54 protein-coding genes, 1 tRNA gene and 2 pseudogenes (1 of these 57 only partly in view) are annotated in these 55,572 nt (G+C 62.4%); 37 read left to right on the top strand and 20 right to left on the bottom strand.

Translation table 11 applies throughout. The annotated features are described in order from the left end of the window. Both ACYPXD_RS23645 and ACYPXD_RS23640 read left to right on the top strand, forming a co-directional pair. Window positions 1-279, top strand: the final stretch of a protein-coding gene (locus ACYPXD_RS23645; RefSeq protein WP_459716684.1) for a 3-hydroxybutyrate dehydrogenase. Its footprint begins 519 nt before the window's first position; only the last 279 of its 798 coding nucleotides appear in the window; its start codon lies beyond the left edge, outside the window; its stop codon occupies window positions 277-279. Between the two features lie 15 nt (window positions 280-294). Further along, window positions 295-1,626, top strand: a complete 1,332-nt coding sequence (locus ACYPXD_RS23640; protein WP_459716680.1) for a DUF3734 domain-containing protein — start codon at window positions 295-297, stop codon at window positions 1,624-1,626. 194 nt (window positions 1,627-1,820) lie between these two features. Here the strand turns inward: ACYPXD_RS23640 and ACYPXD_RS23635 are convergent, their stop codons facing one another. Further along, window positions 1,821-3,020: an amino acid aminotransferase gene (locus tag ACYPXD_RS23635; RefSeq protein WP_459716677.1), complete on the bottom strand. Its 1,200-nt coding sequence runs from the start codon at window positions 3,018-3,020 to the stop codon at window positions 1,821-1,823. 612 nt (window positions 3,021-3,632) lie between these two features. On the opposite strand from ACYPXD_RS23635, the gene uvrB reads away from it, so the two are divergent. The 6 genes from uvrB (at window position 3,633) to ACYPXD_RS23605 (ending at window position 9,999) form a co-directional block, all read left to right on the top strand. Continuing rightward, entirely contained in the window at window positions 3,633-5,726 is a 2,094-nt protein-coding gene (gene uvrB, locus ACYPXD_RS23630) for an excinuclease ABC subunit UvrB (protein WP_459716673.1), read from the top strand. A gap of 410 nt (window positions 5,727-6,136) precedes the next feature. Continuing rightward, window positions 6,137-6,685, top strand: a complete 549-nt coding sequence (locus ACYPXD_RS23625; RefSeq protein WP_459716671.1) for an iron transporter — start codon at window positions 6,137-6,139, stop codon at window positions 6,683-6,685. Between the two features lie 117 nt (window positions 6,686-6,802). Then, window positions 6,803-7,138 carry a cupredoxin domain-containing protein gene (locus ACYPXD_RS23620; protein WP_459716766.1) on the top strand — a complete coding sequence of 112 codons (336 nt, stop codon included), beginning with the start codon at window positions 6,803-6,805 and terminating at the stop codon, window positions 7,136-7,138. Between the two features lie 123 nt (window positions 7,139-7,261). Beyond that, window positions 7,262-8,107 carry an FTR1 family iron permease gene (locus ACYPXD_RS23615; protein ID WP_459716763.1) on the top strand — a complete coding sequence of 282 codons (846 nt, stop codon included), beginning with the start codon at window positions 7,262-7,264 and terminating at the stop codon, window positions 8,105-8,107. Next, the gene (locus ACYPXD_RS23610) at window positions 8,104-9,510 is read left to right on the top strand and encodes a 4Fe-4S binding protein (RefSeq protein WP_459716669.1); all 1,407 of its coding nucleotides are present in this window, start codon (window positions 8,104-8,106) and stop codon (window positions 9,508-9,510) included. Before ACYPXD_RS23615 ends, ACYPXD_RS23610 begins: the two co-directional genes overlap by 4 nt. 72 nt (window positions 9,511-9,582) lie before the next feature. Then, window positions 9,583-9,999 carry a GlcG/HbpS family heme-binding protein gene (locus ACYPXD_RS23605; protein ID WP_459716665.1) on the top strand — a complete coding sequence of 139 codons (417 nt, stop codon included), beginning with the start codon at window positions 9,583-9,585 and terminating at the stop codon, window positions 9,997-9,999. A 317-nt stretch (window positions 10,000-10,316) separates the two neighbouring features. Here ACYPXD_RS23605 and hemP read toward each other — a convergent pair whose 3' ends face one another. The 4 genes from hemP to ACYPXD_RS23585 form a co-directional block, all read right to left on the bottom strand. Next, complete coding sequence (gene hemP / locus ACYPXD_RS23600; RefSeq protein ID WP_459716662.1) at window positions 10,317-10,595, bottom strand: hemin uptake protein HemP; 279 nt, start codon at window positions 10,593-10,595, stop codon at window positions 10,317-10,319. Between the two features lie 167 nt (window positions 10,596-10,762). Further along, complete coding sequence (locus ACYPXD_RS23595; RefSeq protein ID WP_459716659.1) at window positions 10,763-11,257, bottom strand: SRPBCC family protein; 495 nt, start codon at window positions 11,255-11,257, stop codon at window positions 10,763-10,765. 58 nt (window positions 11,258-11,315) lie between these two features. Further along, window positions 11,316-11,714 carry an OsmC family protein gene (locus ACYPXD_RS23590; RefSeq protein ID WP_459716657.1) on the bottom strand — a complete coding sequence of 133 codons (399 nt, stop codon included), beginning with the start codon at window positions 11,712-11,714 and terminating at the stop codon, window positions 11,316-11,318. Between the two features lie 209 nt (window positions 11,715-11,923). Continuing rightward, a complete protein-coding gene (locus ACYPXD_RS23585) occupies window positions 11,924-12,796 on the bottom strand; it encodes a pirin family protein (protein WP_459716654.1) in 873 nt (290 codons plus the stop codon). A gap of 122 nt (window positions 12,797-12,918) precedes the next feature. On the opposite strand from ACYPXD_RS23585, the gene ACYPXD_RS23580 reads away from it, so the two are divergent. After that, window positions 12,919-13,914, top strand: a complete 996-nt coding sequence (locus ACYPXD_RS23580; protein ID WP_459716651.1) for a LysR family transcriptional regulator — start codon at window positions 12,919-12,921, stop codon at window positions 13,912-13,914. Window positions 13,915-14,280: 366 nt separating this feature from the next. On the opposite strand, the gene ACYPXD_RS23575 is transcribed toward ACYPXD_RS23580, so the two are convergent. The 8 genes from ACYPXD_RS23575 to ACYPXD_RS23540 form a co-directional block, all read right to left on the bottom strand. Further along, a complete protein-coding gene (locus ACYPXD_RS23575; protein WP_219799660.1) occupies window positions 14,281-14,703 on the bottom strand; it encodes an ExbD/TolR family protein in 423 nt (140 codons plus the stop codon). Window positions 14,704-14,719: 16 nt separating this feature from the next. Continuing rightward, complete coding sequence (locus ACYPXD_RS23570) at window positions 14,720-15,478, bottom strand: MotA/TolQ/ExbB proton channel family protein (RefSeq protein WP_459716648.1); 759 nt, start codon at window positions 15,476-15,478, stop codon at window positions 14,720-14,722. Between the two features lie 110 nt (window positions 15,479-15,588). After that, window positions 15,589-16,338, bottom strand: a complete 750-nt coding sequence (locus ACYPXD_RS23565; RefSeq protein ID WP_459716760.1) for an energy transducer TonB — start codon at window positions 16,336-16,338, stop codon at window positions 15,589-15,591. Window positions 16,339-16,551: 213 nt separating this feature from the next. After that, window positions 16,552-16,788 carry a (2Fe-2S)-binding protein gene (locus tag ACYPXD_RS23560; RefSeq protein WP_459716646.1) on the bottom strand — a complete coding sequence of 79 codons (237 nt, stop codon included), beginning with the start codon at window positions 16,786-16,788 and terminating at the stop codon, window positions 16,552-16,554. A 197-nt stretch (window positions 16,789-16,985) separates the two neighbouring features. Continuing rightward, complete coding sequence (gene murI / locus ACYPXD_RS23555; protein ID WP_459716643.1) at window positions 16,986-18,011, bottom strand: glutamate racemase; 1,026 nt, start codon at window positions 18,009-18,011, stop codon at window positions 16,986-16,988. A 146-nt stretch (window positions 18,012-18,157) separates the two neighbouring features. Beyond that, window positions 18,158-18,640 (bottom strand): bacterioferritin, encoded by a 483-nt coding sequence (bfr, locus tag ACYPXD_RS23550; RefSeq protein WP_459716640.1) that lies wholly within the window; start codon window positions 18,638-18,640, stop codon window positions 18,158-18,160. 228 nt (window positions 18,641-18,868) lie between these two features. After that, window positions 18,869-20,392, bottom strand: coding sequence for a fumarate hydratase (locus tag ACYPXD_RS23545; RefSeq protein WP_459716638.1), 1,524 nt, complete (start codon window positions 20,390-20,392; stop codon window positions 18,869-18,871). Window positions 20,393-20,448: 56 nt separating this feature from the next. Then, window positions 20,449-21,066, bottom strand: a complete 618-nt coding sequence (locus ACYPXD_RS23540; protein WP_459716636.1) for a TIGR00645 family protein — start codon at window positions 21,064-21,066, stop codon at window positions 20,449-20,451. Window positions 21,067-21,633: 567 nt separating this feature from the next. Between ACYPXD_RS23540 and acs the strand changes: the two genes are divergently transcribed. The 7 genes from acs to ACYPXD_RS23505 all read left to right on the top strand — a co-directional run bounded on the left by acs (window position 21,634) and on the right by ACYPXD_RS23505 (window position 28,715). Beyond that, window positions 21,634-23,616, top strand: a complete 1,983-nt coding sequence (acs, locus tag ACYPXD_RS23535; RefSeq protein WP_459716634.1) for an acetate--CoA ligase — start codon at window positions 21,634-21,636, stop codon at window positions 23,614-23,616. A 194-nt stretch (window positions 23,617-23,810) separates the two neighbouring features. Continuing rightward, window positions 23,811-24,092: a DUF4212 domain-containing protein gene (locus ACYPXD_RS23530; protein WP_459716631.1), complete on the top strand. Its 282-nt coding sequence runs from the start codon at window positions 23,811-23,813 to the stop codon at window positions 24,090-24,092. Beyond that, window positions 24,089-26,107 carry a sodium:solute symporter family protein gene (locus ACYPXD_RS23525; protein ID WP_459716628.1) on the top strand — a complete coding sequence of 673 codons (2,019 nt, stop codon included), beginning with the start codon at window positions 24,089-24,091 and terminating at the stop codon, window positions 26,105-26,107. Before ACYPXD_RS23530 ends, ACYPXD_RS23525 begins: the two co-directional genes overlap by 4 nt. A gap of 106 nt (window positions 26,108-26,213) precedes the next feature. After that, a tRNA-Ser gene (locus ACYPXD_RS23520) sits at window positions 26,214-26,304 on the top strand. A 1,052-nt stretch (window positions 26,305-27,356) separates the two neighbouring features. After that, on the top strand, window positions 27,357-27,761 hold the full coding sequence (locus ACYPXD_RS23515; protein WP_459716625.1) for a hypothetical protein: 405 nt from the start codon (window positions 27,357-27,359) through the stop codon (window positions 27,759-27,761). Continuing rightward, window positions 27,686-28,285 carry a hypothetical protein gene (locus tag ACYPXD_RS23510; RefSeq protein ID WP_459716623.1) on the top strand — a complete coding sequence of 200 codons (600 nt, stop codon included), beginning with the start codon at window positions 27,686-27,688 and terminating at the stop codon, window positions 28,283-28,285. The genes ACYPXD_RS23515 and ACYPXD_RS23510 overlap by 76 nt, the downstream gene beginning before the upstream one ends. A gap of 13 nt (window positions 28,286-28,298) precedes the next feature. Further along, a complete protein-coding gene (locus ACYPXD_RS23505) occupies window positions 28,299-28,715 on the top strand; it encodes a DUF4279 domain-containing protein (RefSeq protein WP_459716621.1) in 417 nt (138 codons plus the stop codon). A gap of 659 nt (window positions 28,716-29,374) precedes the next feature. Here ACYPXD_RS23505 and ACYPXD_RS23500 read toward each other — a convergent pair. Both ACYPXD_RS23500 and ACYPXD_RS23495 read right to left on the bottom strand, forming a co-directional pair. After that, window positions 29,375-30,079 carry a Rossmann-like fold-containing protein gene (locus ACYPXD_RS23500; RefSeq protein ID WP_459716619.1) on the bottom strand — a complete coding sequence of 235 codons (705 nt, stop codon included), beginning with the start codon at window positions 30,077-30,079 and terminating at the stop codon, window positions 29,375-29,377. Between the two features lie 188 nt (window positions 30,080-30,267). Then, a complete protein-coding gene (locus ACYPXD_RS23495; RefSeq protein ID WP_459716617.1) occupies window positions 30,268-30,876 on the bottom strand; it encodes a VC0807 family protein in 609 nt (202 codons plus the stop codon). A 262-nt stretch (window positions 30,877-31,138) separates the two neighbouring features. On the opposite strand from ACYPXD_RS23495, the gene ACYPXD_RS23490 reads away from it, so the two are divergent. Next, complete coding sequence (locus tag ACYPXD_RS23490; RefSeq protein ID WP_459716614.1) at window positions 31,139-31,366, top strand: hypothetical protein; 228 nt, start codon at window positions 31,139-31,141, stop codon at window positions 31,364-31,366. A 205-nt stretch (window positions 31,367-31,571) separates the two neighbouring features. Then, window positions 31,572-31,766: a hypothetical protein gene (locus tag ACYPXD_RS23485; protein WP_459716611.1), complete on the top strand. Its 195-nt coding sequence runs from the start codon at window positions 31,572-31,574 to the stop codon at window positions 31,764-31,766. Between the two features lie 11 nt (window positions 31,767-31,777). On the opposite strand, the gene ACYPXD_RS23480 is transcribed toward ACYPXD_RS23485, so the two are convergent. Continuing rightward, the gene (locus ACYPXD_RS23480; protein WP_459716608.1) at window positions 31,778-32,197 is read right to left on the bottom strand and encodes a secondary thiamine-phosphate synthase enzyme YjbQ; all 420 of its coding nucleotides are present in this window, start codon (window positions 32,195-32,197) and stop codon (window positions 31,778-31,780) included. A gap of 246 nt (window positions 32,198-32,443) precedes the next feature. Between ACYPXD_RS23480 and ACYPXD_RS23475 the strand changes: the two genes are divergently transcribed. The 12 genes from ACYPXD_RS23475 (at window position 32,444) to ACYPXD_RS23420 (ending at window position 44,590) form a co-directional block, all read left to right on the top strand. Continuing rightward, the gene (locus ACYPXD_RS23475) at window positions 32,444-33,139 is read left to right on the top strand and encodes a GntR family transcriptional regulator (protein WP_459716605.1); all 696 of its coding nucleotides are present in this window, start codon (window positions 32,444-32,446) and stop codon (window positions 33,137-33,139) included. Between the two features lie 94 nt (window positions 33,140-33,233). Beyond that, window positions 33,234-34,517 carry an S-methyl-5-thioribose kinase gene (mtnK, locus tag ACYPXD_RS23470; RefSeq protein WP_459716602.1) on the top strand — a complete coding sequence of 428 codons (1,284 nt, stop codon included), beginning with the start codon at window positions 33,234-33,236 and terminating at the stop codon, window positions 34,515-34,517. An 8-nt stretch (window positions 34,518-34,525) separates the two neighbouring features. Next, entirely contained in the window at window positions 34,526-35,599 is a 1,074-nt protein-coding gene (gene mtnA, locus ACYPXD_RS23465; RefSeq protein ID WP_459716600.1) for an S-methyl-5-thioribose-1-phosphate isomerase, read from the top strand. Then, entirely contained in the window at window positions 35,596-36,348 is a 753-nt protein-coding gene (locus ACYPXD_RS23460; RefSeq protein WP_459716597.1) for a class II aldolase/adducin family protein, read from the top strand. Before mtnA ends, ACYPXD_RS23460 begins: the two co-directional genes overlap by 4 nt. 131 nt (window positions 36,349-36,479) lie before the next feature. After that, window positions 36,480-37,604, top strand: a complete 1,125-nt coding sequence (locus ACYPXD_RS23455) for a sugar ABC transporter substrate-binding protein (protein ID WP_459716594.1) — start codon at window positions 36,480-36,482, stop codon at window positions 37,602-37,604. Window positions 37,605-37,722: 118 nt separating this feature from the next. Next, window positions 37,723-39,276: a sugar ABC transporter ATP-binding protein gene (locus ACYPXD_RS23450; protein ID WP_459716590.1), complete on the top strand. Its 1,554-nt coding sequence runs from the start codon at window positions 37,723-37,725 to the stop codon at window positions 39,274-39,276. After that, the gene (locus ACYPXD_RS23445; protein ID WP_459716587.1) at window positions 39,273-40,274 is read left to right on the top strand and encodes an ABC transporter permease; all 1,002 of its coding nucleotides are present in this window, start codon (window positions 39,273-39,275) and stop codon (window positions 40,272-40,274) included. Before ACYPXD_RS23450 ends, ACYPXD_RS23445 begins: the two co-directional genes overlap by 4 nt. Before the next feature lie 41 nt (window positions 40,275-40,315). Continuing rightward, entirely contained in the window at window positions 40,316-41,326 is a 1,011-nt protein-coding gene (locus tag ACYPXD_RS23440; RefSeq protein WP_459716584.1) for a dihydroxyacetone kinase subunit DhaK, read from the top strand. Window positions 41,327-41,392: 66 nt separating this feature from the next. Next, complete coding sequence (locus ACYPXD_RS23435) at window positions 41,393-42,022, top strand: DAK2 domain-containing protein (RefSeq protein ID WP_459716580.1); 630 nt, start codon at window positions 41,393-41,395, stop codon at window positions 42,020-42,022. Window positions 42,023-42,282: 260 nt separating this feature from the next. Beyond that, window positions 42,283-43,608, top strand: a complete 1,326-nt coding sequence (locus tag ACYPXD_RS23430; RefSeq protein WP_459716577.1) for a chloride channel protein — start codon at window positions 42,283-42,285, stop codon at window positions 43,606-43,608. A 71-nt stretch (window positions 43,609-43,679) separates the two neighbouring features. Continuing rightward, window positions 43,680-44,000, top strand: coding sequence for a hypothetical protein (locus ACYPXD_RS23425; RefSeq protein WP_459716575.1), 321 nt, complete (start codon window positions 43,680-43,682; stop codon window positions 43,998-44,000). Between the two features lie 32 nt (window positions 44,001-44,032). Next, on the top strand, window positions 44,033-44,590 hold the full coding sequence (locus ACYPXD_RS23420; RefSeq protein WP_459716573.1) for a cupin domain-containing protein: 558 nt from the start codon (window positions 44,033-44,035) through the stop codon (window positions 44,588-44,590). Between the two features lie 30 nt (window positions 44,591-44,620). Here ACYPXD_RS23420 and ACYPXD_RS23415 read toward each other — a convergent pair whose 3' ends face one another. Continuing rightward, window positions 44,621-44,893: a hypothetical protein gene (locus ACYPXD_RS23415; RefSeq protein ID WP_459716570.1), complete on the bottom strand. Its 273-nt coding sequence runs from the start codon at window positions 44,891-44,893 to the stop codon at window positions 44,621-44,623. Between the two features lie 286 nt (window positions 44,894-45,179). On the opposite strand from ACYPXD_RS23415, the gene ACYPXD_RS23410 reads away from it, so the two are divergent. The 3 genes from ACYPXD_RS23410 (at window position 45,180) to ACYPXD_RS23400 (ending at window position 48,120) form a co-directional block, all read left to right on the top strand. Continuing rightward, window positions 45,180-45,671: an MgtC/SapB family protein gene (locus tag ACYPXD_RS23410; protein WP_459716567.1), complete on the top strand. Its 492-nt coding sequence runs from the start codon at window positions 45,180-45,182 to the stop codon at window positions 45,669-45,671. Window positions 45,672-45,751: 80 nt separating this feature from the next. Further along, entirely contained in the window at window positions 45,752-47,431 is a 1,680-nt protein-coding gene (locus ACYPXD_RS23405) for an acyl-CoA synthetase (protein ID WP_459716564.1), read from the top strand. 194 nt (window positions 47,432-47,625) lie between these two features. Further along, a complete protein-coding gene (locus tag ACYPXD_RS23400) occupies window positions 47,626-48,120 on the top strand; it encodes an Lrp/AsnC family transcriptional regulator (RefSeq protein WP_075157521.1) in 495 nt (164 codons plus the stop codon). Between the two features lie 109 nt (window positions 48,121-48,229). Here the strand turns inward: ACYPXD_RS23400 and ACYPXD_RS23395 are convergent, their stop codons facing one another. Both ACYPXD_RS23395 and ACYPXD_RS23390 read right to left on the bottom strand, forming a co-directional pair. After that, window positions 48,230-48,937 carry a TetR/AcrR family transcriptional regulator gene (locus tag ACYPXD_RS23395; protein ID WP_459716560.1) on the bottom strand — a complete coding sequence of 236 codons (708 nt, stop codon included), beginning with the start codon at window positions 48,935-48,937 and terminating at the stop codon, window positions 48,230-48,232. A gap of 170 nt (window positions 48,938-49,107) precedes the next feature. Further along, window positions 49,108-49,494: pseudogene (locus ACYPXD_RS23390) on the bottom strand (SgcJ/EcaC family oxidoreductase). A gap of 235 nt (window positions 49,495-49,729) precedes the next feature. On the opposite strand from ACYPXD_RS23390, the gene ACYPXD_RS23385 reads away from it, so the two are divergent. Continuing rightward, window positions 49,730-50,398 carry a TetR/AcrR family transcriptional regulator gene (locus ACYPXD_RS23385; RefSeq protein WP_459716557.1) on the top strand — a complete coding sequence of 223 codons (669 nt, stop codon included), beginning with the start codon at window positions 49,730-49,732 and terminating at the stop codon, window positions 50,396-50,398. A gap of 236 nt (window positions 50,399-50,634) precedes the next feature. Then, window positions 50,635-50,838, top strand: a complete 204-nt coding sequence (locus tag ACYPXD_RS23380) for a hypothetical protein (protein WP_459716554.1) — start codon at window positions 50,635-50,637, stop codon at window positions 50,836-50,838. A gap of 186 nt (window positions 50,839-51,024) precedes the next feature. On the opposite strand, the gene ACYPXD_RS23375 is transcribed toward ACYPXD_RS23380, so the two are convergent. Beyond that, a complete protein-coding gene (locus tag ACYPXD_RS23375; protein WP_133649474.1) occupies window positions 51,025-51,186 on the bottom strand; it encodes a DUF1328 domain-containing protein in 162 nt (53 codons plus the stop codon). Window positions 51,187-51,824: 638 nt separating this feature from the next. Here ACYPXD_RS23375 and ACYPXD_RS23370 point away from each other — a divergent pair. Both ACYPXD_RS23370 and ACYPXD_RS23365 read left to right on the top strand, forming a co-directional pair. After that, complete coding sequence (locus ACYPXD_RS23370; protein ID WP_459716757.1) at window positions 51,825-54,653, top strand: sugar ABC transporter; 2,829 nt, start codon at window positions 51,825-51,827, stop codon at window positions 54,651-54,653. Further along, a pseudogene (locus ACYPXD_RS23365) lies at window positions 54,646-55,572 on the top strand (tetratricopeptide repeat protein); the annotation flags it as partial. The gene ACYPXD_RS23370 and the pseudogene ACYPXD_RS23365, both read left to right, overlap by 8 nt.

The raw sequence follows: 55,572 nt of genomic DNA, 5'->3' as shown, positions 1-55,572 counted from the left end.
CTTGCCAAGGAGGGCGCCAGGCATAACGTGCGCTCGCATGTCGTTTGCCCGGGCTTCGTGCGCACGCCGCTCGTCGACAAGCAGATTCCCGAGCAGGCGAAGGAACTTGGCATCAGCGAGGAAGAAGTCGTCAAGCGCGTGATGCTGGGCGGCACGGTGGACGGCGTGTTTACCACCGTCGAAGATGTGGCGCAGACCGTGCTGTTCCTGTCGGCGTTCCCGACCGCGGCGTTGACCGGTCAGTCGTTTATCGTGAGCCACGGCTGGTACATGCAATAACCATGGAGATCATGCATGGCACAACGCAACGTCAAAGAGGCTCGCGCCGGCGCGGCCGGCGAACGTAGCGGCGAGCGGGCAGGTGCGGCTGCCGGCGCCGCTGCTGCCGACGCGACTATCGAGGTGACTGCCCGCGCAACTGCCAGCGCAACTGCCCGCGCGGCCGCCAGCGCGGTGGCCAGCGCACGCGCAAGCGGTCGCATCGGGTTGCCGCAGTACGAGACGATCGCGCTGATGCTGCAAGGCGGCGGCGCGCTCGGCGCGTATCAGGCTGGTGTGTACCAGGGCCTCCACGAGGCGGGCATTGTGCCGAACTGGCTCGCGGGTATTTCGATCGGCGCCCTGAATACCGCGATTATCGCCGGCAATGCGCCCGAACATCGCGTCGAGCGGCTGCTCGAATTCTGGGAAACGATCTGTCAGCCTGCGTTCGGGCCGCCGTTGCCGCCTTTCGTCGAGCACGCGCTCTTCAACTCCACGGACGCGGTCCGCAAGGCGTTCACCGCGATGCAGGCCGTCGGCGCAATCGTTGACGGGCAGAAGGGCTTTTTCGTGCCGCGCTTTCCGCCGCCGCTGCCGACCGTGTCCGGTCCGCCGCAAGTCGCGAGCTTCTACGACACGACGCCACTGAAAGCGACGCTCGAGCGGCTCTGCGATTTCGATCGCATCAACTCGGGCGAGATGCGGGTATCCATTGGGGCGGTCAACGTCGGCACCGGTAACTTCGCTTACTTCGACAACACGCATCCGGACACGGTGCTCAAGCCGGAGCACTTCATGGCGTCGGGCGCGTTGCCGCCGGGCTTCGGCGCGGTCGAGATCGACGGGCAGTACTACTGGGATGGCGGACTGATGTCGAACACGCCGCTCTATCAAGTCGCGCAGACGACGCCGCGCCGCGATACGCTCGCCTTCCAGGTCGATTTGTGGAGCGCGGTCGGCCCTGTGCCGGACAACATCACCGATGTGCAGGGGCGGTTGAAAGACATCCAGTATTCGAGCCGCACGCGTTACGTCACGGACACGATGCAGCGTACGCAGCGCTTCAGGCACGTGTTGCGCGAACTGCTCGAGCGCGTGGCGCCCGAACATCGCAACGACCCGTGGTGCAAGCTGGCCGACGAACTATCGTGCTCGAAGCGCTACAACGTGATCCATCTGATCTATCGGAACAAGGAGTACGAGGGGCACTACAAAGACTATCAGTTCGGCTTGTCGACGATGCGCGAACACTGGCAAAGCGGCCTCGACGACATTCAGGCGTCGCTTGCGCAGCCGGGCTGGCTCGATATGCCGGACAACGACTCAGGCTTTGTCACGCACGATATTCATCGCGACGCGCGCTGATATTCGGCGCGGCGCGCGGGCGGCTGCTTGCGCCTTTCCTGCCGTAAAAAAGCGCGGAGCAAACGCGCACAGCGAATGAGCAAACAAAAAGCGGCACTGATTCTACAGTGCCGCTTTCGTTTTCGGATCCTGCGTTGACCGCAGCCGAATGCGGCATAGCGCAACCCGCCGCCCAGCCGCTACCGCTCGCCGCTTTACTTCAACACTTGTGCGATCGCATTCGCCACTACATCGAGGTTGCGCGTGTTGAGCGCCGCGACGCAGATACGGCCGGTGCTGACCGCATAGATGCCGAACTCTTCGCGCAGACGATCGACCTGTGCCGCCGTCAGCCCCGAGTACGAGAACATGCCGCGTTGCGCGTTCACGAAGCTGAAGTCGCGATTGACGCCCGCGGCCTGCAGACGCTCGACCAGGCCATTACGCATCGCGCGGATACGATCGCGCATTTCGCCGAGTTCCGCTTCCCACGTCGCACGCAGTTCCGAGGAGCCGAGCACGGCCGCCACGACCGAGCCGCCATGCGTCGGCGGGTTCGAATAGTTCGTGCGGATCACGCGCTTCAGCTGCGACAGCACGCGCGAGCCTTCTTCCTTGCTGCTCGTGATGATCGACAGTGCGCCGACGCGCTCACCGTACAGCGAGAACGACTTCGAGAACGACGACGATACGAACACGTTCAGTTCCGACTGCGCGAAGAGACGCACGGCTGCTGCGTCCGCCTCGATGCTGTCGCCGAAGCCCTGATACGCGATATCGAGGAACGGAACGAGCTGGCGTGCCTTCACGACTTCGACGACCTGGCGCCACTGGTCGGCCGTCAGATCGACGCCGGTCGGGTTGTGGCAGCACGCATGCAGCACGACGACCGTGCCCGGCGCGTAACCGTTCAGTGCCGTCAGCATGCCTTCGAAATTGACGCCGTTCGTCTTCGCGTCGTAGTACGGATACGAGACCACCTCGAAGCCGGCGTTCTCGAACAGCGCACGGTGGTTTTCCCAGCTCGGGTCGCTGATCGCGACTTTCGCCGACGGGTTCAGACGCTTGAGGAAATCCGCGCCGATTTTCAGTGCGCCAGTGCCGCCGAGCGCTTGCGCGGTGATGACGCGGCCGGCTGCGACGAGCGGCGAATCCTTGCCGAGCAGCAGTTGCTGGACTGCCGCGTCATAAGCGGCGATGCCTTCGATCGGCAGATAGCCGCGCGGCAGCGCCGCCTCGATGCGTGCCTTTTCCGCGTCGCGCACTGCACGCAGCAGCGGAATCTTGCCTTCCTCGTTCGTGTAAACGCCCACGCCGAGATTGACCTTGGTCGGACGCGGGTCGGCGTTGAAGGCTTCGTTCAGGCCCAGGATCGGGTCGCGGGGGGCAAGTTCGACAGCGGAAAAGAGAGACATGATGGTTCGGCAGTAGTGAAAGGGAAGACGGCGACGGGATAGCTTCTCGATCGGGTTAAAGCGGGTTAAAGCGGGTTAAAGCGGGTTAAAAGCGGATTAAAAGCGGCTTGAAACGGCCTGTAAGCGCGCGGCTCGTCACCTGCAAAAAATGCAAAGAGGCGGCCTCGCCGCGAAGCGTAACGTGCCATTGTAGCGAATTGTCGGGCGATTTTCGGCGCGAATCTGTTGGAATGCAGCATGATGACCACATATGCGAGCTTGCGCGGGTCGCCGCGGCGCGCAGCGCAGTGAGCCGCGCGACGAAACGCGTTGGGCGCGGCGACAGGACGGTTTGAGCGGGTTCGAGCGGATTTGAGTGCCGGATGCCTGCCGGCGTCGCCCCGCTTCGAGCCCGCAAGCCAGCTTGCAAACCGGCCGGCAAACCAGCCCGAAACGCCGCACCAAAGGTCCCGGCGCGCCGGAAGTACCGCGCCTGAAGGTTCGCACCTCGAAAACGAACCGACCGGCCTGACACGCGTATCTGAATCTGCGCTCAAACCGCAATCCACTCACAGCCCGCCGCTTCGCAAATCGCTAGAATAGTCGTTTGCTTTCGGCCCAGGATGCCGCCTCATGTCCGAACATCACCTGAGTGAAGTCAACGACACGCTCGACGAATCCAAATTCGTCTCGTTCGAAGACTCGCCGTTTAAGCTCTACCAGCCGTATCCGCCGGCCGGCGACCAGCCGACGGCTATCCAGACGCTCGTCGAAGGGGTCGAGGACGGGCTGTCGTTCCAGACGCTGCTCGGTGTCACCGGCTCCGGCAAGACCTACACGATGGCCAACACCATCGCGCGGCTCGGCCGCCCGGCCATCGTGTTTGCGCCGAACAAGACGCTCGCCGCGCAGCTGTACGCGGAGTTTCGCGAGTTTTTTCCGCGCAATGCGGTCGAGTACTTCGTCTCGTACTACGACTACTACCAGCCGGAAGCGTACGTGCCGCAGCGCGACCTGTTTATCGAGAAAGACTCGTCGATCAACGAGCACATCGAACAGATGCGTCTGTCGGCAACGAAGAGCTTGATGGAGCGCCGCGATGTGGTGATCGTCGCGACCGTGTCGGCAATCTACGGTATCGGCAACCCGTCCGAATACCACCAGATGATTCTCACGCTCAGAACCGGCGATCGGATGGGGCAGCGTGAGGTGATCGCGCGGCTGATCGCGATGCAGTACACGCGCAACGAGGCCGATTTCCAGCGCGGCACATTCCGCGTGCGCGGCGACACGATCGACGTGTTTCCGGCCGAACACGCCGAAATGGCGGTGCGCATCGAGCTTTTCGACGACGAAATCGACACGCTGCAACTGTTCGATCCGCTCACGGGCCGTGTGCGCCAGAAGATTCCGCGCTTTACCGTCTACCCGTCGTCGCACTATGTGACGCCGCGCGAAACCGTGATGCGCGCGGTCGAAACGATCAAGGCCGAACTGCGCGAGCGGCTCGAGTTCTTCCATTCGCAAGGCAAGCACGTCGAAGCGCAACGGCTCGAGCAGCGCACGCGTTTCGACCTCGAGATGCTGCAGGAGCTCGGCTTTTGCAAAGGCATCGAGAACTACTCGCGGCACTTCTCGGGCGCGTTGCCGGGCGAGCCGCCGCCGACGCTGGTCGACTACCTGCCGCCCGATGCGCTGATGCTGCTCGACGAATCGCACGTGCTGATCGGCCAGTTGAACGGCATGTACAACGGCGACCGCGCGCGCAAGGAAAACCTCGTCGATTACGGCTTTCGCCTGCCGTCGGCGCTCGACAACCGGCCGCTCAAGTTCAACGAGTTCGAGCGCAAGATGCGCCAGGTCGTGTTCGTGTCGGCGACGCCCGCCGACTACGAAAAGAAGACGGCCGGGCAGGTGGCCGAGCAGGTGGTGCGTCCGACGGGCCTCGTCGATCCGCAAATCGAAGTGCGTCCGGCGCGCAGCCAGGTCGACGATGTGCTCGGCGAAATCAACGAGCGCGTGAAGGCGGGCGACCGCGTGCTCGTCACGGTGCTGACAAAGCGCATGGCCGAGCAGCTGACCGAATTCCTCGCGGACCACGGCGTGAAAGTGCGCTATCTGCACAGCGATATCGATACGGTCGAGCGCGTCGAAATTATCCGCGACCTGCGTCTTGGCACGTTCGATGTGCTCGTCGGCATCAACCTGCTGCGCGAAGGGCTCGATATTCCCGAAGTGTCGCTCGTCGCGATTCTCGATGCGGATAAGGAAGGCTTCCTGCGCGCCGAGCGCTCGCTGATCCAGACGATCGGCCGCGCGGCGCGTAACGTGAACGGCAAGGCGATTCTGTACGCGGATAACGTCACCGATTCCATGCGCCGCGCGATCGACGAAACCGAGCGCCGGCGCGCCAAGCAGATCGCGTACAACGCAGAAATGGGTATCGTGCCGCGCGGCGTCGTCAAGCGGATCAAGGACATCATCGACGGCGTCTATAACGCGGACGAAGCGCGCACCGAACTGCGCGAGCAGCAGCAACGCGCGAAGTTCGAGGACATGTCCGAAAAGCAGCTTGCCAAGGAAATCAAACGCATCGAAAAGCAGATGATGGACTACGCCAAAAATCTCGAATTCGAAAAGGCGGCGCAGGCGCGCGATCAGCTCGCATTATTGCGCCAGCGCGTGTTCGGCGCGAACGTCGGCGACCATCTGACGGGCACCGATTGATGGCCGGCACCGATTGATTAAGTGAAACGTGGATCGGTTACGCTGCGTGCGGCATCGCGCCGCATGCGGTGTGACCCCTTGGCGTCCACCGGTTGTTTCACTTCGGCAAGACGACTACAAGCTCCCCGTAAACCCCTGTCGCAACTAGGTTTCCAGCGCGTTTTGCATTTGTCCCGGAAACAGAAGAGTGATAAACTCGCGACAAGTATTGAGAATGGTTCGCATTACCGTTATTTACTGGTTTCGCAATCGCAGAAGTCCGCGGTGAGCAGGCCGCAGCGATGTAGTCGGCGGCCGTGGTTGGCAGTCGCAGTTGGCAGTCGCAGTCGGCAGTATCAGCAAGCCTTGAAGTGAGTCGTCGCAGCGGATCGTGACGGTCCGCTTCGACTTACAAAAACAAAGGAGTTTCAATGCGCGTTTCGTCAATTTTGTGCGGTGGTCTTTTCGCCGTCGCCGCGGCTGTCGCTTTGCCGGCTACGGCCGCCGAGTATCCGATCGGCAAGCAGCAGATTCAGGGTGGCATGGAGATCGGCGCGGTGTATCTGCAGCCGATCACGATGGACCCTGAAGGGATGATGCGCAAGGCATCGGATTCGGACGTTCATCTCGAAGCCGACATCCATGCGGTCAAGAACAATCCAACCGGCTTTGCGGAAGGCGACTGGATGCCGTACCTGCAGGTGCATTACGAACTGACGAAGAACGGTTCGAGCTGGTCGCAGAAGGGCGATCTGATGGCGATGGTCGCGAACGACGGCCCGCACTACGGCGACAACGTGAAACTGTCGGGGCCCGGCAAGTATCACCTGAAGCTGATCGTCGAGCCGCCGATGCAGACCGGCCATATGGCCTTCGGCCGCCACGTCGACAAGGAAACCGGCGTGGGCCCGTGGTTCAAGCCGTTTACGCTCGACTACGACTTCACGTTCGCGGGCATCGGCAAGAAGGGCGGGTATTGAACCCGCGGAACGCAGCGGAACCCGGCGGGTCACGTAATCGGACTGCAATGCGTGGCGCGCGGCGCCACGCGTTCTTAAGCGAAGCTTCAGGGATGGTGCATGAGACTTAACAACAGGATGGTGCGTGCGGCAATCGCGGTGGTGTCGCTGGTGGGTTCGGCGGCTGTCGCCGACCTTGCGCATGCAGCCGATCTGCCGACGTTCCAGCTCGAGATGAACGACGGCAAGCTGAACCCGGCTCGCATCGAAGTGCCGTCCGGTCAGCGCATCAAGATCGAGGTGCATAACGTCGGCAAGGGCGCGGCCGAGTTCGAGAGCGTCGAGTTGCGCAAGGAAAAGGTACTGGCACCTGGGGCGTCGTCGTTTGTCGTGATCGCGCCGCTGTCGCCGGGCGAATACAAGTTCTTCGACGACTTTCATCAGCAGGCGCAAGGCGTGATCGTCGCGAAGTAAGGCAAGCAGCAAGGCAGGGCGGAAATTGCGGGACCGGGTTCGGGCAGTCGGTCGATGTCCACGGTCGCACAGGCAAGGTTCGGGAGCGCGCAGGCGCTTCTTGCAATGCGGTGGGAGGGATTGATGGGTCAGGTGATGTTCGTGGTGTGGCGTGAGAGTGTCGAGGCGCTGCTGGTCGTCGGCATCCTGTATGCATGGCTGAAGAACGGCGACGAGAATGCGCGGCGCGGCTTGCCCTTTTTGTGGGCGGGCGTGGGCCTGGGTGTGCTCGCGGCGATCGCGCTGGGCGCCGCACTGGTCGGCTTCACCGAAGTCCTGTCGGGCGACGCGCAGGACTATTTCCAGACCGCGATCGTGCTGATCGCCTGTGTGCTGATCGTGCAGATGGTGCTGTGGATGAAGAAGCACGGCCGCACGCTCAAGCGCGACATGGAACAATCGCTGCAAAAAAGCACGCAGGACGCGAACTGGTGGGGCATCACGCTGCTCGTCACACTCGCGATCGCGCGCGAGGGCAGCGAGACCGTGATCTTCCTCTACGGCGTCGGCTTCGGGCAGTCGGGGCATGTGCCGGTGAGCCAGCTGCTCGCCGCGGTGATCGGCCTCGCGCTCGCTTTCGTGACCTTCTACATCCTGCAACTGGGCGGCAAGGTGTTCTCGTGGCGTCTTTTCTTCCGCGTTACCGAGATCATGCTGCTGTTCCTCGGCGCGGGACTCTTCGAGACCGGTGTCGACAAACTGATCGACAAGGAATTCCTGCCCACCATCGTTGACCAGGTATGGAACACATCGTGGCTGCTCGATGATTCGAGCACGTTCGGCTCGCTCGTCGCGACGCTGACCGGCTATCGCGCGCATCCGGCGCTGATGAATCTGATTGCGTATGCGGTGTATTGGGCCGTCGTCTATCTGCTGATGCGCCGCGCACAGCGTCCGCTCGCGCAACGTCAGGCGGGGCGCGCCGCATGAGTAGCGTGGCGAGCCGACCGGGCCGGCTGGCCGAAGTCGGCCAGTGGATGCAGCGCCACGGCGCGGCGATCCGCGGCATCCAGTGGGTCGTCGTCGCGGTCTATGCATTTCTGATTCTGGTGCCGGCCTTCACGCCGCTGCCCGGCGATACGGCGCACTTGTGGAACAACCTCACGCTTGCCGCGCAGTTCGTGTTCTGGGGCATCTGGTGGCCATTCGTGCTGCTGTCGATGGTGATGCTCGGGCGCGTCTGGTGCGGCGTGCTATGCCCGGAAGGCGCGCTCGCCGAGTTCTCGAGCAAATTCGGCCGCGGCCGCGCGATTCCGCACTGGATGCGCTGGGGTGGGTGGCCCTTCGTCGCATTCGGCATCACGACCATCTACGGCCAGATGGTGAGCGTCTATCAGTATCCGAAAGCGGTGCTGCTCGTGCTCGGCGGGTCGACCTTCGCGGCGATGATCATCGGCTTGCTGTACGGGCGCGAGAAGCGCGTCTGGTGCAAGTACCTGTGCCCTGTGAACGGGGTGTTCGCGCTTCTGGCGCGGCTCGCGCCGTTTCACTACAAGGTCGACGAAGACGCATGGCGCCGCTCGTACAAAGAGGGCGAGCATGGCCATCGCGTGATTCCGATCAACTGCGCGCCGCTCGTGCCACTGCGCAATATGAAAGGCGCTTCGGCGTGTCATATGTGCGGGCGCTGCGCCGGCCATCGCGATGCGATCGCGCTCACGTGGCGCAAGCCCTCGACCGAAGTCGTCGAACTCGGCGACAAGCAGGCGAGCGCGTGGGACACCGCGCTGATCCTTTACGGTCTGCTCGGTATCGCGATCGGCGCATTCCACTGGACCGTGTCGCCGTGGTTTATCGGCGTCAAGCAGTTCCTCGCGACCTGGCTCATCGATCGCGACATCACATGGCCGCTCGACACCGATCACGTGCCGTGGTTCCTGTTCACGCATTATCCGGAGCAGAACGACGTCTTCTCGTGGCTCGACGGTACGATGGTGATCGGCTACATCGTCGTGACGGGGCTCGTGTACGGCACCGTGCTGCTTGCGCTGATGGCGGGTGCGTCGCGCGCGCTCGGCCGCTTCGACCGTACGCGGCTCCATCACCTCGCACAGGCGCTGATTCCGATTGCGGGCACCGGCGTGTTTCTCGGACTATCGGCCACGACGCTGTCGCTGCTGCGCGCCGAGCATGTGCCGCTTTTCTGGGCGTCGGATGTGCGGCTCACGATTCTCGCCGTCGCGAACCTCTGGAGTGCATGGCTCGCATGGCTCGTGACGCGGCGTTACAGCGCGCGGCTTTTCCAGCGCGGCTTCGCCATGCTATGGTTTATCGCTGCATTGGCGGTCGTCGATAGCGCGTGGTGGCTGATGTTCTGGGGCTGGGCGCGCTAACGGCGTGTCGAGTGACCCGAGTGTCGACCCAGTAGGCATTACGTATGACGTAGGCCTGTACGGAGGCTGCCCGTGAGAAGCAAACTTGTTCTGACCGACGACGACGTCAAAAAGATGGCCGCCGCTGCCGAAGCGTACGCGGCCTCGAACCAGTGGCATGTGACGATCGCGATCTTCGACGAAGGCGGTCACCTGCTCTATCTGCACCGCGGGGACGGCGTCGCGGCCAGCACTGTCGAAATGGCGATCGGCAAGGGCCGCACGGCGTTGCTCGGGCGGCGCGAAACCAAGGTCTACGAAGACATCATCAAGCAGGGCCGCACGGCGTTCCTGAGCGCGCCGCTTATCGCGATGGTCGAGGGCGGCGTGCCGATCATCGCGAACGGCGAAGTGGTCGGCTCGATCGGCGTATCGGGCGTGAAGTCCGATCAGGACGCGTCGATTGCGCGGGCCGGCATCGCGGCGCTCGATGAAACGCAGAAGCAGTGAGGCGTCACGGCTGAAAGCATCAAAGCCGCGCGATGGTCTGATCCATCGGCGCGGCTTTCGTCGTATCGCTTGATTGCATCGCGATGCACCGGCCCGTTAGCCGTGTGACGCGTTGCCTGCGTGAGAACCAAAAAAACGGCCTGGCTGGCTTCGACGGCTGGCTTGGTGTCTGCACGAAGGGGTCTAGATCTCGCGTGCAAGCCGTCGTGGCTGGCTAAAGCCCAACACCTCTCGCAGAGGTGGTCCCCACAATACCCTGTAGTTCCTGCAATTCGTTCCTGCAATTCGTTTGCTGTAACTGCGCCTGTGCGCAGCCTTTACTTCGTCAGAATCAGCTTGCCCAGACGCGTCGCGCGCAACTGGTACGTCTCGCCGTTGTGCGTAATGCTGATGTGGCTGCGTCCTTGCAACAGCGTTTCGCTGGGAACGACCCGATCGTTGCCGGATGCCCCCGACGACGACGGCGCGGCATTACCCGTGCGTTCCGCGGACGGCGTGGTGGCCGGTGCGCTGGTCTTGCTTGCACGGCTGGTGGTCAGCGCTTGCGCGGCCGGACGGCGCAGGCTCAACGTGGAAGGGCGCGTCATGTTCGTCATTCGGTGCCATCGGTTTGTCGATTCGATGGAATGAATTCTAAATGATAACTATTCCTATTTACAAGGAATTGAAATTCATCGAAATGACAATCTGATAGACAGACTCGAAATGATCGAAAGGGGAGAATCCCGACGCGGTTTTGGCCCAGCCGTGGCCGGCTGGGGCGTCAGTGCAATTGATCCGGCGCGTTCAATCCAAGCACATACTCGCGAATCAGGCGCACCGTATCGATGTCCGACTCGCGATACGCGGATTTGACGATCTCCTGCGTCTGACGCACGTCGTTGTCGGCCGGCTTCTCGTCTGTGGTGGGCAGCGTGGTCTGGTATTCGAAGCGCAGGAAAAGCTGCAGCGAGTCGGGCTGCTCGATCGTCATTGTGAGCGAACCGCCGACATGCGCCGCCGTTGCCATGATGTCGTAGCGCACGCTTTCTTTCGGCTGAAGCGTGACGCGATCGCGTACGGTCGCATGGCCGTAGTGCAATTCGCGCTCGAGCGTGCTTTCGGTGCGCGACAGGATCGTGCAGCTGTCGAGGCCCAGCACGAAGAGCTGCGGCTGTTCGGCACGCAGCACGAGACCTTCCCAAAGCTGATCGCGCGTCATGTCTTCCATGAGCGGGTTCAGCGGGTCATTGATCTGGATCAGGTGTTCGAAATTCAAAACAGCAGCTTCCTCGTTGTCGCGGACGGCGCACCTCGGCGCCGCATCGTAGCGCACCTCAAACGGCGGTCAAACCCGTGCGGATCGCAATCGGCCGCGTCAGGATCTTGTGCACCGGACATGCATTGGCGATTTGCAGCAGCCGTTCGCGCTGCTCATCCGACAAATTGCCTTCGAGCGAAATCTGGCGGTCGATCGTCGATCCTTCGTCACCGGTTTCGATCGACAGTGTGACGTGCACATCGTCGAGCGGCCAGCCTTTACGTTGCGCATACATCTTCAACGTGATCGACGTGCATGCGCCGAGGCTCGACAGCAGCAGGCTGACCGGCGTCGGCCCGCGGTCACCGCCGCCCAGCGATTCCGGTTCGTCGGCGAGCCACGTATGGCCGCCGTCGTCGAAAAGAACCTGAAAGTTCGTCGAGCCGATATGCGCGCTGACCTTGGGCTCTGCCATGTACGCTCCTTTAACGATAGTTTGCCGCGCGCGGCATGAGGCCGTAGCGTCATGAGGGCCGTGTAGGTGGCCATCGGATGCCGCGCGCAAGGCGAACCGCTATTGTGACCGAAATCGCGTGAAACATCGCGTTGCCGTGGGCAACGCCAGCGTGCTCGCCGATGCACGCACTAACACCTGCATGTACGCGCGCATCAGGCGTGCATCCGTCAATGCGCGATGCGCCCCATGCGGCCCGCCTGGTAGTCGATCACGGCCTGGCGGATCTCGTCCTCGGTGTTCATCACGAACGGACCGTAGCGCACGACCGGTTCGTTGAGCGGCACACCGCCGAAGAGCAGCACATCGAGCGGTTCATCGCCGGCCGCCAGCGTGATGCTGTCGCCGTCGCTATGGAACACGACCATCCTGCGCGCGTCGATCGATTGCCGGTCTTCACCATACAGGCCCGTGCCCGACAGGCCATAAGCGAACACGCGATGCTCGCGCGGCACCGGATGCTCGAGCTGCGCGCCCGGCTGCAGCGTGAAATGCTGATACAGAATCGGCGTACGCGTTTCGATGACCGCTTTGGCGCCGAGCGCTTCGCCTGCAATGACCTTCACACGAACCTTGCCGTCCGCTGACGTCGCAACCGGAATACGCGTCGACGGAATCTCCTGATAGTGCGGCGCGACCATCTTGTCGCGGCGCGGCAGGTTCACCCAAAGCTGCAAGCCGTGCACGCGGCCGCCCGTTTCAACGAACGAAGGATCGGGCATCTCGCTATGCACGACGCCGGCGCCCGCCGTCATCCATTGCACGTCGCCCGCATGCAGCGTGCCGGAATGTCCCGCGGAATCCTTGTGGCCGAACTGCCCTTCGAGCACGTACGTGACCGTTTCGAAGCCGCGATGCGGGTGGTCCGGTGCGCCCTTCGCTTCGCCCGGTGCGTAGTCGACCGGTCCCATTTCGTCGAGCAGCAGAAACGGGTCGAAGTCCATCAGCATCCGGGTAGGGAACGGGCGGTGGACCACAAAACCGCCGCCTTCGGTTGTGCGAATAGCGGGATACGTGCGTTCGATGGTGCGGGTCGAGCTCATCAAAGTCACCTCAGAAAATGGGGAATGGCGTCATTTTTGAAACGTAGGGCTATTATATGGACCACTTTTGGCGCTTACAGTGGGCGCGCCGCAATGGATTGTTCTACTAGTGGAACGATGAGATGAAGATCGATTCGCATAATCTGAACGACCTGATGTACTTTTCGCAGGTCGTCGAGCACGGCGGATTTTCCGCCGCCGAGCGCGTGCTCGGCATCTCGAAGTCGCGGCTGTCGCGCCGTCTGACCGAACTCGAAGGCTCGCTCGGCGTGCGTCTGTTGCAGCGCTCGACGCGCAAGCTCGCGCTGACCGAAGCGGGCCACCTGTTCTATCAGCACTGTCAGGCGATGCTCACGGAGGCGCAGGCGGCCGTCAATGTCGTTCAGCAGCTGCGTTCGTCGCCGCGCGGAACGGTTCGTGTAAGCGTGCCCGTCACCGTGTCGCAGACCATCATGTCGCAGATTCTGCCCGAGTTCATGCATCGCTATCCGGAAGTGCACATCGTGATGCGCGTGACGAACCGCGTCGTCGATCTGTTCGAAGATTCGATCGATGTCGCGCTGCGTGTGCGTTCGGATCCGCCCGATAACTCGAACATCATCGTGCGGCCGTTGTGGCGCACGCAGCAGATGCTCGTCGGCGCGCCGAGCCTGCTGGGCCAGAATGCGCCGCCGCTGCAGCCTGCGGACCTGAACCGCTTCGAGACGCTCGATACGCCAACCCACGATGGCCGCTACGTATTCGCTCTGATTGCGCCCGATGGCACGCGGCATATGCACGAGCATGAACCGCGCCTCGTCACGGCGGACCTTGCGACGATCCGCGAGGCGGCGATGGCCGGCGTCGGCATCGCGGCGCTGCCGGAAATGCTGTACGGCGCGGCATTGCGCTCGGGCCAGCTATCGCCGGTCATGCCGGGCTGGACGCTGCCGTCGCCGCAGTTGTATGCGGTGTTTCTGTCGCGGCAGGGGATGGTGCCCGCGGTGCGGACCTTCGTCGATTACCTCGTCGAAATGCTCGATCCCGATTCGGGCAAATACATCACGCGCGAATGCCCAACCCGATTTTCCACCGAGTACGAGCAAGCCGAAGCGCACGTGCAGGCGGAACCGCTATAGGCAGTCCCAGGTATCGGAGATGCTGCATACGGTCGCTGTATCGCACGCGCTTTGATTTAGGCATTCGAGTGCGCGCATCGATCAGTACTTTCAATGGCGGTTTGCTTGAATGCGTGCGCCGCCGGACCTATATTGGAATCCCGTTCGCAAGGGAGCTTCCTATGCGAAAACTCATGGCCGCTATCATAGCGAGCCTGATAGGGCTGACCGCGCTGTCCGTGTCGACCACGGCTGTCGCATGCGGTGATGCTGGCTACTCTTCCGATGGCAAGTAATCCCGCCGCCCGAAGGCGCCGAGTGCGCAAGGAAAAAAGGCCTTCATCCGACGATGAAGGCCTTTTACTTTGTCTGCTCGGTGCGTGATGTTCAGGGCTTTCCGGCCGGCTGCGTGACGAAGCCGATTTTCGTCAGCCCGCCCGCCTGCGCAGCGGACATCACATCGGCCACCTTTTCGTAGGCAACCTTACGATCCGCATTCAGGTGCAGTTCCGGCTGCGGCGTTTGCTGGGCCGCCGCGGCGATCTTCGCGCGCAGATCTTCGTCGGAGATCTTCTTCTCGTCCCACATGACGTTGCCGTCCGCATCGATCGACACGGTAACCTGCGCCGGCTTCGTGTCTTCCTTCTGACTGCTCGCGTGCGGCAGATCGATCTTCACGGCGTGGCGGATCACCGGAATCGTCACCATAAAGACGATCAGGAGAACCAACATGACGTCGACGAGCGGCGTCATGTTGATTTCGTTCATCAGGCCGTCGTCGTCATCGCCGGCGAAAGGGCTCATTGCCATCGAAGTGCCTCGTCAATCAGTTTGCATTGGCGGCGTGGGCCGGGCGGCGCTGCGCCGCGAGCCGCAGACCGTCCGCACCACGCTTGGACGACGACAGGCGCGCACCCGTCACGAAGAACGCGTGCAGGCCATGCGCGAAGCGATTCAGTTTCGTGACGATTCCTTTATTTGCACGCGTCAGCGCGTTGTACGCGAGCACCGCCGGAATCGCGACGAACAGACCCGCCGCAGTCATGATCAGCGCTTCGCCGACCGGGCCCGCGACCTGGTCGATCGACGACTGGCCGGTTGCGCCGATCGTCAGCAGCGCGTGATAAATGCCCCACACGGTACCGAACAGGCCGACGAACGGCGCGGTACTGCCGATCGACGCGAGAATCGCGAGGCCGCTTTGCATGCGCGCGACGCAATCGTCCATCGTGTCTTTCAGGCAGCGCGTGATCCAGTCGGACACATCCATGCGGTCATGCAGATGCGGTTGCGTCTGGTGATGATGGTCGGCGGCTTCCTGGCCCGACAGCGCGAGCGCGAGGAACGGGTTGTCGTGCGGCGTCGACTTGCCGCTGCCGAGCTTCTTGATGCCTTCGGCGAGGTCGTCCGAATGCCAGAACGAGCGCTCGGCGTTTTTGGTGAGCCGGTTCAGGCGCATCACGCCGAGACTCTTGACGACGATCACGGTCCACGACAGCACCGACATGATCAGGAGCGCGAGCGCGATGCCGCGCGTCACGAAATCCCCTTGTGCCCACACGTGGGCCATACCGTAGTTTTGCATTGCCATTCCTTCTTTTTGAAAACTGCGTCAGCGGTTCGACGGACCGGGCGGATCGGGTCCCGCGCTCAAGTCCCGAGTTCAAGTCCCGCGCTGGATGCCCCGGTCCCGGCTCAGTCCTTGAGGCCGAACTCGAACGGTTGCGTGTACGTTGCGCGGATCGGCTGGCCGTTTTCCAGATACGGCTTGCACGAGCTCGAGCGCATTGCCGACATGGCGGCGTCGTCGAGCCGGTCGAAACCGCTGCTCCTTTTCAGCTCGATGTTTTCGATCTTGCCCGTCAAGCCGACCACGAAGCGCACATACGCCGTGCCGCTTTCGCCGCGCCGGCGCGACAGCGCCGGATAGTCGGGTTCCGAGATGCTGCAATCGAGATGCGACACGCTCTTCGGAGCGGACAGCGCAAGCGTCGGTCTCGCGGCAGCGGGGGGCGCGGCTGCTTCAGGCGGCGCGGCGGGCGCAGGCGGAGCGGGCGGCGCCGGCTCGGGCGAAGCGATTTCGTGCTGCGACGGCGCGGCTGCTTCGGGCAGCGGCGTCGGAGTCGGCTTTTGCACCGGCGTCGGACGCGGCTGGACCTTCGGCTTTTCGCGATGCACGGGCGGCGTGGGTTTCGGCGGCGGCGTAGGCGTCGACTGGATCGCCGCGGGCGCGGCCACCGGCGGGGCGGGCGGACTCAGCAACTCGGCGGTGATCGAGCGCAGCTCGACCGGTTTCGGCAACGGCTTGTCGCGCATCGTCAACGCAATGACGACGAGGACGGCATGCGCGACCAGAACGGCGACGATCGCCGCCGCCAGACGCGGATTGAACCGGGCGGAACCGGCTGCCGGGAAGCCTGCTGTGGTAGGGGAAGAAGCCTGCATGTTTAGCGTAGCGGCGCGCCGGCGATGCAGCACGTCAGGCAAAGCAACGTCATTTTCGGAATATAAGCAGCGAAATGAACAGCGTCGTGACAAAACCAATCAGCAATTCCATCCCGAACTCCTCGAGGAATCGTGTCGCTGGCTTGAGTCCGATGACTGGATACGGTGGCTTGCTGACGGCGGTTGAGCGCGGAGACTGCCGCGCCGGCAGTTTTACGCGGCCTTGCGTTCGTAGAAAGTCAGCGGGACGGCCTCGACAGGCGGTTCGACGCCGCAACGGCTCGCGCAGACGCCGCTTTGCGCCATCACGTCGCGCACGGATTCCTCGCACTTGCCGCAGCAAATGGCTACGCCGAGTTCGAACTGAAGCTCGTCGAAGGTGTCGATGCCCTCGGCGATCGATGCCCGGATTTTCCGGTCGGAGACAGATTTGCACACGCAGACAATCATGGTGGATCGCGATAGGCAACGTTAATGCGAATTATTATCATTTTGTAGGGGCTGTTTGGCAAGCGCTACGTGCGGAATTTTGTAACAAAACCAGCCTCCTGGCAGGGTTTTCGCCGGACGGGCGTGGTGTGCCGCACGCTGGTGCAAAGGCGCGGGACGGCTGGAAGTGGGCCGCCCGGCGCCGGCAAGGCGGAAGATCAGGCCGCTTCGGGCGCGGGACGGGAGGTGGGTGCCAGATCGGCGAGCCGGCCGCCGCCGGGCGTGGCCGGCGGCGACTCGATCTCAACGTCGACCTCGATCTCAGCGTCGACCTCGGCCGCTTCGAGTTCCATCGTGCGGGGAGACGGAATCGTCACGCGCTCGACGGGGGCGTCGATATCGAGCAAGGTTCGCGACAACTGTTGCAGATGCGCCCCGTCGCTCGTCGAGCAGAAGCGAGGCGTGGCCGCCGGGGCGCCGGCCGCCGCGCGCAAACCGTGCTGTTCGAGCACGCGCTCGAGCTGACGCGCGATCGCGACACTCGTGTCGATCAGCGTAAGCCGCTCGCCGACGAGCTCGCGGATCGTCGCATCGAGAAACGGGTAGTGCGTGCAGCCGAGCACGAGGGTATCCGCGCCGGCATCGAGCATCGGCTGCAGATAGTCGGCGAGCAGTGCGCGCAATGCGGGCGAAGCGAGGTCGCATCGTTCGATTGCCTCGACGAGACCGTGACCGGGCTGGCAGAGGAACTTGCAATCGGCCGCGTAGCGCTCGTGCAGCGCGAGAAACCGCGCGCTGCGCAGCGTGACCTGCGTCGCGAGCACGCCGGCGACGTGCGTTCTGGATTGCAGCGCGGCGGGCTTGATGCCCGGCTCGACGCCGATCACCGGGATCGGCAGGCGCTCGCGCGCCAGTGCGATCGACTGCGCGGTGGCCGTATTGCAGGCAACGACGAGCGCCTTGGCGCCCCGCGCGATCAGCCATTCGCCGATCGCAAGCGTACGCTCGGCGATGAAGTGGTCGTCGCGTTCGCCGTATGGCGCGTAGCGCGAATCCGCCACGTAGATCAGCGCTTCTTCGGGCAATTGCGCACGCACGGCGCGCAGCACGGACAGGCCGCCGAGACCCGAATCGAAGATGCCGACCGGCGCATGCGAGCCGGCGGCCACCGCGATACCGTCCGCCGCCGGTGCGCCGGACGGCGAGGCAGGGGCGATGATCGAAGCGGATGGCAAGGCGGTCATGAAAAGAGGAAAGCGAAGAAAGCGCTCGGGTCAAAATCGCGCGGCGTACACCACAGGCCTGCCGTCACGAGGAACGGCGACGATGGCGAGCGCGATGCAAATGGCCGGCAGTTTAACAGCCCCGCGCATCGACGCGAACCTCGCGCTTACGACTCGATCGAGTCGCCCATGCCCGATTGCTGGTAGTTCTGAATGCCGACCTTGTCGATCAGGTCGAGCTGCGTTTCGAGCCAGTCGATATGTTCTTCGGTGTCTTCGAGGATCGACACGAAAATTTCACGCGACACGAAATCGCGCACCGATTCGCAATGGGCAATGGCTTCCTTGCACGTCGCCTGGGAGCCTTGCTCGAGTTTCAGATCGCACTCGAGAATCTCTTTGGTTTCTTCGCCGACGAGCAGCTTGTGCAAGTCTTGCAGATTGGGCAGCGCATCGAGCATGAAAATACGTTCGATCAGTTTGTCGGCGTGTTTCATTTCGCCGATCGACTCGTCGTATTCATGTTTGCCGAGCTTGTCGAGGCCCCAGTGCTTGTACATCCGCGCATGCAGAAAATACTGGTTGATCGCGGTCAGTTCGTTCTTCAACTGGGCGTTCAGATATTCAATGACCTTCTTGTCGCCTTGCATGATGGTATTTCCTCTTGGAGACCGGGCAGATTTGATTTTCCACAACAATAAACGTCCGATTCGAAAATGCCAAGGACAGATGTTGTTGATGAGAATCGTTCGCGTAAATCGATCTCGCAGACTGATTTACGAGAATGCTCTGAACGAAAAAAGCCGGGACTTGAAGCCCCGGCTTTGCTTCTTTAAAGCAGTGGATAACAGCTTAAGCGGCTTAAGGCGTTCGGATGCTTATGCAGTCGCGACCGGAATCTTGCCGATCTTCGCTTGCCATTCCTTCGGCCCGGTCTGATGGACCGACGTGCCGTGCGAATCGACGGCCACCGTTACCGGCATATCCGCCACGTCGAACTCGTAGATCGCTTCCATGCCGAGGTCTTCGAAGGCGAGCACCTTCGCGCTGCGAATCGCTTTCGATACGAGATACGCGGCGCCGCCCACTGCCATCAGGTACGCAGCCTTGTGCTTCCTGATGGCCTCGATCGCAACCGGACCGCGCTCGGCTTTGCCGATCATCGAGATCAAGCCGGTCTGCGCAAGCATCATGTCGGTGAACTTGTCCATGCGCGTCGACGTCGTCGGGCCCGCGGGGCCGACGGCTTCGTCGCGAACCGGATCGACCGGGCCAACGTAATAAATCACGCGATTCGTGAAATCGACCGGCAGCTTTTCGCCCGCGGCCAGCATGTCCGCGATGCGCTTGTGCGCGGCGTCGCGGCCCGTCAGCATCTTGCCGCTCAGGAGCAGCGTCTGGCCCGGCTTCCAGCTCGCGACTTCTTCAGGCGTGAGCGTATTCAGATCGACGCGCTTGCTCGTTTCGGTGTTCGCGGTCCATTGCACCTTCGGCCATGCATCGAGCGACGGCGGTTCGAGCTTCGCGACGCCCGACCCATCGAGCGTGAAATGCGCGTGGCGCGTGGCCGCGCAGTTCGGGATGATCGCGATCGGCTTCGAAGCCGCATGCGTCGGCGCCGCCATGATCTTCACATCGAGTACCGTGGCAAGACCGCCGAGACCTTGTGCGCCGATGCCGAGCGCATTGACCTTCTCGTGCAGCTCGACGCGCAGCTCTTCGATCCAGTCCCGCGGGCCGCGCGCGATGACGTCCTGGATGTCGATCGAATCCATCAGCGATTCCTTCGCCATCAGCATCGCTTTCTCGGCCGTGCCGCCGATGCCGATGCCGAGCATGCCCGGCGGGCACCAGCCCGCGCCCATCGTCGGCACGGTCTTGAGCACCCAGTCGACGATCGAATCGGACGGGTTCAGCATCGCGAACTTCGACTTGTTTTCCGAGCCGCCGCCTTTCGCCGCGACCTGCACGTCGATCTTGTCGCCGGGCACGATCTCGTAGTGAATGACCGCGGGCGTGTTGTCCTTCGTGTTCTTGCGCGCGCCCTCGGGCGGGCTCACGATCGATGCGCGCAGCACGTTGTCCGGGTGCAGATAGCCGCGGCGGACACCTTCGTTGATCATGTCGGTGACGCTCATCGTCGCACCGTCCCAACGCACGTCCATCCCCACCTTCACGAACACGGTGACGATGCCCGTGTCCTGGCAGATCGGCCGGTGGCCTTCGGCGCACATACGGCTGTTGGTCAGGATCTGTGCGATCGCGTCTTTCGCAGCGGGACTCTCTTCAAGCTCGTAAGCGCGGCCGAGCGCCTGAATATAGTCCTGCGGGTGGTAGTAGCTGATGTACTGCAGCGAATCGGCAATGCTCTGAATCAGGTCTTCCTGTTTGATAACGGTCATAGCTAGCTCAGTGGGGACATGGGCGTTTTTTGTCGTGATCGCGAATGCGCTATCACTCATGCGCCTTCAGGGGAGGACAAATCGGTTGCATCGGATGGCTTCGGCGCGTGCGGCGCCGGCTCGTGAAAGTGCTCGGGATGCGTATGCGTCGTCAGGCGGTCGACCCATGCCATGACCACCGCCGACACGAGGAACGAAAGGTGAATGATCACCTGCCACATGATCGCGTGTTCGCTGCGCTGGTCGGGATCGATAAAGGTCTTTAACAGATGAATCGACGAGATGCTGATCAGCGCCATGGAAAGCTTGACCTTCAGCACGCCCGCATTCACATGGTCGAGCCACTCGGGCTCGTCGGGATGGCCTTCGACGCCAAGCCGCTGCACGAAGGTTTCGTAGCCGCCGACGATCACCATGATCAGCAGATTCGAGATCATCACCACGTCGATCAGGCTCAGCACGACCAGCATCGTGGCCGTTTCGTCGAGCTTCATGGCCGACGTGACGAGGTGCCAGACTTCCTTGAGGAAAAGCACCACATAGACCGCCTGCGCGACGATGAGGCCCAGATAGAGCGGCACCTGCAGCCAGCGGCTCATGAAGATGACGGCGGGCAGAGGGCGCATGCGACGGCGGGGCGAGCGGCTGCCGGGATCGAAGTTCGAGGCGGACATAGGCGGTCAGGATCGCGGAAGAAGGCGCCGGCGGTGCCGGCTGGGGCTGCGTCGGGCGGGTTTCGTACCTGCGCGCGGCGCGACATTGTACCGCGACACCCGCCGGCGCCGTGCCGGTGCGGTTAAGGCCGCCGATGGGCAGGCAGGTTGCGGCGTTGCTGGAAGGGAAATGGTCAGTTCAGTTAGCATTGCAGGAGCGGGTTTCATCATGCAATGCCGCGAGTAGGGGATGACCCGAATGCGCAGAGCCGCGTAAGTGCACGGTAAGTTGCAGCGCTTACTTTGGCACGGGAACGGGTCAATAAAGTGTTATATGACTTGTACACGGAGCGCGCGGGTTCGGGTTCATGCATGCACCGGCGCGCGGGCGCCATGTTGCGCCGCCGCACGCGGGTTCCTTCACGTGTGCCTCGCCTCGCGAATCGTCAGGCGGCTTCGTTGTGCATGAGGGTTGGGAGACAGGCGCCGCGCGGCGTTCGTAAGCGCCGCGTGCAGGCACGCGCCATACGGTGTGCTCACATTACACCGGCACAGGTTTTACGTTTCATCTTCACCAAGGGGTAGTCGATGTCAGCGATTGAATCCGTTCTTCAGGAACGCCGCGTGTTCCCGCCGTCCGCCGAAACGATGAAGGCGGCCACGATATCCGGCATGGACGCTTACAAGGCGCTCGTCGCCGAAGCGGAGCGCGATTACGAAGGGTTCTGGGCGCGACTGGCGCGCGAAACGCTCAGTTGGCACAAGCCGTTCTCGAAGGTGCTCGACGAATCGAACGCACCGTTCTACAAGTGGTACGACGACGGCGAACTCAACGCTTCTTACAACAGCCTCGATCGCCATGTCGAAGCGGGCAACGGCGACCGCGTCGCCGTGATCTTCGAAGCCGACGACGGCGCCGTCACGCGTATCACCTACAAGGACATGCTGCAGCGCGTGTCGCGCTTCGCCAATGCGCTGAAAAAGCGCGGCATCAAGAAGGGCGACCGCGTCGTCATCTATATGCCGATGTCGGTTGAAGGCATCGTCGCGATGCAGGCGTGTGCGCGTATCGGGGCGACGCATTCGGTCGTGTTCGGCGGCTTCTCGTCGAAATCGCTGAACGAGCGCCTCGTCGACGTCGGCGCGGTTGCGCTGATCACCGCCGACGAGCAGATGCGCGGCGGCAAGGCGCTGCCGCTCAAGAGCATTGCCGACGAAGCGCTCGCGATGGGCGGCTGCGAGGCGGTGAAGGACGTGATTGTCTATCGCCGCACGGGCGGCAAGGTGGCATGGCACGAAGGCCGCGACCTGTGGATGCATGAAATCGCGCAAGGCGAGAGCGACCAGTGCGCGCCGGAATGGGTCGGCGCCGAGCATCCGCTTTTCATTCTTTATACGTCGGGCTCGACGGGCAAGCCGAAGGGCGTGCAGCACAGCACCGGCGGTTATCTGCTGTGGGCCGCGCAGACCATCAAATGGGCCTTCGACTGGAAGCCCAGTGACGTGTTCTGGTGTACGGCCGACATCGGCTGGGTGACGGGCCACAGCTATATCGCCTACGGGCCGCTGACGCTCGGCGCCACGCAGGTCGTGTTCGAAGGCGTGCCGACCTATCCGAACGCGGGCCGCTTCTGGGAGATGATCGCGAAGCACAAGGTCACGCTGTTCTACACGGCGCCGACGGCGATCCGTTCGCTGATCAAGATGGCCGACGCGGACCCGAAGGTGCATCCGAAGAGCTACGACCTGTCGTCGCTGCGCGTGCTCGGCACAGTGGGCGAGCCGATCAATCCCGAAGCATGGGTGTGGTACTACGAGCAGGTCGGCGGCTCGCGCTGCCCGATCGTCGATACGTGGTGGCAGACGGAAACCGGCGGCCATATGATCACGCCGCTGCCGGGCGCGACACCGCTCGTGCCGGGCTCGTGCACGCTGGTCCTGCCGGGCATCATGGCGGCCGTCGTCGACGAAACGGGCCAGGACGTGCCGAACGGGCAGGGTGGCATTCTGGTCGTGAAGCGCCCATGGCCGTCGATGATCCGCACGATCTGGGGCGACCCGGAGCGCTTCAGGAAGAGCTACTTCCCGGAGGAACTGGGCGGCAAGCTGTATCTGGCCGGCGACGGCAGCATCCGCGACAAGGAAACTGGCTACTTCACGATCATGGGCCGTATCGACGACGTGCTCAACGTGTCGGGACACCGGCTCGGCACGATGGAGATCGAGTCGGCGCTGGTCGCCAATCCGCTCGTGGCGGAAGCGGCCGTGGTCGGGCGTCCCGACGACACGACCGGCGAAGCCGTATGCGCGTTCGTTGTGCTGAAGCGCTCGCGTCCGGAAGGCGATGAAGCGAAGCAGATCGCCAACGACCTGCGCAACTGGGTTGGCAAGGAAATCGGGCCGATCGCGAAGCCGAAGGACATCCGCTTCGGCGACAACCTGCCGAAGACACGCTCGGGCAAGATTATGCGGCGTCTGCTGCGCTCGCTGGCGAAGGGCGAGGAGATTACGCAGGACGTGTCGACGCTCGAGAATCCGGCGATTCTCGATCAGCTGGGCGAGTCGCGCTAAGCAGGCGATTCGCTTTAAGAAGCAGTACAGCAATACCACGACCGTAGTATTGCAGCAGCACAAAAGGCCGTTGCGCGGACAATCCTGATTGCGTGCGCAACGGCTTTTTGTTAAATAGGCGCATGGCCGCGCCACACGCTTCTACCCGACCAACAATTAATCCACCGCCTGAACCGCCGCCGGTTTCGGACGCGATGGCGCTCGCGCATCGGCGTTACTGGCGTTTCAATCTGATATTGATCGCGACGCTGATGGTGATCGGCTTCGTCGTGTCGTTTATCGTGCCGGCCGCCTCGCGCGGGCTGGCGGGCGTGCGGCTTTTCGGTTTCAGCTTCCCGTTCTACGTCGGCGCGCAAGGCGCGATTCTTGTCTACCTCGCGCTGATCGTCGTCTATATCGTCTCGATGCAATTCGCCGACCGCGCGCTGCAGCGTGCATTCGAAGCGGATGCCGCCGCGCGGCAAGCGAACCGATGAAGCTCGCGCATCGGCTGATCCGTTCCTATTCGATCTATACGCTCGGCTTTCTGCTTTTTATCTATATTGCGTGGCGCATCGAGGCGGCGAACGGGCCGGGCATGTGGGTCGGCTATGTGTTTCTGTTTGTGCCGATTGCGGTTTATGCGGTGATCGGCTTGCTGTCGCGCACGTCGGATCTGGTCGAATACTACGTGGCCGGGCGGCGTGTGCCGTCGGTGTTCAACGGCATGGCGACGGCGGCCGACTGGCTTTCCGCAGCATCGTTTATCGGTCTTGCGGGCTCGCTCTATGCGACCGGATACGACGGTCTTGCGTACATGATGGGCTGGACCGGCGGCTACTGCCTGGTCGCGTTTCTGCTCGCGCCGTATGTGCGCAAGCTCGCGCGCTATACGATTCCCGATTTTCTCGGCACGCGGTTTTCGAGCAACGCGGTGCGCGGCCTCGCGGCACTCGCGGCGATTCTCTGTTCGTTCGTGTATCTGGTCGCGCAGATTCAGGGTGTCGGGCTGATTGCGACGCGCTTTATCGGCGTCGATTTCGCCATCGGGATTTTCTGCGGACTGGCGGGCATTCTCGTGTGCTCGTTTTTGGGCGGCATGCGCGCGGTGACATGGACGCAGGTCGCGCAATACATCATTCTGATCGCCGCGATCCTGATTCCGGTGTCGATGATCGCGCATAAGGACGGGCTCGGCTGGGTGCCGCAGTTCAACTATGGGCGCGTGATGGAGCGCGTCGAAGCGCTCGAGCGCGATGTGCGCAATGCGCCGCAGGAGCAGGCGGTGCGCAATGTGTATCGACGGCGCGCGGCACAGATGCAGACGGAGATCGACGCGTTGCCGCAGTCGTTTGTCGCTGAAAAGAATGCGTTGACGCAGCGGCTCGACGAACTGCGCCGACGCAATGGGCCGCTGCGCGAGATTGCGGAACTCGAACGCACGCTTGCGCGGTTTCCACGCGACGCGGCCGCGGCGCGCATCGTGTGGACGCAGCAACGCGACGCACTGCTCGCGCTGGCTGCGCCGCCCGTGCCGATGCATGAGCCGTTTCCCGATGAAGGCGACGAAGAGCGACGCGTGCACAGGCGCAATTTTCTGTCGCTGCTGCTGTGTCTTTCGTTGGGGACCGCGAGTCTGCCGCATATCCTGACGCGCTATAACACGACGACGTCGGTCGCGTCCGCGCGGCGCTCGGTCGGGTGGACGTTGTTTTTTGTCGCGCTGTTCTATCTGACCGTGCCGGTGCTTGCGGTGTTGATCAAGTACGACATCCTGACGAATCTGGTCGGCGAGCGCTTTTCGGAACTGCCGCAATGGGTGATGCAGTGGCGCAAGGTCGAGCCGTATCTGATCAGTATCGCGGACCTGAACGGCGACGGCATCGTGCGCTGGAGCGAGATTCAGATGCAGCCCGATATGGTCGTGCTGGCCGCGCCGGAGATTGCGGGACTGCCGTATGTGATGTCGGGGCTGATCGCGGCGGGCGCGCTCGCCGCCGCGCTTTCGACGGCGGATGGCTTGTTGCTGACGATCGCGAATGCGCTGTCGCACGATGTCTACTACCACATGGTCGATCCGGAGGCCTCGAGCCAGCGGCGCGTGACGATCTCGAAGATTCTGCTGCTGGGCGTGGCGTTGTTTGCGTCGTATGTGGCGTCGTTAAATACGGGAAACATTCTGTTTCTGGTGGGCGCGGCGTTTTCGCTGGCGGCGTCGAGTCTGTTTCCGGTGCTCGTGCTCGGCGTGTTCTGGAAGCGGACGACGCGTCTTGGCGCCGTGGCCGGGATGGTGGCGGGGCTCGCGGTGTGCGTGTATTACATCGTGTCGACGTATCCGTACTTCACGCAGATGACGGGGTTTGCTGGACCGAGGTGGTTTGGGATCGAGCCGATCAGTTCGGGCGTGTTTGGCGTGCCGGCGGGGTTTGTGGTGGCGATCGTGGTGAGCCTGGTTGACCGGAAGCCGGATGCCTATACGCGGGCGCTGGTGGACTATATTCGGCACCCTTGAGGGGGTGGTTGTCCGGTGTTCGTCTGGCGTTCATAGGCCGTTCCGCTGTCAGCCGTTTGGGATATGGGCGCGCGCTCAGGAGTTTGCTATAATGCGCGTCCCCGCCGGAGAGATGGATGAGTGGTTTAAGTCGCACGCCTGGAAAGCGTGTATAGGTTAATAGCCTATCCGGGGTTCGAATCCCCGTCTCTCCGCCAAGGAATACATTCCGAAGCCCGTAATGTCGATGACTTACGGGCTTTGTCTTTTTCAGTCCACGCCGTCAGGCTGCGCTGGGCTGCTGCTCACCGAGGTTGCAACCGCGGCGGGGAAGATAAGGGTCGAGATCGATGCCTCCGACCGGTTCGACGTGTGCACGGATAGCGTCGCCGAGAGAGCCTGTCTTCCGTGCCGTTTCGTGTCGCGCACGATTCGCCTCGGGACACTTGAATCTCCCCTGGATCGCTACATACCGCTTGGACCTCAGCAATTACCTAGACCAAGTGAACAGTGTGCATGGGTCACTGAGCTCCCCTTTTGTCATTCATTCGAGGGATGACCGGGTGTTGAAATGCTGCAATTCCACCACGATCGAAGTGTCGGCGAACATTTCCTGGAGATGTATGCGGGCGGCGGCCTACTGTTTCCGCCAGATCCTCTCGTCGATGTCGCCGCCGAAGTTCTGGCTTGCCGTGAAATCCCGACTGATCTTGTCGAGACTGCTCTCGAGTCGTTCACAAGCGATCCTTATGGAATTCTCCCGGAACATGTACCTGCCTTGCGTAAGGAGAGATTGCGACGCTGGCAACCCACGTGAGTTATAGAAGGCTCCTGACAGATCGCCAGATTGTTCCCCTTCTTGCTGACGAGAAATGGACAGAGAAGATGCTGAGCCAAGTGAAGGCCAGAGCAGTTGCGGTTCGTCGCGTGCAAATTCCTGGAGCGGGAACGGACGCGGAAGGTGAAATCTCTGGCTGATGTGAGCGGTCACCTTAGGAGCTTCGATGAGGCGCCGTAGATTTATTGACAATAAAACCACAGTAACTATACCGGACCAGAACGAATTAAGAGTCTTGTGGGCACTGTTTCCTGCAACCCTCCGAGAATAAACACAAGCCCCTACGTTTTACCGGATAGCGCCATCAGCGCATCAAGAGGAAACGGCCCCGAGGCATGCAGAACCATTTGCGAATGAGCCTTAACAATTTTTGACTGCCCGCTCATCGCTTGAACTTACATTGTGCGAACCTCAGTGTTCCGCACAATGCTCATGGCAACAGAACTAAAGACAGACTCGTGGCGTCGCTACATGTTGTACAAGCGGGGTAACTATCTTCGAAGCGTGATTGTGTCGGACGAAGAGCGGATTGCGATAGAAGCTGGCCAGAAATTCGCCTTGGCCGCTTACGTGGATATATGGGCGATGGATGCTGCTCTTGTAACGCGCTTGCGGCAGTTTCTCGCGGAAGAATTCCACTGGTACGACCGCGTTGCTAAACACGGTACCGATCTGGAAGTCGTGCAGACATTGCAGGACCTCGTGCGGGAAGGCGCAGCGGTGGTCGTTCCTGAAGATGCGCCTCCGGCCGCTGGACTCGTATGGCCGCCCCGGAAGCCTTTGACGTCTTCCTTTTGGGGCGTGGTCGATTACGACGGGCGCTCGATGTTCCCGTAATGGAGCGATATCGCGCACAGTTGGAACGATTGAATGCAGAGCGCCCGACGTGGGCCGAAACTGCCGTGATGATGGACGGTGTCAACGCCGATTTCATGCGGGCCATGTTCAGGCTCATCCCGCTCACCAGCGCCGTCGTGTTCTCTGCAGCCGGTTGGATCAGCAAGTACGGCATGCCAGACCTCTCGGGCGTGAGTGAGGATGTCGCCGAAGATGACCTGTCCGAACTGGGAAGTGCGGGCGAAAGTGGCAACCTGGTCGGCAAATCTACGTTGCTTGGCGACGCGCGTTCTTTCGAGTACATACTGGCCGGACCAATGGGTGAAGCTCAGGAACTGGCAGCAAAAACCGGCAACGAAGACTTTGCGGCAAAGATGCCTGGCTACAACCGTAGTGTCTTCGGCGGCATGATTCACGACATGAAGCATGCGAATGGGCTGAGAGGAGACGATAACGTCATCTGGCATGACAATGGGGACGTCTACTTTCGCGGCAAACTGATCGACAACATGCACAACTACTAATCACGGAGCCGTCATGAACTTAGCTCGACGTGCGCACGCATCCTTTACTATTTCGGGTGATCAAGTATTGCCGAATTCCTGGACTGACTATTTCGGCGTTGCACCGGATCTTGCGATCAGCAAAGGGGATCCCATTCCTGATCCTACCGGGCAGGGACGCAACTTGACGCGTCGGACAGGCGTATGGAGCGTAAGCAGCAAAGATAAAATCGTCGGTGACGAACTGGAGCCGCACTTGCGCTATCTGATCGAGCGCCTGGAACTTCCGCGAGACGATTTTCGCAAACGTGTCGACCGGGAGAACGCGAGCGTTCGACTCTTCTGCTATTGGTACAACGACACCGGTAACCGCGTGCCGCACATACCAGATGACATCCGCAATCTATGTGAGATCGAAGGCATCGAAATCGACATTGATGAGCATCGCTGATCCATTTGGCCTGTCTCTGTGTGGCAAAGGTGTGCGTTCGAGCGGCGCATTCCGCTAGACGATCTTTCCACCTTCAAATACAAAATGCTCATTTTTTCCCGGAGCAAAAAGGCGCCAGTCTTCAGCATCGGCAACGTGAGCAGGCGTAGTCAAAATTCTTACGCTCGCCGATAGCAAAAGATCAACATCACCCCATTCGGTAACTCGCGCCGCTCTACAATGTGTAAACCGTGTACGCGTATTAGTTCGCCTAGCTTATCGACGACATGGGCGGCTTGACCATCCGACCCGCGAAGGTCCGCTTGACTGGCAAGCACGCAGCCAGCGCACTCGATCTGCCACGGGCATTGAATGTGAAGCGCCCGTTTCCCCACATGCTTGACGGCGCCTTTCCGGTTTCTCACCGGTGTTAGCGGCCCGAACTGAAGCATGAGCATATCGGCCGCGCAGGTGATTCCGCTGAGTTCCAAACCAACGAGTATAGAAATACGTTCCGAAATTTCTTCGTGAATTCTGCTCATTGGACACTTATCTCTTGCTCGTTGAACCAAGGCCGTGCGAACGCAGTGATTGAGTTCATCACATCGGGCCCCGAAGTCTACCAACAGCCGCTTGCCAATCGACTGAGTTCATAAAGACTCCCAGCTCCGACCGCAAGCTCACGCTTCAATCGCCCTCCCCACCAACACCACCCTCCAATACTGCCCCAACGCGTCATAGTCACAGGCGACAAGCTCCATCGCCCAATCCGCCCGATCGAGCAACCGTTCATCCGAGCAATTCGAGTAAGAGAAAACAAGCTTCCCACCCGGCCGAAGATACCGAGCGGCCTCATCAAAAAACCGCCTCGTCAATTCCCCATTCGCGCTTGCAAGCGTCCTTTCCTCGACACTCACCATCGGCTTATGCACAAACGGCTGATTGAAAATAACCACATCGAACTGCTGACCTTCGAACGCCTCAAACAGATCCGAGCAGACAAACTCAGCCTCAACCCCATTGTGTTGCGCATTGCGCCGCGCCGCGCTCACTGCGCGCTCATCGATATCCGAACCCGTCGCTTGCCATCCGAGCCGTGCAGCATGCAGCGTCAGCGCACCGGAACCGCATCCGAGTTCAAGCAGCGAGCCCGTCGGTTCACCGAGCCCCGCCGCCGACCAGTTCTTGCAGAAGAACTCCGTCGCGCTGCCAGGCCGCGGCGGGTACACCCCGCGCGGCACCATCAATTCGAGCCCTGCGAGATTAAACTGTCCGCCCCGGTTGATCGCTTCGAGCGTGTCCTGATAACCGGAATAGAACGCGAGCGCAGGTTTCTTCGCGATCGCCGATTCGAGCAATGTCGTCAACGGTGAACGATCAAGCATGATGTCGCTCCACAGATAAAAGTCTCTTTTTGGATATGCAGGCCCATCACGCGCAGCGTCCAGCACTTGCCATTCAAACGAGTGCATAGCAATCGAGCGGGCCCACATGACCAAGGCTAGAGCGAGCGAATTAGGTGGGAGTTAGACAAAGGCGAAGGCAACGTCAAGCCGAAGACCGCAGCGATGCTTCACTGCCTTTTAACAACCACATGCCGATAGACAACGGTCCACACCGTCAACGCGGCATACACGGCATACCCGACGTAAGTCGAAACGCGATGCGCGTCATCATTGTCAAACGACGAAACCACCCATAACCGCGCAGCGTTTTCACAGACGAGGCCGACGCCCCAAACAGCCGTCATCAACCGGATGGATCGTGCGAGGGCTGGCCGCTTCTGCCACCTCGCGTCGAATTCGACCTCACTTCCCTGCCGCTCACGTGACATGGTCGACCGCGCGAGATAGAAAACCAGTGGCCGACGCAGCAGAAGCGACAGCAGAAAAAACACACCGACAATACCGCTCACCAAAGGCTCACGCGCCGCGCGCAATGCTTCGGCGGCACCGGACACATAGACCAGCAACGACATCGCAATGCTCGCCAGCACCATCCCACTCAACGCATCGAAGTGTCGATAACGCACAAGATCGATACCGATCCACACCAGCGGCGGAACGGCAGAGGCGAGCAATGCACCGAGCAGCCCAACATGGGGAAGGGCAATGCGATACGCCGCCGTCGGCAATACCACATTGACGACAAACGCCGATGCATAACGAACGGAGGGAATCATCGTGACTTCCTGTTTCGGGTGGGACAGGTGTCGCGAGACGCAAGAAAGCCTGCCAAGTATATCCGTTCAACTTTCCGTCAATGCGTTGTAAGAAACGTGCCCTTGCGTGGCCGCGCAAAACGCCCGCGTCGCTGAACAACTTTTTTTCCGGATGTATAGTCGCGGCCTCTCCGCATCTCGCGGAGGAGCGCTCTTGCGTTTTTGTTAGGAATCTGGAGGATTTATGGCATTCAATCACCGTGGCTTTCGGGTCACTGTCGATATGGCGCCCGATGCGTCCGGCACTCAATGGCATTGCGAGGCCACGATCGAGGGCATCGAAGAGCGCACAAGGCAAGCCCATATTCCGGGCGTTGACGTGACCTTCCCGAAGCTGAAAATCGATGTGCTGATGGCGATGAGCATCGTCGAGCGCAACGCCGTGACGTCGATTGACGATTGGTATACAGCGCAGCCGACAACGGACCGACCGCCGCGCGAGCTTCACTAAGTCACCAAGCGGCGCTTGCTGTCAATACCGTAAGCGAGGCGGCACCCTGTCGTGGCGATGCAAAATCGCGACATCGCAGGAGGAGACAAATTGACGCACCGCCGAAACCGGCGATGCTCGAACAGGCCAACCAGGCAAGCTTACGGGTTTCGTCGTACTCAAGCTTCGGGTAAGCTAAAAGCAGATCAAAACCGGGGAGCAGCAAATGACGCTCAGAATTACAACTGTCACAATCAACCGCGACGTCCATCCGAATACCGTCTTCGTGGTTCTGCAAAATCCGGCAGGGGAGTCGGCGAAGGTGCAGATTCACTTTCAAGCCAGCATGAACGTCAACGACTTCACGCTCGAAGAACTCGAGCGGATGGCACACGAAGAACTCAAGCGTCTGGAAGAGTGACGGGCCGCAAACTAGGTCCCAAGCAGATGCAGCACGATATCGCGCGTTGACGGTTCACGCCGATGCTCGAACAGGTAGATGCCTTGCCACGTACCGAGCACCAGGCGCCCTTCCTCGACCGGTACGGACAATTGCACCTGCGTCAATGCCGTGCGCAAATGCGCGGGCATATCGTCGAGTCCTTCCGTGTCGTGCTCGTAGCGATGCGCGTCTTCGGGCGCGATCGTTGCGAAGTATCGCTCGATATCCCGTTGCACCGATGGGTCCGCGTTCTCCTGAATCAGCAGCGAAGCCGAGGTATGCCGGCAAAAAATCGTCAGCAGGCCGACCTCAATTGCCTGTTCCGCGACAAACTCCCTGATCTGCTTCGTTATGTCGACGAGCCCGCGCGTGCGTGCCCGCACGTGCAGATGATGAAGCGCTTGTAGCATCTAAAACTCCCTAAGCGGTTGTGCCGGTTCAGGCGGCCGCGCAAAAACAATCAAAGCAAAGAATCCCTAAGGCTCAAGCATAGGCGGCGATGTGCATTCGCAGCAATCGCAAAGCGCATAACGCTTGCGCAGGTTCGCGGCAATCCGTCCACGGGTAAACACCCACGGAAACATCAGACATCTGATGTATATTCGGTCCGTTAGCCGACTCCTCAGACACCTATGCGCCTGTCCGTCGAACACTCGATGAGCGAAAAGATCCAGGAATCGCTGATGTCGATGATCCGCGAGCGTTCGCTCAAGCCAGGCGATCAAATCCCCACGGAAATGGAGCTTTGCGAGTTGTTAGGGGTCGGGCGGTCGAGCCTTCGGGAAGCCGTCGCGCAGATGATTTCGCACGGTCTGCTGTCACGGGTGCAGGGTCGCGGCACCTTCATCAGACAAATTTCGCTTAGATTGCAGGGCGGCCTCGATGATCTGATGTCTGTGACCGACATGATCCGCAGCGTCGGCGCGGTGCCGTCCACGTGCCGGATCCAGATTGAGCCTATCAAGGCGTCGGAGGCGCTGGCCGGCAAACTGCAAATCAACGTCGGCGACGATTGCGTGCGCATCGAACGCGTGCGCTGCGCCGACGATGCCATTGCCGCCTATTGCATCGACACCGTGCCGAAGGCCGTGTTCGATGCGGCCGGCGGCGATCTCGGCGAGTCGCTGTTCGCGATGTTTGCGCGCACGGGACGCCGCCTGTCGCATACGCATACGTCGATCCAGCCGACCATCCTCACGCCGCGCGACCTACCCGAACTGGGCGACGGCTTTGGCCTCTTTCTGCTGCTGGATGAAGTGGATTTCGATCAAAGCGGCGAGCCGCTTTGCTATAGCAACGACTACTACAACACGAGCATTTTCAAGTTCGACCTGGTTCGCAAGAAGCGATAACCCGCTAGCGGGCAACGCTTCGCATAAAAAGCCTGGCGGATAAGCGCCAGCGAACGACCAGGGCATTGCGGTTCAACCGTGGAGGAGACAGTCCATGGAATTTGAGGCAATGAGTTGTGACGAGCTATCGGCTTATCTGCGCAGCGTGCCTTCGGTCTATGCGCTGCTGAACGAACCCGGCGAGCTCGATATTGCCGAGGTCGGCGACGGCAACCTGAACTACGTCTACTTCGCGAGCAATACGAAGAAGCCGGAGAACAGCGTCGTCGTCAAGCAGGCGCCGCCGTTTCTACGGCTTGTCGGCAAGACGTGGCCGTTGACGCGGCATCGGATGGAGCGCGAAGTCGCCGCCTTGCGGCGCTTTGGCGCGCTGTGTCCGCAGCATGTGCCGCGCGTCTATCACGCCGACAACGAGCGCTTCCTGATGGTGATGCAGCGGCTCTCGTCGCATCGGATCCTGCGGCAAGGGCTGATGGACGGCATCGTCTACCCGAAGCTTGCCGGTCACCTGTCCACCTATCTCGCGCATACGCTCTTTTTCGGCTCCGATCTCTATCTTGCGCCGGACGTGAAGAAGCAGGCGGTCAGCGCTGCGATCAACAGCGAACTGTGCAAGATCACCGAGGACCTCGTTTTCACATATCCGTTCGAGGACCATGCGTCGAACGTCTACAGCGCCGCGTTTCCGCGCGCGGAAATCGAGCGGCTGTGGAAGTCGCCGGCATTGCGCGTCGCTGTCGGCGAAATGAAATGGTCCTTCATGAATGACGCAGAGACGCTGCTGCACGGCGATTTGCATACCGGTTCGATCATGGTCAATCAGGACGAGACCTATGTGATCGACCCCGAGTTCGCGTTCTACGGGCCGATGGGCTTCGATGTCGGCGCGGTGCTCGCGAACCTGCTGCTCGCTTATTTCTCGCGCGACTGGCACGACCACAACCCCCGTATAAAAACGCAAGCGAAAGCGAGTGCCGAGCTGGCGTATCGCGAGTGGCTGCTCGAACAGACCACGCTGATCTGGAATGGCTTTGCCAGCCAGTTCGCCGCGCTATGGCGCGAGCATGAAAGCCGCCGCAAAAGCCATTTCATCGGCGACGACCGCGGCGGCGCATGCGCCGAAGCATTTCGCGCGCGCTTCATGCAGCGGCTTTTCGCGGCATCGCTCGGCTTCGCGGGCTGCAAGATGATCCGGCGCATCGTCGGCATGGCGAAGGTCGCGGACGTGACGAGCATTGCCGACGAAGCGTTGCGCGCAACGGTCGAAGTGCGCGCGCTGCGATGCGCGGAGCGGCTGCTTGTCGACCGGCATTCGATTGCGTCGATCGACGACGTGATCACGCTAGCGCGCGACATTCAGGCGACGCATTACGAATAGGAGCATGCATGGTTTCGCCGTCGCTTTTCCCGAACCTGCCGGCCACGCTCGCGTGGGACGACGACAGTCTGCGGATTCTCGATCAGACCCGCTTGCCGGCTGAGACGGTGGTCGAGACGTTGAGCACCGCACAGGATGTCTGGCGTGCGATTCATGAATTGCGCGTGCGCGGCGCGCCCGCCATTGGTGTGGCGGCCGCATATGGCTTATGCGTCGCGGTGCAGCGCGTGCGGCATCGGCCGCTCGATGCATTTCGCGCCGCATTGAAAGAGCAGGCCGCCTATCTCGACAGCGCGCGTCCGACCGCAGTCAACCTCAGCTGGAGCCTGAAGCGCATGCTGCGCGCGGCCGACCGCGCGCCCGCCACCGATACGCCCTCGCTCTATCGCGCGCTGGTCGAAGAGGCGACGCGCATCCATCACGAAGACGAAGCGCTATGCGAAGGCATCGGCCGGCACGGCTTGCCGCTCATCACCACCGGTTGCGGCGTGCTCACACACTGCAACGCAGGGGCGCTTGCCACGACCGGTCTTGGCACCGCGACCGCGCCGATCTACACCGCGCAGCGCGAAGGTATCGCGTTTCGCGTCTACGCGGACGAAACGCGGCCGTTGCTGCAGGGCGCGCGCTTGACGGCATACGAACTGCAACAGGCCGGCGTCGACGTCACCTTGATTACCGACAGCATGGCCGCATCGTTGATGGCGCAACGATTGATCGATGTCGTGATAGTCGGCGCGGACCGCGTGGCCGCGAATGGCGACTTCGCGAACAAGATCGGCACGCTGAGCGTCGCGCTTGCCGCGCGCTATTTCAACGTGCCGTTCTACGTCGCCTGTCCGTCGTCGACGCTCGATTTCCAGACGCCGACCGGCCGCGGCATCGTCATCGAAGAGCGTCGCGACAGCGAAGTCACGCATCTGGGCGGCAAGCCGATTGCGCCTGCGGGAATCAAGGTTCGTAACCCTGCATTCGACGTGACGCCGCACGATCTCGTGACGGGTTACCTCACCGAACGCGGCATCGTCCGCACCCCGTTCGAGGCGAATCTCGCGGCGCTTTTCGGAGGAGCCGCGGCATGAGCGACACAATCGGTGCAAGCGGCTCAAGCGGCGCCAGAGCGGGCAACCATCCCTCCGGCGCGCGGAATGCGCAAAGCGCGCAAGAAGCCGCATTGCGCGCCGACATCGTGCATACCGCTCGCGAAATGGAGCGCCTCGGCATCAATCAGGGCACGTCCGGCAATATCAGCGCGCGCCTCAACGAAGGCTTGCTGATTACGCCGAGCGGCGTGCCCGCAGGCGCACTCACCGCCGAGGCAATCGTGTGGCTGCCATTCGATGTCGAGGCCGACGCGCCGATTTTCGCGCAAAGCCGTCCTTCGACCGAATGGCGCTTTCATCGCGACATCCTGCGCGCGCGCAGCGAAACCGGCGCGGTCGTGCACACGCATTCGAGCGCGGCCACCGCGATTGCGATTCACGGCAGGGACATTCCCGCGCATCACTACATGGTGGCGGCCGCGGGCGGCAACTCGATCCGCTGCGCACCGTACGCGACCTTCGGCAGCCAGGCGCTGTCCGACTATGCGCTCGAAGCGCTGAAAGACCGCACCGCATGTCTGCTCGCGCATCACGGCGTGATCGCACTCGGCCGCGATCTGGCAAAGGCGCTGTGGCTCGCGAACGAAGTGGAAGTGCTTGCGAAGCAGTATCTGCTCGCGAGTCAGCTCGGGCCGCCGCCGGTGCTGTCCGACGACGAAATCGCCGAGGTGGTGAAGAAATTCAGCAACTATGGTTTGCGCCGCGCAAGCGGTAGCGACGGGTCCTGACGCGCATCGCACGATGCGCGTCACGGGCCTCGGGTCTTGCATCGCAGTTTCGTTTTGCCGCAGTTTCGTTGCACCAACGCCAGACCGGATGTGCCGGTACGGCGCACACAACTTGAACAATGGAGACACTCATGGCCTGGAGCGCAGGAAGATTCGATCGCTGGACCTCATTCGGCCCGTCGGCCGCGGCCGTACTGCTTTGCACCGCCGCCGTCCTGAGCGGCTGTTCGAAAAACGAGTCGTCGTCGGGCAGTAACGCCGCCAGCGACACGAGCGCCAGCGCGCCCGCCGCGGCCAGCGCGGCGCCGGCCGCGTCCGCGTCGGGTGGCGGCGAGAACGGCGGCAAGACGAAGATCGGCTTCTCCGTCTCGACGCTGAACAATGCGTTCTTTGTGGGCCTGAAACTCGGCGTCGAGAAGGGCGCGAAAACCGAAGGCTTCGAACTCGTGCAAACCAATGCGAACGGCGATGCGCAGCAGCAGGTCAACGATGCGATCAATCTGCTGAGCCAGGGCGTCACCGCGCTGGTGCTGAATCCGATCGATTCCAAGGCGATCATTCCCGCGGTGCAGAAGGCGAACCAGATGGGCGTGCCGGTCTTCACGCTCGATCGCGGCTCCGATGGCGGCAAGGTCACGTCGTTCGTCGCATCGGATAACGTCGCGCTGGGCCAGACGGCGGCGAAGTGGATTGCCGATCAACTGAAGGCGCGTTACGGCTCGCCGAAGGGCAATGTGGTCGATCTGATCGGCCTCGTCGGCACGACGGCCGCAACGGACCGCGAAAAGGGCTTTAGCGATGAAATCGCGAAGTATCCGGACATCAAGGTCGTCGCGCGTCAGGAGGGCGGCTTCGATCAGGAAAAATCGTTGAACGCGATGACCAACATCCTGCAGAAATTCCCGCAGATCGATGCCGTGTTCGGCGCCAACGACGACAACACCGTCGGCGCCGAAAAGGCGATCGACAACGCGGGCCGCTACAAGCCGCTCGGCGACAAGGAGCACATCATGGTGATCGGCGCGGACGGCACCGCCCAGGCGCTGTCCGCGATTCGCGCCGGCAAGCAGGACGCGACGATCTCGCAGAACCCGATCCAGATGGCCGCGAAATCGCTGAGCTTCATTGCGGATTACGTCGCGAAGAAGGACGTGCCGGCGAATTACGCGTGGCCGACGCTTCTGATCGACAAGGCGAATATCGATTCTGACGAAGTGAAGAAGTACGGTTTGTGGTCGCTCGAAGTCAGCCAGTAAGCGGCGGGATCGATATGGCGCGGGCGTCGCGCCGCAGTCCCTCGCGACCCGATGCGACGCACGCGCTTCCTTGCACGCTCCGCTTTAACGCATGCATTGAAGCAGGACGGAATCATCCATGAATGCCGAAATGAGTTCGCAGCAGGAGGCCGCCGCCCGCGCCGAAGGGCGCCTGGGCGGCGCGCCGCCGTTGCTGCATATGGAAGGCATCGTCAAGAGCTTTCCCGGTGTCAAGGCGCTGCGCGGCGTGAGCCTCTCGCTGCATGCAGGGCATGTGATGGCGATTGTCGGCGAGAACGGCGCGGGCAAATCGTCGCTGATCAAGACGCTGTCCGGCGCCTACGAGCCGGACGAAGGCACGATCGAGATCAATGGCGTGGCGCTTGCGCGCGGCACGCATGCGGCCATCGATGCGGGCGTCGCGGTGATCTATCAGGAGCTGTCGCTCGTCAACGATATGACGGTGGCCGAAAACCTGTTTCTCGGCCGTATGCCGGCAAGCGGCGGTTTCGTGAACCGCCGTGCCGCCGAACGGCGCGCACGCGAGGCGCTCGCGCAAGTCGGGCTCGATAACGTAGCGCCCTCGATGCGGCTCGGCGATCTGCCGCTCAACCGGCGGCAGCTCGTCGAAGTCGCGAAGGCGCTGGCGCGCGACGCGCGCATACTCGTGATGGACGAGCCGACCGCCGCGCTGCAGCACGACGATATCGCGAACCTGTATCGCGTCGTGCGGCGGCTGCGCGAAGCGGGCATGGGCATCATCTTTATTTCGCACCATCTGGAAGAGGTGTTCGAGCTTGCGGACTCGGCCGTCGTGATGCGCGACGGCGCCACCGTCGACGCACGGCCGATGTCGCAATGGACCGAACAGGACCTCGTGCAGGCGATGGTCGCGCGCAACCTCGATTCGTTCTATCCGTGGGAGCCGCGCGAATACGGGCCCGTCGTGCTCGAGGTGCGCGACGTCGCGAGCCCGCCCGTCGTGCGGCACGCGAGCTTTTCCGTGCGCGCCGGCGAAATCGTCGGCATCGCGGGCATTGCGGGCGCCGGCCGCACCGAGTTGCTGAAGGCGATTTTCGGCGCGCAGAAGGTGACCGAAGGCGAAATTCACGTGCGCGGCCGCAAGGTCGATATTCATTCGCCGACCGCCGGCGTCGGCGCGGGTCTTGTCTATACCGCCGAAGACCGCAAGCTCGAAGGGCTCGTGCTCGATGCGAGCATCGAAGAAAACGTCGCCCTATCGAGCCTTAAAGCACTTGCCACAGGCGGTTTCGTGAGCAGCGCAAGCAAACGCAAGCTCGCACAGGAGGCCAGCGCGCGCTTCGCGGTGCGCGCGCCGTCGGTCGCCGCGATCACCGGCAATCTGTCCGGCGGAAACCAGCAGAAAGTGATTCTCGGCCGCGCCACCGCAACCGGTCCCGCAGTGATCATGCTCGACGAGCCGACGCGCGGCATCGACGTCGGCGCGAAAACCGAGATCTACGCGCACATGATCGCGATGGCGCGCGCGGGCGCCGCGGTCGTGATGGTCAGTTCCGAATTGCCGGAGCTGCTTGGCATGTCCGACCGCGTGCTGGTGATGTACCGCGGCCGTATCGTCACTGAATTGCCGCGCGACGAGGCCGATTCGGAGACGGTGATCCAATGGGCGACGACAGGAGTAGGCGCATGAATTCGACGGCAGCAAAAGAAGCCGATTCGCAGGCGTGGTCGACACGCGTGATCCGGCAATTGCGCAGCGGCATCGGGCCGCTGTTCGCGGCACTGGTGATTATCTGCATCGTGTTGTCGTTCGCGTCGCCGGAGTTTCTGACGACGAGCACGCTGACCAACATCATGGTGCAGGTGTCGGTGGTCGGCATCGCGGCGGTCGGCGGCACCTTCGTCATCATCACGTCGGGCATCGATCTGTCGGTCGGCTCGCTCGTCGCGTTGACGGGCATGGTGGCCGCAACCTTCATGGCCGGCTCGCCGCCGGATGCGCTCGGCCTCGGTCTGGCGGGCCTCGTGATCGCGCTTGCGGTGGGCGCGGGCGTGGGCGCGCTGAACGGCTTTGCGGTCGCGTGGCTGCGGCTCGTGCCGTTTATCGTCACGCTCGCGATGATGGCGATGGCGCGCGGTCTCACGCTCGCGATTTCCGACGGCCGCACCAAGTTCGATTTTCCGAACGCGTTCACCGTGTTCGGCGCGAAGTCGATCGCCGGTTTGCCGATGCCGATGCTCGTGATGCTCGTCGTGTTCGTGATCGGCCATGTGCTGTTGAGGAAGACGACCTTCGGCCATCAGGTGTTCGCGGTCGGCGGCAATCGCGAAGCGGCGCGTCTGGCCGGTATTCCGGTGCAGCGCGTGATGTTCATTACGTATGCGCTCGCCGGCCTGACCGCGGCGATCGCCGGCATCGTGCTGGCCGGGCGCCTGAATTCCGCGCTGCCTTCCGCCGCGAATGGGCTCGAACTGCAGGTGATCGCGGGCATCGTGATCGGCGGCACCTCGCTCGCGGGCGGCCGTGGCTCGATTGTCGGCACCTTTATCGGCGTCGTGCTGATCGGCGTGATCAACGTCGGGCTCTCGCTGCTCGGCGTGAACCCGTTCTGGACGCAATTCATTCAAGGCGGCGTGATTTTCGCCGCGGTGATGCTCGATGCGCTGAGCCAGCGCCGCAAGAACTGAATCCCTTTTCTTTTCAGGCAAACCAATCTCTGGAGAAACGCGTGAAAAAGATCATCAATCAGCCGGACCGATTCGTCGACGAAATCATCGAGTCGCTGTTTGTCGCTCACCCGGGCTGGATCAAGCCCGCCACCGACGATCACCGCGCGCTCGTGCGCGCCGATGCGCCGCGAGCCGGGCACGTCGGCATCGTGACGGGCGGCGGGTCCGGCCATCTGCCGGGCTTTCTCGGCTATGTGGGGCAGGGGTTGTGCAGCGGCGTCGCGGTCGGCAATGTGTTTTCGTCGCCGTCGTCGGAGCAGATTTTCGAAGCGACCAAAGCCGTGAACGGCGGTGCAGGCGTGCTCTATGTGTACGGCAATTACGGCGGCGACGTGCTCAACTTCGATCTCGCGGCGGATCTCGCCGAAGCGGAAGGCATCGACGTGAAGACGGTGGTGCTGACCGACGATGTCGCGTCGGCGCCGCGCGAGCGCGCGAGCGACCGGCGCGGCGTCGCGGGCATGGTGTTCGCGTTCAAGTGCGGCGGCGCGGCCGCCGAACGCGGCGATTCGCTCGAAGACGTCGCGCGCATCACGGCAAAGGCAAACGACGCGTGCCGCACGATGGGCGTCGGCTTGTCGCCGACCATTCTGCCGGCCGCCGGCAAGCCGACCTTCACGCTGCCCGAAGGCCAGATGGAAATCGGCATCGGCATTCATGGCGAACCGGGCACGCATCGCGGCGCGCTGGAAACGGCCGATGCGATTGCGGACCGGCTCGCCGGCGAAATCCTGCGTGACCTCGCGGCGCCGAAAGGCACGCGCGTCGCGGTGCTGGTCAATGGCCTTGGTGCCACGCCGCTCGAAGAGCTGTATTTGTTGTATCGGCGCACGGCGAAAAATATCGCGGACCAGGGGCTTACGATTGCACGCTCGTACGTCGGCGAATACGTCACAAGCCTCGAGATGGCCGGCGCATCGATCACCGTGATGAAGCTCGACGACGAACTTGAAGCCTTGCTCGCGGCGCCCGCGCGTTCGCCGTTCTTTCGCGACTGGATGTTGAGCTGATCGCGTGTGATGGTAATCAAGCGGCAATCAGGGCATCTCGTTGAACCGGAGTGAGGAGCGATTCACATGACCGTTTCCAGCAATGAAATACGCGAGCGCGTAAGCCGCGCGCTCGATGCGCTGTCGGCGCATACCGACGAATTGCGCGACCTCGACGCGGCGCTCGGCGATGGCGACCTCGGCATCACTGTGCAGTCGGGTTCGAAGGCGGTGGTCGCGGCGTGGGCCGCGCTGCCCGCCGATGCGTCGGCGTCCGACCTGTTGCTCGCCGCGGGCAAGGCGTTTTCAACCGCGAATCCGTCGACGTTTGCCGCGCTGGTCGGCGGCGGTTTGCTTGCGGCGGCAAAGACCGTCACAGGAAAACAGGCACTTGAAAAAGCCGACGCGCTCGCCATCGGCCGCGCGATTGCGGCGCGCATTACCGAACGCGGCAAGAGCAAGGTCGGCGACAAGACCGTGCTCGATGCGCTCGTGCCGAGCCTCGATGTGCTTGAAGCATCGCCGAGCGACGCGGCCGCCTTGCTCGATGCGATGATCGGCAAGGCGAAGGAGCAGATCGACGCGACGGCCGCGCTGCAATCGCAGAAGGGCCGCGCCGCGTGGGTTCAGGAGCGCAGCATCGGGCATCCTGATCCGGGTGCGACTGCGTATCTGAGGTTTCTCGAGAAGCTGCGTCATGCGTTCGCGGCGGCTTGATGGAGGCAATGCGCTTGTAGCGGCGAGTGAAGGGCCGCGTGCGGGCTGAGTGCGGGTTGCATTCCGGCAGTGCGGTTCTGAAACGGCGAAGCGCTCGCTTCGCGTAGCTTTGCAAGACTGATGGCGACGCAGAGGCGCGCGGCATATCGGCCGCGCGCGCCGCTGCAGCGGGCACATGAATAGTCCAGGCAGCGATTTGATTCATCAGCATGTAAATCCTATAGTGCTCGGGTCGCTCAAGCCTTTCAGGAACCTCCTTCATGCCTTCCGAAACCGTCCGCGCGCCTTCGCAGCCGCCGCGTTCCGGCCGCGCCGCGGTGCGGCTCGCGGTGGCGACGGTCGCGACCGGCATCGGCGCGGGGCTCGGCGGCGCGCTGCTCGCGCTGCTGCTGCACGGCATCCAGCATGTCGCGTACGGCTACAGCCTCGACAAGCTCGTCGATACGCAAACCTTTCTGCAGGGTGTGACCGATGCGTCGCCGCTGCGTCGTGTGATCGTCATGTTTGTGTGCGGCGTGATCGCGGGGTTCGGCTGGTGGGCGCTGCATCGTTTCGGGCGGCCGCTCGTCAGCATCGCGAAGACGCTCGCCTCATCCGATGCGCCGATGCCTGCTCGCACGACGCTCGTGCATGTGCTGCTGCAAATCGTCACGGTCGCGCTCGGTTCGCCGCTTGGCCGCGAGACCGCGCCGCGCGAACTCGGCGCGGTGATCTCCGGCTGGCTTGCGAAGCTCGCGCGGCTCACGCCCGCCGAGGTTCGTCTGCTGATCGCATGCGGTGCGGGGGCGGGGCTGGCGGCGGTCTATAACGTGCCGCTCGGCGGCGCGGTGTTCGTGCTCGAAGTGCTGCTCGTCACGTTGAATGTAACGGCGGTGGCGATGGCGCTCGCCGCTTCGGTGATCGCCGCGCTTATCGCGCGTCTCGGTCTCGGCAACGCACCGCTTTACGTCGTGCCCGAGCTCACCGACAGCACGAGCCTGATTATCTGGGCTGTGATCGTCGGACCGGTTCTCGGCGTGGCCGCCTACGGCTTCAGTTGGGCCGCGAAGAAGGCAGGCGCGGCGGCCCCGCGCGGCGGCTGGCGCCTGGCCGTATTCTGCATGCTGAACTTCACGGCGGTCGGCGCGCTCGCCATCTACTTTCCGCAATTGCTCGGCAACGGCAAAAGCGCCGCGCAACTCGGCTTCGACACCCATCTGACCATTGGGCTCGCCGCCGCGCTGCTCGCGCTCAGAGTAGCGGTGACGATCAGCAGCCTGCGCGTGGGCGCGTATGGCGGTGTGCTGACGCCGAGCCTCGCGATCGGCTCGCTCGCCGGCATCGTGCTGGGCAGCGTGTGCGGCCTGTTCGGCATCGGTTTGCCCACCGGCGCGTTTGCGCTGGTCGGCGCGACCGCGTTTCTCGCGTCATCGATGAATATGCCGATCAGCGCAGTCGTGCTGATCGCGGAGTTCACCCATATGCGCTATGCGATGCTCGTGCCGATCGTGCTCGCCGTTGCCGGGTCGATTGCCGCCAGCCGGTTATGCAAGATGCTTGCGCGCAAGCCGCGGCAAGGCGCGCCCACACAAGGCGCGTCGGTATAACGCCGGTCGTCGCTTGCGCCGGGTACGCCCGTTGCTGCGTCGTGTGCTCAGCAGTGTTCATGGAGCGCACGATGGCCACGACCAGACCCGGCACCGGCGAAGACAGCACGGCGCCGTTCGATCCTTCTGAAGAGTCGCCGACTGAAACATCGAAGCCGATCGGCGATGCGATTCCTACGCCGGTCGAACCCGGCCTCAATCAGCCGCTGCCTGAAAAGAGCGAGTCGCCCGCGAAACACGATCAGGCAAATTCTGCCGATCCCGCAGACCCCGCCGATGCCGCCGACCCGTTGGGCGAACCGGACCCGCCGAAAGGCGTGCCCGCGCCCGGACCCTCCGACTTTGCGCTGCGCGAAATCGTCGGGAACCGGACCCGCGCCGGTACTGCCTGACCGGTAACGATCACGATCGCTGGAGGCAACCCATGCATGCGGACCCCGCCATCCGAGCCGATGCAACGAAACTCGCTGTCGAAGTATTCAAGCTGGCGCCTCACGACTGGGTGCCGAACAATCGCAAGCTACCGGTAGTCGTGTACCGCAATGCGCTGCAAGCCGACACGGGTAGCGACGCGGAAGAGCGCGCCGCCGCGATCGAAGCGCTGTTCGATGAACATCAGTGGCCGGCGCGCTGGCGCGACAGCATCTTCGACTATCACCATTTCCATTCGACCGCGCACGAAGTGCTCGCCATCGTGTCCGGGGAAGCCGATGTGATTCTCGGCGGGCCGCGCGGCCGGGTGCTGCACGTGCGTGCCGGCGATGTGATGTTGCTGCCCGCGGGCACCGGTCACTGCCGGCAATCGGCAAGCGGCCGGTTCAGCGTGGTCGGGGCGTACCCGGCAGGACAGCAGTGGGACATTCGCCGCGAGGCGCTGACGCGCGAAGAATGCGCGAAGATGGAGGCGTTGCCGTTTCCGCCGTGCGATCCGGTGCTGGGCCGAACCGGACCGTTGATCGATTACTGGTTGCGCGCCGGCTGAGCATAAAGCGGACAACGACGGCGTCGCGCGTCAGAAGCATTCGAACGTGATTTCGATGGACTCGTTGTCGACGCCGCGCACACCGATCGTATGCACCGAGATCGCGTGCATACGCTTGTTCTGCTCGCGGCAGTACGTATTCGCGTGCTTCAATCCCGCATTGCGGATGCTGTTCCATGACGCAAAACTGTTGCGCGCACGGCTCGTGATAATCAACGAGCCATTCGGCCGCACTTCCACATTCGATACCGCCGTACAGGCAGTCAGCACGCTCACCCCAGCGAGCAGCAGACGTCTCTTCATGTTCCTCCCGAAGTGCGCGCATTGTGAGGGCGCGGCGGCCCCGACGGCAATAGGTACAAAGACCCGGTTCGGCCATCCGTCGACAATGTTTGACAACGGCGTTGCCGCTTTGCATGCGGCAGCGTGCGGCAGATCGTTGCGCGTCCGTTCGCAGCCGTCATCATACTGGCATCGGATCGCACCCCGGTTCCAGCCTCACACGACCGGTGTCGCGCAGCCATGATGCCGGCCCGCGGATCGACGCGGCCCATGCGCCTGTTTTCTGTAGTCAGTAAGGAGAACCAATATGAACGGCTGGATGCAGGAGGTCTGGGCTGTCGTGCAGCGCGAGTTCTCCGATCTCAACGATGTGTCGAGCATCACTCAGCTTGTCATACGGCTGTGCGTCGCGCTCGCGCTCGGCGGCATGCTTGGCTTCGAGCGTGAACTGGCCGGCCGCGATGCCGGGTTGCGCACGCATATGCTCGTCTCGACCGGCTCCGCGCTTTTTGTGCTCGTGCCGTTGCAGGCCGGTTTTGCGCAGGACGACATGAGCCGCGTGCTGCAAGGGCTGGTGTCGGGCATTGGCTTTCTCGGCGCCGGCGCGATCATCAAGCTAAGCGCCGAGCGCGAAGTGCGCGGACTCACGACCGCGGCGAGCCTGTGGTTTGCCGCCGGCGTCGGCGTCGCGGCCGGGCTCGGGCGCGAGGCGACCGCGATTCTTAGCACCGTGATCGCGCTTCTGATCCTCGCGGGCTTGCGAACGTTGAAGCCGTCGGCAGGGCAGACCAACAAGTGAGCGTATCGTAAGGATGTGCGGCGTAAGATCGCTGGAACACGCTCCGATCAAACTTCAGGCGAACAATATTCGGAGGCTTCATGCTGAATCGTTTCGACGGCTACGAGGAGACATCGTCGCGTTTCGAATGGCGCATTCCCGCGCAGTACAACATCGGCGTCGATGCGTGCGACAAGTGGGCCGATGGCAGCGGGCGTCTCGCGATTGTCCAGCAGTCGCAGGACGGCCGCATCGAGCGTTATACGTTCGATGTACTGAAGCGCTGGACCGACGGCTTCGCCCATGCATTGCGGCGCGACGGCGTGCGAAAGGGAGACCGGGTCGGCATCTTTCTGTCGCAGTCGGTCGAGACGGCGATCGCGCATCTGGCCGTCTATAAGTGCGGTGCGATTGCCGTGCCATTGTTTGCGCTGTTCGGCCCCGACGCGCTGCAGTATCGCCTCGCCGATAGCGGCGCGGCCGCGCTCGTCACCGACTTGGCCGGCCTGCGGAAGATAGCGCCGTTGCGCGAGTCGCTGCCTGAACTTCGCACGGTTTATTGCGTCGATGAAGACGGCCGCGACAGCGCGTCTGGTGCTGCATCGAGCGGCGTGCGCCCGTTCTGGGACGCGCTGAATTCGAGTTCCGAAGCGTTCGACGTGCCGCCCACCTCGGCTGACGACCCGGCCGTGATCATCTACACGTCGGGCACCACCGGCAAGCCGAAGGGCGCGCTGCACGCCCATCGGGTGCTGCCCGGACATCTGCCTGGCGTAGAGATGTCGCAAGGGTTCTTTCCGGACGGCGCAGAGCTGATGTGGACGCCCGCCGACTGGGCGTGGATCGGCGGCCTCTTCGACGTGCTGCTGCCGTCGTTGCATCACGGTGTCGCCGTGCTCGCGCGGCGTTTCGAGAAGTTCGATGCGCGGGCGGCCTTCGATCTGATGCAGCGGCACGCCGTCACGCACGCGTTCGTGCCGCCGACCGCGCTCGAAATGATGCGCACCGTCGAGCATCCGGAGCGCTGGCGCCTCGCGTTGCGTGCGGTTGCAAGCGGCGGCGAATCGCTCGGCGCGGAGTTGATCGAATGGGGTAAGCGCGCGCTCGGCGTGACCATCAACGAGTTTTACGGGCAGACCGAGTGCAATGTCGTGCTGTCGTCGTGCGCGACGCTTTTCGCGCCGCGCGCGGGCTCGATCGGCAAGGCGGTGCCCGGCCATCAGGTCGCGATTATCGACCAAACCGGCAAGGCGGTCCCCGCCGGCACGCAAGGCGATATCGCCGTGCGCGTGCCCGACCCTGTGATGTTCCTCGGCTATTGGCGCAACGATGCGGCGACGCGCGACAAATTTCGCGGCGAGTGGCTCGTGACCGGCGATACCGGCATTGCGGACGACGAAGGGTTCATTCGCTTCGTCGGCCGCGACGACGATGTCATTACCAGTGCGTCATACCGGATAGGCCCCGCGCCGATCGAAGACTGCCTGTTGCGGCATCCGGCGGTGCGCATGGCTGCCGTGGTGGGCACGCCGGACCCGCAACGCACCGAGACGGTCACCGCATTCGTCGTGCTCAACGGCAGCTATGCGCCCGACGATGCATTGCGCGCCGACTTGCAGCAGCACGTAAAGACCAGACTCGCCGCTCACGAATATCCGCGCATCATTCATTTTGTCGGCGATCTGCCGTTAACGGCGACAGGCAAAGTGATCCGGCGCGAACTACGCGAATACGCGGCGCGCGCGGCATTAGCAACTTTGCGAGACAACAATGTTCTGTAAAGCGCGGATATTTGATTGAAGCCATACAAAGTGTCGACATATTGTGGGCATCATTTTTTCACTTGAGCTATACTCAACCCCGCGCAGCTGGTAAATTCGGCTCGTTGGGCGGAGTTCATTAAAAAGATGTAGATGTTTGCATTTTTAACTTGACTAAAGCTCAACCAGCCTCTGATTTGTTCAGGTGAGGCTAGATGACTTCAGGGACCGATAAGGATCGCAAAAAATCGTGTGCGGGAACGACACTGGACGCTACTGACCGCAAACTATTGGCGTTGTTATCGGAAGACGCACGCCTCACGTACGCCGAACTCGGCAAACGCCTTCATCTATCCGCGCCTGCGGTACACGAACGAGCGAAGCGCTTGCGCCAGGATGGCGTCGTCAAGGCAACCGTCGTGACGATGGATGCCGCAAAACTTGGACGGCCCTTACTTGCATTCGTGCATGTCGATACGACGAGCTGGATGGTGACCCGCCAGTTGCTGCAGCTCGAAGAGTTGCCCGATATCGAAGAGATTCACACCGTCACCGGCGAAAGCGCAATGCTCCTGAAGGTTCGCACGCGCGACACGCAAAGTCTTGAACGTTTGCTCGAGCGCATTCATTCAATTGAAGGCTTTGCCGGAACGCGAAGCTATATTGCGTTGACCACCTATCTCGAACGCGGCCCGAGCCCGTGCGTGTGAGCGTGCCCTGGCGCGCGCCTGCACGCCGCGCGATCCGCGTGACGCCTCTTTCATCTCCCTTTGCCTGTGCGGCGACCATCATTCGCCGCGCAGCGCCTTTCCCGCCGCGTTATTGATCGATATGTTTGAGCGACGCGGCGACGTCCTCGCGGAACCGGCGAAGGCGGCGTAATTCGTCGCCATTCGGCGCGATCGCCTTCATGATGAGCCGGGTGACTTCCGATGCGATAGCGGGGATGTCCGGAGCACGGTCGGCTTCGATATTGCGCCACAGGATGTGTTCCATCATACCGAACAGCATGTCGCGCACAATCGATAAGCGGATTTCCGGGTCGATCTCGCCGGCTGTTTGCGCGTCACGCAACGCGACCATGAAGCTCGCCAGGTAGCGGCGTTTCAGATCGGCAAGATCTTCGGCGAACTCGCCGTGCACCGTGCGCCCTTCGCTAAGAATGAGCGCGCAAAAACCTTTCGTATCTTGCATCAGGTAATTGAGGTGCCGCGTGACCACGTAGTCGATCTTGTTGCGCAGGCCTTCGGTGCGCGGAAAGTCCTCTTCCATTTGCGCGGTGATCATCGTGTACCAGGTGTAGAGCAGTTCCTGGCAAAGCTCACGCTTGCTGCCGAAGTACGTGAAGATCGTCGCCTCGGAGATGTTGAGCCGGCGCGCGATCTCCGCGGTCGTGCCGCGGTCGAAGCCCTGCTCGCCGAATACAACTTGAGCCGTATTCAGAATGTCGATTACGCGTTGTTCCGAACGTGCGCCAAGAATCTTCGCAGCCAGTTTGGGGCTGGTGAATTTAGGCGATAGAACCACGAAACCCCCTGAGGATCGAGATTTGATTATTACTCAGGTTCGCGGAATGCTGCAAGTCCCAAACAAAACGTTATAAGGCATTCGGCATACGGTGCCACACGAAGTTAGACGATTGTGACTTTCTTCGCATTACGCGGTCCGCGCGATTCGGCCATGCGCAGGGCTTTTTCTTACGATCGGATGACCATCAGGTTCGCGTCTCTTGCGAGCACCCACTTGCCATCCGGTTCCTTGCGCAAAATGGTCAGCGTATAACCTGCGCGGCGCACGGATTGCGTCGTGCCGGGCGGTGTCATCGTCACGTCAAGATAATTGCGTATGAAGGCCCAGTCGCTCAGCACCTGTCATTCTTCGATATTGCCTTTCGCTTCGAAATGGGCCGGTTTGAAGCTTTCGGCACTGGCCATGAAAGCTGTTTTGCCGAATGGTTTTTCGCCCGGCACCATAAAAACGGCGTCCTCGGCCATCAGGTTCGACACCGTAGCGAAATCGCCCGCTCGCGTGGCGGCAAGCCACGTATCCACGACGTCGCGAATCGCGCGTTCATCGTCAGTCATTTGTCTTCCTCTATTCATTTCGTAAGGGTTTTCGAATTACTGTCCTCCGGTCCTCCCTGAGTTGAGTTGGCGTTTAAGTCGATTTCCCAATCGGCGCCGATGGGAAGATGGAATGAAGAAATGAAGGGTCTTTAAGCTGCGCTATTCGCCCAGGACGTTGCGGATATTACACAGTGCCTGCTGAAAGCCGTTGCCAACTCAACTAAGATAGCCATGTCCCGATATAGGAGTCCCTTTGTCCAACTCGTCTTCGGAACGACGTCGGCCGAAGCAGGCCAGGGCGTCATTCGCACTCGACAGCATTCTCGAAGCCGCTGCGCGCACTCTCGAAGCACATGGCAAATCAGGACTGACCACTCAGCGCGTGGCCGACGCCGCGGGCTTCAGCATCGGCGCGCTCTATCAGTATTTCCCGAACAAGGAGGGCCTCGTCGAAGCGCTTGCGCGGCGTGAGCTGGACCGCCTTATCGAACTGATGAGCAACGCGCTCGTCGACACCGCGCCGTTCGGCACCGGCATCAATGCGCGCCGCATGATACGCGCCATGGCCGCATTTATCGGCGACAGGCCGCGTCTCTATGGCATCTTGCGCGCCGAGTGGGGCGACGCCGCGCCCGACTCGCCGATCGGCGCAGGCATGCAGCGCTACTTCCGGATGATTTCGGACACGTTGCATAACGAGAATCCAGAACTCGGCAAGCGCATCGCGGCCGACGAAGCGCGCTTCGTACTGTTTCGCGCGATCTCGGGGGTGTTGCTCGCAACGGCGCTCGAGCGGCCCCAATACCTTGGCACGCGCAGGTTCGAGGACGAAATGGTGCGGCTCATTCTCGGTTTCATCAGCCACGATTTGCCGCCAGGGGGTGTGCCAGTGACCGATGGGGTATCGCCCGATGTCTCCTGATTTCGCCGATGCGTGGGGCATATAAGGCCCACGGCATTTGCGCGGAAGGCTAAGTTCTGAGGAATCCTCGCATACTGTGCGAGCCTCTTGCCCGACCTTTTGTGACGATGTCATATTGTCGGTCCGCGGACGGGCCCATGGCCTGTTCAACTCTCCACTCGAACAAGAAAGCTTGTGTCGGACGCCCGGCGGTCGAATAGCTGTCAAAAAACGCCAGGCGGTCACGGGGGAAGGCCATGAATCATTACCAGCTGGAAACGGATATCCAGCACCTCGAGCAGGTGCTCACCCGTATCTCGGCGAATGATCGGATTCCGCTTTCATACTGGCGCAAGCGCGTGGAGAGCGTCATCTCCGCTGCCTCTGTGCCGTCGCAACGCCGTCGGGTAAAAAAGCTTAACGAAGCGTTGCTGGCACTCGAAGCGCGAGCCCAGTCGTAAAGTCCTCAGCTGGAAGGCCGGGTTCGACGGCCAATCTGCGCCGTCGGTGCAGCCCGTTTGCTATCCGAATTATTCGCGTCTGGACTGATATGACGTACCGGCGCGGCGGCAACAATTTCAATTGCATTCGCAAGAGTTGCAATTTTTGCGGCCGCGCGCGCCGGGGCGCGCCTGGCGTCGTGCGCGTCAACGCCTGACGACGCCCATCAGCAGCGTCACGAGGAAGATCACGATAAAGATAAAGAACAGTACCTTCGCGATTTCCGCGGCGCCAGCCGCTATACCGCCGAAGCCGAACACGGCCGCGATGATGGCAATCACGAAGAAGATGGCAGCGTATCGAAGCATGAGTCCCTCCATCGTTGAGTAGCTGAATGGTCTGAGCAATTCGCATTGCGGCACGAGCGCAGGCACTGCGCGGCAGCCGCCGCCTCCACCGGAGCAACAGCCGTGCCTATTGCGCCCGGAATTTTCCGCGCAGTTTGCCGATATTTCCACCGAATTTTCAGACAGTAAAAAAGAAGCATGCAGCAAATGCGTTTTTATGCAGAAATTCTGTTTAACGTTTGCGCGGCTTTATCGATAAGGGCTATTGATCAATCAGATGTTTCATTCGGTAGTTTTTGCCCGGTTTATTTCGACAAAAGAGCTTTTCTTTGTGCGGCAACGCACGCTAAAATGCGCGCCGATTCAGGGAATAGCGCTTCGTGAAGTCCGTTCGTTGCTGGTCTGCGATTCACCGTGGAAATAGCTGCTTCGCAGAGAAGAAAACCGGTGCGTTGGAATCCGATTCAGGAAGTCGCATAAGCCGTCGATAAGCAGGTAATTCGATGGTCCGGTTAAAAGCAATAAGCGAACGGACAGCCATCATGTCAACGGAGTCAAGGACGGGGGCGGCGAAGCCGCTATCGGCGGGCGTGCGCCGGTTTTTTTCGGCATTTGCGGTGCGGCATACCGCGTGCGTCTGGGCGACGCTCGCCGTCGTCATGCTCGGCGCGGGCGCCATGTCGCAGCGCGGCGCGCAAGCCCAGACCTATCCGCAGGCTCCCAGCATTCAGGACACCGCCGCGCCTGGCTCCCCAGCGCCGGTCAACCTCGCACCAGGCGGCCACGCGCCGAACGTCGCCTTCTTCGACGGCGCGCGTCCGCCCGTCGATCTGTTGCAGGCCTTCGATGCCGTGGTGATCGACCCGGCAAGCGGCTTCGATCCCGCCGCGCATCCGCTCGCGCATACGGTGTGGATCGCGCGCACGCACGCTGCGGGCGGCGACGCATCGTCGTTCGTCTCGCAGCAGATCGAGCCGCTGTGGCAGCGCGGCTATCGTGGTTTCCTGCTCGACACGCCCACCGCGATTGCCGCGATCGACGCGATTCGCACGGCGCATGCCGACGCGCGTCTGATCGTCGGCGGCGACGACGCGCTAGCGGCCGCGCTGCCGCACGCCGCAGCGCTCTATGCCGTGGTCGGCGCCTCGCTCGTGCGCGGTCCCGCACCGGGCGCCGGCATGCGCACGCTCGACGTCCCGGCCGACGAGCGGGCCGCGCGCAGTCGCGCCGCGCGTGCGTTCATGCAGCGCACCGGCGTGCCGGTCATCTCGATCGAATCATGTCCCGGCGACGATCGCGCCTGCGCGCGTGCGACTGCCGCGCAGGTCGTGGCGAGCGGCATCACGCCGTATGTGACGAACGTTTCGCGCAACGTGGTCGGTATCGGCGCGATCGAGGTGCTGCCGCGCCGTGTGCTGATCGTGCAGGATCGCGCCGAAGATCTGCCGCTCGACGAAACGCCGGGCGTGCGCGATGTCGCGACGCCGCTCAACTATCTGGGCTACGACGTCGCATACGCGAATATCAACGAGGGCTTGCCCGACGATGTGACGCCGGACCGTTATGCGGGCGTCGTCGTCTGGCTCGAAGGCGATGAAGCGCGCGACACCGCCGCGTGGCGCAGATGGCTCGATGCGCGCATCGCGTCGCATGTGCCGGTTGCGTTTATCGGCCAGTTCGGTTTCGACGCGGCCGAAGACGAAGGCCCGGCGCTCGATCTCGTGCCGGTTGCGGGGCCGTTCACGGAACCGGTCAGTGTCGTGTCGCGCGATCCCATCATCGGCTTCGAGACGGACCCGAAAGTCGGTCCGCGCGATCTGACGGGCGTGCGCGTCGGTGCGGCGAGCCGGTCGCTGCTGCGCGTGAAGTCCGGCGAAGCGACGCTCGATCCGGTCGCGATCACGCCGTGGGGCGGTTACGCGTTGAGCCCGTACACCGTCGTTTCGCTGAACGGCATCGGCCAGGAGCGCTGGGCGATCCAGCCGATCCAATTCTTCGCCGACGCGCTGCGGCTCACGCCGATGCCGGCGCCTAGCGTCACGACCGAAAATGGCCGGCGTCTTTTCATGACGCACGTCGATGGCGACGGCTTTGCGTCGCGAGCGGAATTTCCCGGCGCCGATTACTCGGGCGAAGCGCTCTACGAACAGATCTTCACGCGCTACAAGGTGCCGATGACGCTGTCGGTGATCGAAGGCGAGGTCGGTCCGAAAGGCCTGTATCCGCAGATCTCGCCGCGCCTCGAAGAGATCGCGCGCAAGATGTTCGCGCTGCCGTATGTCGAGATCGGCACGCACACGTATTCGCATCCGTTCGAATGGGAGAACGTCGATGCGCAAACCGGCGAGCGGATCGACCGCGGCGGCGGCGACACCGCGTTCTCGCTGAACATTCCGAACTACAAGTTCAATATCGACCGCGAGATCACGGGCTCGATCGACTACATCAATTCGCGCCTCGCGCCGCCCGGCAAGAAGACGGTCGTGCTGCAGTGGCCAGGCAACTGCGAGCCGCCGGCGATCGTCGTGCGCAAGGTGTATGCGGCGGGCGTCGACAATATCAACGGCGGCGACACGGTCATCACGAAGAGCGCGAACAGCTGGACGAATATCGCGCCGATCGGCGTGGCGAAAGGGCCGGGCGCTTATCAGGTGTATGCGCCCAATCAGGACGAGAACGTTTATACGAACGACTGGCTGGGCCCGTTCTACGGCTTCACGCGCGTGCTCGAAACGTTCGACATGACCGACCGGCCGCTGCGCTTCAAGCCGATCGACATCTACTACCACATGTACAGCGGCACGAAGATCGCATCGCTGCGTGCGCTCGACCAGATCTTTGCCGCGGTGTTGAAGCAACCGGTGCTGCCGGTGAAGATCACCGATTACACGCATAAGGTGCTCGACTGGCGCACGTTCGCGGTGGCGCGTGAAGTGCGCGCGGCGAGTGAGAAAAATGCGGCGGAAAACGCGGCGGGGAGCACGTGGATCGTGCGCGGCAACGGCGAAGTGCGCGAGTTGCACTGGCCGGGCACGAATGCGCCCGACCTGCGCGCATCGCGCGGCGTAACCGGTTACACGGCCGGCCCGGACGGCACATATATCCACATTGCCGACGGCGCCGCGCGCGTTGCATTCGCCACGCCCTTGCGCGAGGCGGTTGCAATGCAGGCCCCGGCGGCTCCGGCCGCGGGCGCGGCGGCGACCCGCCCGCCGGCCCCGGCCGCCTCTTCGAACACCATGCCTTATATCTCGCAGGCCAACGGCTTCGTGCGCGACTTCAAGCGCGACGGCCGCGGCATGTCGTTCGCGTTCGGCGGTTATTACCAGCCGTTCGTCGAGCTTGCGGACGCGCAGCGCTGCAGCGTCAGCGTGGCGGGCCGCCCGGTCGCGGCGAAGCGCGACGGCACGAAGCTGCGTTTCGATACGGCGCCCGCCGCCGGTCTGAACATCGACTATCAGCCCGTCGAGGTTGCTTGCAATGGCTAATCCGACGGCGAATGTGGAAACCCAAACGGCCGGTTCCGCGGCGCAGAAGCGCCCGCGCATCGTGTCGACGTGGCTCGTGCTGACGCTGGCCGCCGTCGTGCTTGCAACCCTGTACGCGGTGGCGCCGCGCGGCGGCATGCGTCAGCGCATCGCGTCGGTCGGCGCGCCGAGCGATCTCTCCGTCGCCTATCTCGAAGCGTGGTCGCGCGTGCAGCCGGACAACGAAGAGTTCCTGTCGCTGCTCGGCGCGCAGTATCTGTATCTGGGTCGCGCGGATGATGCGGAGCGCGTTGCCGCACGCATGGATGCCCTGCATGGCGACGACATGCGCCGCGCCGCAACGATGCTGCGTCTCGGCGTTGCCGAGCAGCGCACGTTCGCGCTTGTCGAAACCGATCCGCGCCGGGCGGCCTCGCTCGAGGACCTGCGCGCGAAGCTGGCAGCGGCCGCAAACGGGCAATGGGCGCCGCGCGATCTCGAATGGCTCGCGCAGCGCGCGGCGGCGGCCGGATTGCCGCAGGTCGCACTGGATCTTTATGCGCAGCTGTCGGCGCACGATCCGAAAGGCCGCAACGAGTGGGACACGCAGATCACGCGCTACGCGCTGCAGGTCGGCGACTACCACGCGGCCGCCGACGCGTGGTTCCGCAAACAGGACGCCGCACGGACGCGCGACGAAGCGCGCCGCTGTTTTATCGCGGGCATCCGCACGCTGCAGTCGGGCAATCTGCTCGACGACGCGCTGACGGCGGCGGACGCGCATCTCGGCACGCTCGCCAACGATCCGGCGACGCTGATCGTCTTGCTGAACCTTGCACGCGCGGCGAACCGGCCCGAGGTGGTCGATCGTTATGCGCGGATGCTGGCCCGCTACGCGCAGGCGCAGCCCGATGAACCGCACGCGCCCCACGCACTGACA

The organism is Paraburkholderia sp. 2C, assembly GCF_054589215.1.
This window is presented reverse-complemented; position numbering and strand designations above follow the sequence as displayed.

Excerpts from the sequence above, each read along its gene's own strand:
- ACYPXD_RS23445 (WP_459716587.1), top strand. The coding sequence starts at position 39,273 with ATGAATTCGACGGCAGCAAAAGAAGCCGATTCGCAGGCGTGGTCGACA.
- ACYPXD_RS23635 (WP_459716677.1), bottom strand. The coding sequence starts at position 3,020 with ATGTCTCTCTTTTCCGCTGTCGAACTTGCCCCCCGCGACCCGATCCTG.
- ACYPXD_RS23435 (WP_459716580.1), top strand. The coding sequence starts at position 41,393 with ATGACCGTTTCCAGCAATGAAATACGCGAGCGCGTAAGCCGCGCGCTC.
- ACYPXD_RS23425 (WP_459716575.1), top strand. The coding sequence starts at position 43,680 with ATGGCCACGACCAGACCCGGCACCGGCGAAGACAGCACGGCGCCGTTC.
- ACYPXD_RS23460 (WP_459716597.1), top strand. The coding sequence starts at position 35,596 with ATGAGCGACACAATCGGTGCAAGCGGCTCAAGCGGCGCCAGAGCGGGC.
- ACYPXD_RS23375 (WP_133649474.1), bottom strand. The coding sequence starts at position 51,186 with ATGCTTCGATACGCTGCCATCTTCTTCGTGATTGCCATCATCGCGGCC.
- ACYPXD_RS23475 (WP_459716605.1), top strand. The coding sequence starts at position 32,444 with ATGAGCGAAAAGATCCAGGAATCGCTGATGTCGATGATCCGCGAGCGT.
- ACYPXD_RS23625 (WP_459716671.1), top strand. The coding sequence starts at position 6,137 with ATGCGCGTTTCGTCAATTTTGTGCGGTGGTCTTTTCGCCGTCGCCGCG.
- ACYPXD_RS23545 (WP_459716638.1), bottom strand. The coding sequence starts at position 20,392 with ATGACCGTTATCAAACAGGAAGACCTGATTCAGAGCATTGCCGATTCG.
- ACYPXD_RS23575 (WP_219799660.1), bottom strand. The coding sequence starts at position 14,703 with ATGGCAATGAGCCCTTTCGCCGGCGATGACGACGACGGCCTGATGAAC.
- ACYPXD_RS23515 (WP_459716625.1), top strand. The coding sequence starts at position 27,357 with ATGGCAACAGAACTAAAGACAGACTCGTGGCGTCGCTACATGTTGTAC.
- ACYPXD_RS23580 (WP_459716651.1), top strand. The coding sequence starts at position 12,919 with ATGAAGATCGATTCGCATAATCTGAACGACCTGATGTACTTTTCGCAG.
- ACYPXD_RS23410 (WP_459716567.1), top strand. The coding sequence starts at position 45,180 with ATGAACGGCTGGATGCAGGAGGTCTGGGCTGTCGTGCAGCGCGAGTTC.
- uvrB (WP_459716673.1), top strand. The coding sequence starts at position 3,633 with ATGTCCGAACATCACCTGAGTGAAGTCAACGACACGCTCGACGAATCC.
- ACYPXD_RS23450 (WP_459716590.1), top strand. The coding sequence starts at position 37,723 with ATGAATGCCGAAATGAGTTCGCAGCAGGAGGCCGCCGCCCGCGCCGAA.
- ACYPXD_RS23405 (WP_459716564.1), top strand. The coding sequence starts at position 45,752 with ATGCTGAATCGTTTCGACGGCTACGAGGAGACATCGTCGCGTTTCGAA.
- ACYPXD_RS23530 (WP_459716631.1), top strand. The coding sequence starts at position 23,811 with ATGGCGCTCGCGCATCGGCGTTACTGGCGTTTCAATCTGATATTGATC.
- ACYPXD_RS23615 (WP_459716763.1), top strand. The coding sequence starts at position 7,262 with ATGGGTCAGGTGATGTTCGTGGTGTGGCGTGAGAGTGTCGAGGCGCTG.
- ACYPXD_RS23525 (WP_459716628.1), top strand. The coding sequence starts at position 24,089 with ATGAAGCTCGCGCATCGGCTGATCCGTTCCTATTCGATCTATACGCTC.
- ACYPXD_RS23585 (WP_459716654.1), bottom strand. The coding sequence starts at position 12,796 with ATGAGCTCGACCCGCACCATCGAACGCACGTATCCCGCTATTCGCACA.
- bfr (WP_459716640.1), bottom strand. The coding sequence starts at position 18,640 with ATGCAAGGCGACAAGAAGGTCATTGAATATCTGAACGCCCAGTTGAAG.
- ACYPXD_RS23400 (WP_075157521.1), top strand. The coding sequence starts at position 47,626 with ATGACTTCAGGGACCGATAAGGATCGCAAAAAATCGTGTGCGGGAACG.
- ACYPXD_RS23370 (WP_459716757.1), top strand. The coding sequence starts at position 51,825 with ATGCTCGGCGCGGGCGCCATGTCGCAGCGCGGCGCGCAAGCCCAGACC.
- ACYPXD_RS23620 (WP_459716766.1), top strand. The coding sequence starts at position 6,803 with ATGGTGCGTGCGGCAATCGCGGTGGTGTCGCTGGTGGGTTCGGCGGCT.
- ACYPXD_RS23560 (WP_459716646.1), bottom strand. The coding sequence starts at position 16,788 with ATGATTGTCTGCGTGTGCAAATCTGTCTCCGACCGGAAAATCCGGGCA.
- ACYPXD_RS23490 (WP_459716614.1), top strand. The coding sequence starts at position 31,139 with ATGGCGCCCGATGCGTCCGGCACTCAATGGCATTGCGAGGCCACGATC.
- ACYPXD_RS23610 (WP_459716669.1), top strand. The coding sequence starts at position 8,104 with ATGAGTAGCGTGGCGAGCCGACCGGGCCGGCTGGCCGAAGTCGGCCAG.
- ACYPXD_RS23540 (WP_459716636.1), bottom strand. The coding sequence starts at position 21,066 with ATGTCCGCCTCGAACTTCGATCCCGGCAGCCGCTCGCCCCGCCGTCGC.
- ACYPXD_RS23430 (WP_459716577.1), top strand. The coding sequence starts at position 42,283 with ATGCCTTCCGAAACCGTCCGCGCGCCTTCGCAGCCGCCGCGTTCCGGC.
- ACYPXD_RS23485 (WP_459716611.1), top strand. The coding sequence starts at position 31,572 with ATGACGCTCAGAATTACAACTGTCACAATCAACCGCGACGTCCATCCG.
- ACYPXD_RS23590 (WP_459716657.1), bottom strand. The coding sequence starts at position 11,714 with ATGGCAGAGCCCAAGGTCAGCGCGCATATCGGCTCGACGAACTTTCAG.
- ACYPXD_RS23500 (WP_459716619.1), bottom strand. The coding sequence starts at position 30,079 with ATGCTTGATCGTTCACCGTTGACGACATTGCTCGAATCGGCGATCGCG.
- acs (WP_459716634.1), top strand. The coding sequence starts at position 21,634 with ATGTCAGCGATTGAATCCGTTCTTCAGGAACGCCGCGTGTTCCCGCCG.
- hemP (WP_459716662.1), bottom strand. The coding sequence starts at position 10,595 with ATGACGAACATGACGCGCCCTTCCACGTTGAGCCTGCGCCGTCCGGCC.
- mtnA (WP_459716600.1), top strand. The coding sequence starts at position 34,526 with ATGGTTTCGCCGTCGCTTTTCCCGAACCTGCCGGCCACGCTCGCGTGG.
- ACYPXD_RS23565 (WP_459716760.1), bottom strand. The coding sequence starts at position 16,338 with ATGCAGGCTTCTTCCCCTACCACAGCAGGCTTCCCGGCAGCCGGTTCC.
- ACYPXD_RS23480 (WP_459716608.1), bottom strand. The coding sequence starts at position 32,197 with ATGCTACAAGCGCTTCATCATCTGCACGTGCGGGCACGCACGCGCGGG.
- ACYPXD_RS23495 (WP_459716617.1), bottom strand. The coding sequence starts at position 30,876 with ATGATTCCCTCCGTTCGTTATGCATCGGCGTTTGTCGTCAATGTGGTA.
- ACYPXD_RS23505 (WP_459716621.1), top strand. The coding sequence starts at position 28,299 with ATGAACTTAGCTCGACGTGCGCACGCATCCTTTACTATTTCGGGTGAT.
- ACYPXD_RS23415 (WP_459716570.1), bottom strand. The coding sequence starts at position 44,893 with ATGAAGAGACGTCTGCTGCTCGCTGGGGTGAGCGTGCTGACTGCCTGT.
- ACYPXD_RS23420 (WP_459716573.1), top strand. The coding sequence starts at position 44,033 with ATGCATGCGGACCCCGCCATCCGAGCCGATGCAACGAAACTCGCTGTC.
- ACYPXD_RS23640 (WP_459716680.1), top strand. The coding sequence starts at position 295 with ATGGCACAACGCAACGTCAAAGAGGCTCGCGCCGGCGCGGCCGGCGAA.
- mtnK (WP_459716602.1), top strand. The coding sequence starts at position 33,234 with ATGGAATTTGAGGCAATGAGTTGTGACGAGCTATCGGCTTATCTGCGC.
- ACYPXD_RS23570 (WP_459716648.1), bottom strand. The coding sequence starts at position 15,478 with ATGCAAAACTACGGTATGGCCCACGTGTGGGCACAAGGGGATTTCGTG.
- ACYPXD_RS23510 (WP_459716623.1), top strand. The coding sequence starts at position 27,686 with ATGGCCGCCCCGGAAGCCTTTGACGTCTTCCTTTTGGGGCGTGGTCGA.
- ACYPXD_RS23455 (WP_459716594.1), top strand. The coding sequence starts at position 36,480 with ATGGCCTGGAGCGCAGGAAGATTCGATCGCTGGACCTCATTCGGCCCG.
- ACYPXD_RS23380 (WP_459716554.1), top strand. The coding sequence starts at position 50,635 with ATGAATCATTACCAGCTGGAAACGGATATCCAGCACCTCGAGCAGGTG.
- murI (WP_459716643.1), bottom strand. The coding sequence starts at position 18,011 with ATGACCGCCTTGCCATCCGCTTCGATCATCGCCCCTGCCTCGCCGTCC.